Raw genomic sequence first — 57,671 nt, 5'->3', positions numbered from 1 at the left:
TCAAATGATGATTTGTGGTTGTGATGTGAGTTTCCCTGTGTAGGGTGGTTCTGGGGGTGTTACGATTGGCAAATTGCATCAAGCCGGGACTGTTTTGTTCCGTTGTCCGAAAATAAGGCAATCTAGGTCTGCCTGCTTAGGTTGTGGTGGAGTGACGTGTGCGTCCTAAATGTGCCGTCCGGGCACATTAGGACTTGTGCTGCCGTCCATGGCAGCACAACACTGTGTTACGAACAGGCAGACTAAGATTGCCTAATTTTCTTCCAAAGTCACAAAACAAGTCCCGGTTTGATGCGATTTGCCAGCCGCAAGGTTGTGAACCACCCTTCGCTGGGGAACTCATTTTACAACCTTGGGTAGTGCGTAAATTTTTAGTGTTTTATGTGTGAATCTGATTAAAAAATATTCTGCGTTATTAGTCTGGTGATTTATGAAACTATTATTGTATTTTAAAACTGCTGTTAAGCAAAATAATGCAGAATGAATTTTTAGTCTGCAAAGCGGAAAAGTGAGGTGTAGTGGACTATACTGTTTGATAACAATACAGCAGATTAAGATTCTAGCAAGTCATCAGGCTGAATATCAATGATACAGCACCTTAGGATTTTAAGCATATTTTCATTCGTGCGAATATCAAAAATCCACACCTACGCCCCAGTTTTGAGATGAACCTCCCACTCAAATGGTGTTCACAACCTGACAGCTGGCATCTTGCGCAAAGCCGAAGCTGATTTTGTGACTTTGGGAGAAAATTAGAAAATCTTAGTGTGTCTGTAGTTACACAGTGATGTTCTGCCATGGATGGCAGAACAAGGCAGCATCGAGTCATGGATGACTCGTTGTTGCCGTTCACGTCACTTCGCGAAAATCTAACTCAGACACACTTAGACTTTTCTTATTTTCGTACAACGGAACCAAAATTACTCCGGCTTTGCGCAAGATGCCACTCACAAACCTACGAAACACCATTTAGGTGGGCGACGCATGCCTCAGCAAACCACAATTTAGCGCCCCCCGTCTGCTAAGCAGCTCATCCTATAAAGTAAAAAGCGCCACATCTATGAATCACTCCATAAACATGACGCTTTTTTATTATTTTTTAATTTTATGCCATTCTTCCACAGCACTGTTTGTATTTTTTACCGGAACCACATGGGCACGGATCATTTGGATATACTTTAGCAGCCGCACGTTTCTTTGGTGTATTGGTTGCCGTTTCATCCTTATTAGTACCGGTTACTTTCGCAACCTGCTCGCGCTCTACCTTCTGCTCGATCTTGACATGGTACAGCAGACGGACTGTATCTTCCTGAATGTTGGCGATCATATCGTCAAACATATCAAATCCTGCCATCTTGTATTCAACCAGCGGATCTCTCTGTCCGTATGCCTGTAAGCCGATACCCTGACGAAGCTGATCCATATCATCAATATGATCCATCCACTTGCGGTCGATGACTTTCAACAGTACTACACGCTCTAATTCACGGAACTGCTCCGGCTCCGGGAATTCTGTCTCTTTTGCCTCATACAGTTTCACTGCACGCTCTTTTAAGAGATGTTTTAATTCTTTGTTGTTCTTAACACTGTCCACATCAGCAGCATTTACAGGCTCTAATGGGATAATATCTGTCAGAAGCTGATTTAACTCGTTTAAATCCCACTCTTCTTTCGGCAGCTCAGAAGAAATGCAGGTATCCACACAGCTCTCAACACGGTCTGTGATCATCTTGAAAATCACATCACGCATGTTCTCTCCGTTTAATACACGCATACGCTCTGCATAAATGATCTCTCTCTGATCGTTCATAACCTGATCATACTCAAGAAGATTCTTACGGATACCAAAGTTGTTACCCTCAATCTTTGTCTGCGCTTTCTCGATCGCAGAGGTTAACATCTTATGTTGGATCTGTTCATTTTCAGGAACACCCAGTGTATTAAAGATATCCATCAGCTTTTCTGAACCGAACAGACGCATCAGATCATCTTCCAGGGAAATGAAGAACTGGGATTCACCCGGATCTCCCTGACGTCCGGAACGTCCACGCAGCTGATTATCAATACGTCTTGACTCATGGCGCTCTGTACCAATAACTTTTAATCCGCCAGCCTCTTTTGCATCATCATCCAGTTTAATATCCGTACCACGACCAGCCATATTTGTAGCGATCGTTACCGCACCGTGCTGTCCTGCTGCGGCTACGATTTCAGCCTCAAGCTCATGGAACTTCGCATTCAAAACAGTATGTGGGATTCCCTCTCTCTTTAACATCGCACTGATCGTCTCAGATACATCGATCGTGATCGTACCAACCAGTACCGGCTGTCCCTTTGCGTGGGCAGCTTTTACTTCCTCGACAACTGCATGATATTTTTCTTTCTTTGTCTTATAAACAGCATCCTGTTTGTCCACACGGATGACCGGTCTGTTGGTCGGGATCTCGATAACATCCATGCCATAGATATCACGGAACTCTTTTTCCTCAGTCAGTGCCGTACCTGTCATACCGGATTTTTTGTCAAATTTATTAAAGAAGTTCTGGAACGTGATCGTTGCAAGAGTCTTGCTCTCACGTTTTACTTTTACATGCTCTTTTGCCTCGATTGCCTGATGCAGACCATCCGAATAACGGCGTCCCGGCATGATACGTCCGGTAAACTCATCAACGATCAGTACCTCATCATCTTTTACAACGTAATCCTGATCGCGGAACATCAGGTTGTGTGCACGCAGCGCAAGAATCACATTGTGCTGGATCTCAAGATTTTCTGCATCTGCAAGGTTACCGATCTTGAAGAACTGCTCAACTTTTTTCACACCCTCCTGTGTCAGGCTGACAACCTTGTCCTTCTCATTGACAAGGAAATCACCTGTTTCTTCCTGCTCGATACCCATAATAGCATCCATCTTGGAATACTCCGGTACATCCTCGCCACGTTTCATCTGCTGTGCTAAGATGTCACAAGCCTCATAAAGACGGGTGGATTTGCCGCTCTGTCCGGAAATGATAAGCGGTGTACGTGCCTCGTCGATCAATACGGAATCGACCTCATCGATGATCGCATAATGAAGACCTCTCTGAACAAGCTGTTCCTTATAAATAACCATGTTGTCTCTCAGATAATCAAATCCGAGCTCATTGTTTGTTACATAGGTGATATCGCAGTTATATGCCTCACGGCGCTCATCATTGGTCATGGAGTTTAAAACTACTCCGACTTTTAAGCCAAGGAACTCATGAACCTGTCCCATCCACTCAGAGTCACGCTTTGCAAGGTAATCGTTAACTGTTACAATGCACACACCCTTGCCCTCTAAGGCGTTCAAGTATGCAGGAAGCGTAGAAACAAGTGTCTTACCTTCACCAGTCTTCATCTCTGCGATACGGCCCTGATGTAAGATAATACCACCAATGATCTGTACACGGTAGTGTTCCATTCCAAGTACACGCTTTGCTGCTTCACGGACAGTTGCATATGCCTCCGGAAGAAGATCATCAAGTGTCTCTCCTTTTTCCAGTCTCTCTTTATATTCTTTCGTCTTGTCTCTTAATTCTTCATCGGACAGCGCTCCCATAGCGTCACGGTATGACTCCACTTTATCAACGAGTGGATAAATTCTTTTTAACTCGCGTTCGCTGTGCGTTCCGAATAACTTTGTAAATGCGCTCATAAAAACTCCTATTCCTGGCTATTTCTCAAATTTGCAAGTCCTTTTACAGGCTAAACCTTGCACAATATTGTCATTGTAACACTTTTCCTGTATTACCACAACCAAAATAGGGGTAAACGTTTTGTGAATTTTTTATTAACGTTAGAAAGAATCCTGTCCGGAGGTTTTTTTTATGTAAGCGGGAATTTCAACGAATTTTCCGCTTACATAAAAAAGTCCTTGCACTGCTGCACACTTGTGTTTATACTCTTACTGAATCGCAGTTTCTGCGACGGCACACAGACTATGATCTATAACAAAGGAGGAATCTGATATGACTTATTCTTATAAAACAAAAGGAACCTGCTCCACACAGATCGACTTAGAACTGGATGGAAATGTTGTCCACAACGTAAAGTTTACCGGTGGATGCAACGGTAATCTGCAGGCAATCCCAAAATTAGTGGAAGGTCTTACCGTTGAACAGGTAGAAGAAAAAATCGGCGGCATCCGCTGTGGCGGACGTCCTACTTCCTGTGGCGACCAGCTTGCAAAAGCATGCCGTGAGGCATTAGAGGCATCCAAAAACGCATAAGACCTCCGATATACCTTTCTGTTATCTGGTATGAATATAAGAGAATGCCACAAACATTCTATAGTCATGAATAAGCTGGCACTTTTATGATGAAACAACTCATAAATGTGCCAGTCTTTTTATACTCTTTTACGGCTCCTGCAGCACCGGCTGGATCTGTCTGCCCTGCAATGCCGCCTCAATTGTTTCCGGAAGCAGTTCCATCTTCGCAACCATGGAATTTGGTTTGCTCTTATAATTATCCTGTCCAAACGGCACAAAATAAATATTTTTCATATTCATCAACATACCGATATTTTTAAAACCTGCTCCAAGGGCATCATTTGTGGAAATCGCAATGACAAGCGGTTTTCCGTTCCGCATATGTGCCTTTGCCGCCATCAGTACCGGTGTATCAATGATTCCTCCGGTCAGTTTTGCTGCGGTATTGCCGGTACAGGGTGCGATCACCATAATATCGAGAAAATTATTCGGTCCGATCGGCTCTGCGGCACAGATAGAGCGTATCCCTTCATTTCCGGTAATCTCACATATTTCTTCCACATATTCTTTTGCACTTCCAAATCTGGTATCACAGGTCTGTGCCTGAAATGAGAAAATCGGGATCACATTTGCTCCCATCCCGCAAAGAAACTCCACCTCTTTTTTCGCTTTTGCAAATGTACAGAAGGAACCTGTGATCCCAAAACCAATATTATATTTATCAAAATCCATCAAATCTTTTCCCCCTGTTTTTGCTGTAAAATAAAACGTTCCACAGAACGCTCTAATATATATGCACTCTCTTTTGGCGCATATTTTCCTGGGATTCCAAGCACATGATCTGCATGGATACCATATTCCCTTGCACAAGCAAAATCCGTGCCGCCCTCCCCCGATGCAATATCCACAATATAAGCATCTCTTGGAAGTTCTTTTATGATCTTTTCTGTGATGACAAGCGCCGGAACCGTATTGACAACCATTGCAGCTCCCATTGCCTCCTCCGGCCCAAATGCAAAATCTACCGCATAGAAACCATCTTCTTTTGCTGCCTTTCGTACTTCCCTCCTTCTTGCAAGCACCGTCACACGCGCTCTGAGTGCTCCTAGTCTTTTCGCGATCGCCTTTCCGCAATATCCGTACCCGGTCACAAGCACTTTTGCCTCATCAATATTATACGGACTTTTTTCCACCAGTTGTGCGATCGTTCCCTCTGCTGTTGCCACGGCATTCTCCTCTGTCACAACTGTATCTTCCATAAAATCCAGAAAATGAATATCTCTTCCTGTTAATAGCGCTCTCTGCTCTTTCGAAAAACATCCTCCCATCACAAGTGTTTTCTTTTGCAGATTTTTATTTAATATATCATAAAAAAGTTCCTGTTCCGGTACCTTCTGCACCGGGATTGGAAGAATCAGTACATCTGCCTTATCCAGAAAACGTTTCAGCTTCTCTAACTGCTGCAATGCCGTCTCACGATTTCTGATATCAAGGCAGCGCACGTTATAACCCTTTTTTGTCAATATCTCAGCAAGATAAACCTGACGCATATCACTGATCAGAAGAATTGTCTGTCCGTCCATGCAAACTCCTTTACGCTCCCTTTACATTATTATATGAACCATTTGTTCCTGCTGTTCCTTGTTGTTTTCTTTCTTCTGTTATTCTTTCTATTTTTATCCAGATATTCATTCCCGCCTTTGTTTCTTTTGTTGTAATATTCTGAATTTTTCTTTATTTTTACGCAATTATTTCTTAGTTTTTATTTTTTTTACTTTTTTTCTATTTTTTTATTGACAAATATATTTTTATCAGATATAATCAAATTACAAAATAACAAAAGAGATAAGAAAAAAACAAAACGATTGCAGAAGAAACAATCAGAAAGGAAGGTACAGACCACCGGAAACATAATGATTTACCTCAAACGATACTAAAAGAAAAGAGGTACAGACCACCAGAAAGATAACAATTTACACCAAACGATACTAAGAAAGAGAGGTACGGACCACCAAAAACGTAAACGCATTCGTTTTTTCATTCAAAAGAGGAAAGAAAACATGACGATCCTAAGAAAGGATTTATGAATCAGTATCAGACAAGATTCTCAGATATGATACGATGTCAGAAGTCATAAGAATAACAGATCCGGATTGAAGAGAAAGCGAAGAAGTACAGACAAATCTGAGACAAGCTCAGAAAAATACAAATGAATCGAGGTAGAGTCCCATGGACGAGATATCTTAGAAGGCGGCATCGCATGAATGAATTCCATACGGTGTCGCCTTCATTGTGTGTCACAGCAGTTCTGGCTTTACGCTGCATATACTCTCCTGCAGCCGGAAATAAAGTTCCGCCGCAGGTTTCTTTTTTATAACTGGGTCACTACAAAAATATCATAGATCGCACGGATCGCATTTTCAAAATCTGCATTGCTGACACCGATGATAATATTCAGTTCAGAAGATCCCTGATCGATCATCTTGACATTGATGTTTGCGTGTGCAAGTGCGGAGAAAATTCTTCCCGCAGTTCCACGGGTAGATTTCATACCACGTCCAACGACTGCTATCAATGCCAGATCTCCCTCTAACTCAATGCTGTCCGGCTTTGCAAGGCGATGGATCGCGGAGATCACGGACTGCTCTTTGCCCTCAAACTCCGGCTGATGAACAAAGATCGTCATTGTATCGATACCGGATGGCATATGCTCAAATGAGATTCCATTTTCCTCAAATGCGGATAATACTTTTCTTCCAAAACCAACTTCGGAGTTCATCATATCTTTATCAATGTTAACGGAGACAAAACCTTTCTTTCCGGCAATACCTGTGATCGTGTATTTTGACTGGTGGCAGGTACTCTCAACAATCCAAGTTCCTGCATCATCCGGTGCATTGGTGTTACGGATGTTGATCGGGATACCGGCTTTGCGGACCGGAAATACCGCATCCTCATGCAGCACACTTGCTCCCATATAGGAAAGCTCTCTTAACTCGCGGTAAGTGATCGTCTTGATCGTTTCCGGATGGTCGATGATTCTTGGATCTGCAACCAGAAAACCGGATACGTCTGTCCAGTTCTCATAGCAGGACGCATGTACAGCCCTTGAAACGATAGATCCGGTAATATCAGAACCGCCTCTTGAAAATGTACGGACACTTCCATCCGGATTAGAACCATAAAATCCAGGAATTACTGCTCGCTCGATCTTTGCAAGACGCTTGCCAAGTACCTTATCCGTTTTTTCTGCATCAAAATTTCCCTCTTTATCAAAGAAAATCACTTCTGCAGCATCTACAAACTCATAGCCAAGGTAATTTGCCATGATGATACCGTTTAAATATTCTCCACGTGAAGCTGCATAATCCACACCGGCTTTATTTTTGAAATTTTCTGCAATTTTCTTAAACTCATCTTCCAATGATAATTTCAGATTCAGACCATTGATAATTGTGTCATAGCGGTCTTTGATCTTCATAAGCGACACACGGAAATCTTCATCTGCCTCCACCAGGTCATAACATGCATATAACATATCGGTAACCTTAGTGTCTTTGGAATTTCTTTTTCCCGGTGCACTCGGAACTACATATCTTCTCTCTTTATCTGCGTTGATAATTTTACCAACCTTTGCAAACTGTTCTGCACTTGCAAGAGAGCTGCCGCCAAATTTCACAACTTTAATCATTTTCTTCTGAACCTCCACTTACTTTCGCGTGTAAGAAAACACCCGATACTATCCATATAATGAATATATATTATCATAAATGCAGTTTCCGTCAAATGATTTTTCCGATTTTTAGTTCCATGGAATCAAAAATTTTTGTATTTTTCTATATTATGTCAACTTTTCATTACCTGTACTTATAAGTACTTTAAATTCAGGTAATACCAACCGGTCCTATCAGCACTTCGCGCGCTACAAAAAGCGACAGATCCGGTCTCGTCGCCATCTTCCATTTCACCAGTGTAAGCTGCATATCTGTGATTTCAATTCCAGTAATGCCATACGGATGCACGCAGCTCCCGGCATTCAGGTACAGACTGCCGTCTGCCGGCAGCCTTGGACGGTGGGAATGTCCGGCCGCCAGATAGCAGTCATGCTCTTTTGTCCAGTTATCTAAACATTTTTCATATTTTAAGGTCTTTTTATAATTCCGCGCCGCACTCGTCGGATCACTGACGCCAAAATGCTCTAACGGTTTCCAGAAATACCGCACCAGAAAACGGGATAATTTCCAGCAGACTGAGTTAAAAAAATCTGCCTGATGCCCGTGGATCATGCAGATATCCCTGCCTCCCTCACAGTTATCTAAGATCATTGCTTCCCCTAACATGCCTTTCATTTCCATATTGTGATTTCCGTAAATGCGGTATATCCGGCACTGTTTCTGCAGTGTTTCAAACCGGCAGTAGACATCCTGATGACTCTCCTCAATGCGGGAAAGATGCCTGTTTTCCCACAATTCCTCCCCGTCACCGAGTTCAAAATAGGTAAAACCATGCGCGATATAGTAGTTTAACGCCGCCATATACAGATGCTGGTTTCTCAAGAAATTATCATTTGCCCCTCCCTCTCCCCGGTGGCAGTCGCTGATGATGATATAACGACTGCAACTGTTAAGCGGAAGATGGACTGCTTCTGAAAGCGCTTTATCGATCCGCATCTGACAGGAAAAGGGCGGATATCTTTTCTTATTTTCCATGCTTCCATCCCCGCATCCGAAACGCATGTTTCAAACACCACGGAAGCTGATAGTATAAAAATAAAAGACGGTCAGGTGTAGCAATAAACGGATGTGTGAACAGACGGTAAAGGAAACAGCAGAAACAGTTCCAAGCCTGCACCATGCAGCGCCAAACGGACGCACAGAATTTGTGTTTCATACAGAAATCCATTCTGACATAAACTTCATTGCGGCAGATCCGGTATTTATTCCCCGGTATTTTTCCTTTCGCCCGCTTTAATCCCTCAAAAAATGCTTCTGCCATGCATTCATTCTGAAACCGTATTGTCGTCACCAATATCAGATCCGATGGTCTCGAAAATGTCCCCATCCCAAATCCGGTCAGCCACCAGTGCCGCTTCTGCAGGAAATAAACTTTTTTCCGCCTGCGGTCTAGCCTGCACTGGATAAACGGCATATCCTGATCTTCCACCGCCTCAAAATGGGCGATCCTGTAATATCGTTCCGGGACGACCTTTCCCGCATGATATACGCCAACCTCTCCTCCGGTATTGATGCCATACTGCCCCTTCCAGAATTCGATCAGCCATGTTTCGCCAGCATAATCAAAATAGATAGGCAGTGCATCAAACACCATGCCTGCTCCCACTGCTGCCCTGTCGTAAAGCGCCTCATACCCCTGTTTTCTCTGCCACGCATCTTCCCTCGACGTGAACACGTCTTCACACGGCACATAACAAAAGCCGAATGGTTCTGCGAGTTCATTCAGAAGCTGAATTTTCTCTGCAGCACACATCCGGCGTATTTTTCTCTTACTTTTTTCTCTTTTTACCGTGATGATCACTGCTGCAATCAGTAAAACAAGCAGGATCACCACAATACATCCAATTTTTATCACATTAAAATCTGGCATTTTTCCCTCCTGCATATTTTTTTCAGGAATTCACATCCTGTACTATAAGATATGCAGGGAAAAATGGTTTGGCATCAGAATCAGCGCCTATACATACTTCTTTAAAGTAGCACGCACTGCGCCCACCCCGGCGATCAGTTCTTTAAAATACTGCACCGTCAGTCCGGCAAGACCGGCCTCATAAAGATCCACACCAAAGATAGTACGGTTTGTCAGCAATGGCCGGATCATTCCTTCCACATCTGTATCACCAAATTTGATACCGGCAACGACCGGACAGACGGTCTCAAGCAGTGGATCCGGGCTTAACTCAAATTTTTCGCCATTATCATCAACTGCCATGAGATACCGAAGCCATCCAGCAAATACCAGTGGGATCAGTTTTAAGTTTTTGATATCCTTATCTTTTGATGCAAGATAATTTTTCACAGTTTCTCCAAAGCGGATCGCAAGTTTCTGTGAAGTATCTGTGGCAATACGCTGTGGTGTATCCGGCATAAACGGATTTGGTATGCGGACATTTAACACGGTATCAATAAACTCTTTCGGATCAAGGATACCCGGATCCACAACGACCGGAAGTCCCTCGGTATATCCGATTCTCTCCACCATTTTCCGAAGCTCTGCATCTTTCATTTCATCGGAGATCTTTGTGTAGCCAAGCAGACAGCCAAACACTGCAAGAGCCGTGTGAAGCGGATTCAAGCAGGTGCAGACTTTCATTTTTTCCACCTTGTCAACGGTTGCGCGGTCGGTAAACATGATGCCGCCCTTTTCCAGCTCCGGGCGTCCGTTCGGGAACCAGTCCTCAATCACTAAATATTCACATTCCTCTGCATTCACAAATGGAGCTACATAGGTGTTTTTGGATGTAACGACCGGATCAAGCCCATCGATCTCATCTTTCTTTAAGATCTCTTCCACGGAAGCATCCGGTCTCGGCGTGATCTTATCGATCATAGACCATGGGAACGAAACCTTTTCCCTTTCATTGATATAGTTTACAAAATCTTTCTCTGCAAGACCGTTTTCTGCCCATTTTTCGGCAAATGTATGGATTGCCGCATATAATTTATCCCCGTTATGGGAGCAGTTGTCCATGGATACCATGGCGATCGGAAGCTGTCCGTTTTTAAAACGTGTGTATAAAAGAGATGCAACTTTTCCGATATAGCTTGCAGGTTTCTCCGGGCCGGCTGCAAAATCGGCAGCGACTGCCGGAAGCAGTTCTCCTTTTCCGTTTACCAGACTGTATCCCTTTTCTGTGATGGTAAAGGATACCATCTGCAAGGACTGTTTGCAGAAAATCTCTTTTAATCTGCCATACTCGCCCTCATTTTCCGAATCGAGGATACAGGACTCCACAACAGAACCGACAACTGTTTTTTCGACGCTTCCATCTGCCTTTAATGTGACAAGAATGGAATAATCATCATGCGGACGGTTCATTTTTTCAATGATCTCATAATCAAAACCTTCCGCTACGATCAGGCCTGTTTCCATTTCCCCTCTGTTTAAGATATTCTGCATTACATTTGCCTGAAATGCACGGAAAATATTTCCTGCACCAAAGTGAATCCAGCACGGATTTTCTCTGGTTGCCTCTGTTACTGCTGCACGGTCAAACTGCGGAAGCTGATATCCCTTTGCTTCCCACTGTGCCCTGTCTTTTAAACCAAGTGTACTTAATTCCATAGCTTTTCCTTTCTCCATTGTTCAACGTTTTTTGATATGTTTATTATAAGTGAATCCCCTTAAGACATCCAATAGAGTTGCTTGTTGTTCACATTGCAAAAATTGCGATTCTGTGGTAAATTTTTTATATCAGATCGTCACTTTTTCCTTATATTTGAAATATTTCAGAGGATTTTACCATGCGCAGACAGTTACAGTCTCCTTTTAATGAACGACAGTATATGCTGTCCAAAGATTTTGAAATTTACTATTATAATGACAACCACTTTTATGGCGTGACAGATCACACTCACGATTACTATGAATTCTATTTTTTTCTGGAGGGAAATGTAACGATCTCCATTGAAAAGGAACATCACCATCTGAAACCGGGGGATATGGTCTTCATTCCCCCTGGTATTCACCACCATGTGTCCAGTGTGGGGGAAACACTTCCCTATCAGCGTTTTGTTTTCTGGATCAGTCAGGATTACTGTCAGAAACTGAAAGAATTATCCAAAGACTATGTTTATCTGATCGAACATGCACAGGATACCCATCATTTTATTTATCACTATGATGTCGTGGCTTTCAATGCGCTTTCCGCAAAGATTTTCCGGCTGATCGAGGAGATCCATGCGGACCGTTTTGGAAAAGCTGCCAAGATCGAGCTCTGCGTGAACGATCTGATGCTCCACATCAACCGGGCTGTCTATGAGGCAGAACATCCTGCAGCCCGCAAAGATGCCTCTGGTCTGTATGACGGCATCCTGCAATACATTGAATCTCATCTGGATGAGGATCTCTCCTTAGACAGCCTCTCCAAAGCTTTTTTTGTGAGCAAATACCATATTTCCCATATTTTTAAGGATAACTTTGGAATATCCGTCCATCAGTATATTACTAAAAAAAGGTTATCCATGTGCAGGGATGCCATTCTCAGCAATGAAAATATCACAAAAATCTACCTGATGTACGGATTCAAAGATTACACCAGTTTTTTTCGTGCATTCAAAAAAGAGTATGGCATCTCACCCAAAGAATATAAGGAACTTTATGCGCAGAAACCGCAGTAGAATCTACCGCTCTGTTTTAGTGTTAGAGGGAACCCATGGGCATTTTTTTGCAACTTCGCTGTTATAATGCTCCAATTCCCTCATCTGTGCTACGATATGGTTCATATCCATGCGCTCCACCAATTTTTCAATGATTTCCACACCCTCTTTTGCAAGTGTTTCCCTCGCTGCTTCATCTGCAATGACCGATGTACTCATGTGGTCTTTTTTCTCGCCAAAATAATAACCGATCGCAGCACTCTGATATGCCAGTCCGAAAATATCCTCAAATCCGGCACAGGACTGCGGCTCGTTATGCGCATACTCCGTTGTGAGCGGCACGTCACTTAATCGGTTCATTTTCTGATAAGCTCCCACTGTAATTGCGTGGAAACTGTCCATTGATGTAAAAATATCCCTTGCATTTTTCATCATCTGCATGGTGAGGTCCATATATAAAATCGGCACTCCGGTCTCATCAAAGAAATCCCGCACCATCGGACTGCATGTCATATGTGCCGGGCCGTGAAAACTGATGTAGATCTGGCGTTTGAATCCCTGGCGCAACAGGCTTTTTGCCACCGCCATCAAATAGTCGATTCCTTCCCGCACACTCACCTGGACGGTTCCCCTGCCGCTTGCCGTTGCGCCTGCGTAAAAATACGGAAGTCCTGTCAATACCAGCCCGTCACACGCCTCTGCCATCTCCAGTGCAAATGCCTCACTGATGGTGGTTTCTGAATCCAGTGGAAATCCCCCGTGCATCTCTACCGTTCCGACCGGTACAATGATAATGTCATTTCTGGAAAGATATTCTTCCACCTCATCATTTAACATTCTAGGTAATATTCTTGTTCTCATATGTTTCCTCCTGTTTTTGAGGGATGTGGTATGTTTTCGGCTCTCCCTCTTTTTTCTTATAAGTGAAATAATTTTTCTGCATTTGTACGGCAGATTTTTTCATAGGCACTCCGGCTGAGTCTTCCTGCGTGTTCCTGCTCATCCAGCCAGTTTCCAAGCGGAAATGTCATTTCACAATTTGCCATATCTGTTCCAAACAGCAACCGGTCCTGATATTTTTCCAGAAAAGCCAGCCCAAATTCTTCGTCACGCATGATTGCACATCCGCCACTGTTTGCGGACAGATCTCCATATAAATTTTCATAGGTTTCAAACAGATATGGCAGTCTGCCGCCGGGACATACAGCTTCCTCTCCCCATTTCATCCGTTCCTTTGGGGTCGCCGGTGCATCTTTTGAAATTTCATGCCAGAATGGCTGACTGTGCCCGATGAACTTTAATCCTTTATAACGCTTTAAATTTTCCTCCAGCAGCGGGAGCCCCGGCCCGTCCACAACCCCATACTGAAAGCCCTCTTTCGGACTCATGTGAAAAAGAACAGGTAATTTTAATTCTTCTGCCACCTCAAATACACTCTGTAAAAATGGAGCATCCAGCCTCTGGTTTACCATCAGTTCCCCGATTCCGACCGCACCGCTCTCTTTACAGGCTAAGATCCGTTTATACACATCTGTCTGGTTTTTTGCATCCACATTGCACATCCAGTGGAACTTCTTGGGGAACTGTTCACAGATGCGTTTACACTCCTCATTTGCTGCAACCAGGATCTGCTCATTTTCCTGTTCGCCGGAAGATAACACGATTCCCTGTTCAATTCCAAGTTCCTCTAAGTGCGGCAGCATCTGTGCCGCACTGGAAAGGAACATGGTATCTGTTTTCGGATACTGCTGTAATGTCAGATGAAGATGAATATCAATTTTTTTCAATCTAATCTCCTCTTTACTATTCACGTCTTTGTTTTAATTCCGCATACATTTCTTTGGTCTGTTCCTTATCCAGATTAAAGATTGCGCCGATACCAATGAGTTCCAGCACACAGGTCAGCACCGGGATCAATGCCACTAACATGTAGATATTGTTTATGGTTGCATCTGACTGCACCACATTATTTCCAGAAATATATCCGATCGCCTGGAGTCCGAAGGAAACACCTGCGGAAGCAATGGTGGAACCGATTTTACGGCTGAACGTATAAAGGGAATACATCGAGCCATCACTTCTCTCATGGAACTTCCACTCACTGTAATCCAGACAGTCTGTGACAAGCGCCCAGATCAGCATGGTAAATACGGTCTGTCCGATCATTGCCAGTACATTCAGTACCGAATAAACATAAACGTTTGGTATTTTTACGGCAAAAATGATTACACTGAGCACGGTACTGCTGATTACGCCAAACATCAATGTCGTTTTCTTTCCAAACTTTGCAACCAGTTTTGGCACAAGCGGGAAACAGATGATAATGATCGGCACACTTGCAAGACTAAGCAGAGTCATTGCAGAGGTATTTCCATAGTACTCTTTGAATACATAACTTCTAATCTGGTTTGAACCGGTGATATAGAGCATACTTCCAATGGTTGCAACCATGACACCGATCAGTGGCCTATTTTTTACGACTGCTTTCAACACATTTCCATAATTGAACTTTTCTGTATTCTGTTTCTTTTCCTCACGCACACGCTCTGTCGTTAAATGTAACAGCAGGCAGTAGCAGACCACACTTAAAATTCCAAAAATAACTGCCAGAAGTGTAAATCTTTCCGGGATAATGTTGCTTTCGCTGTCAAAACAGACTACCGGCACAAAGGATAACGCTGCAATTCCCACAAATGTTCCGCCAAGACTTCTTGCCCTTGAGAGTTTACTCCGGTCAATCGGATCTGTGCTGACCACACTTGCCATCGCACCAAACGGCATGGAAGTTCCGGTATAGCTCATTCCATATAAGACATACACAAAAGCGACCCACGCATGAAGTGCAACACCTTCAAACGGCACTTTGGAAAAACAAAGCACACCTGACAACGCCAGCGGTATCATAAAAATTTTAATCCACGGTTTGAATTTATCTCCTGATTTTCCAAGCATCCAACGGTCCGGAAAAGAACCCATGATCGGGTCATTTACTGCATCCCAGAGTCTCGCTGCAAGGAACAGGGAACCCATCCACGCCGGACTGATTCCCAGCACATAAGTACAAAACGTCAAAAAATATGCGTCTACAAATAAATTGACAAAACTGCCCGCCATATCTCCAAACACATATCCGATCTCATCCCTTTTTGAAAAGGGTCTTACATTTCTTTTATTCATAAATTTTTCTCCTTCTGGTATTTGTACGCGCGCATTGGTTTTGTGTCTGTACATTTCACAAGAACCGATATCCTTATGATACATTTGCTTTATTGCAATTTAAATTGCATTTATACCAAAATACATTGCATATCTTACATTTATTGTGCTACAATATTTGTAGGATTGTATAAATATAACAAATCAGAACAGGAGTTTTTATGAAATATAGCCAAATGAAACGTTTTTTAATGGAACATAAGGATTCGATGAAGCCTCCGTATATTTCCACGCTCGATGGCATCCTGACTGCCGGTGGGGAATTGATCGGATACCAGGAACTGGAAATGGACAGCCCCTATCTGGATGTACATGAGGATACCAGTTACACGAAAGACTATGTAACCCTCCACAGCCACGAGTTTTACGAACTTCTTTTCTGCCGCAGTGGAAACTTGCAATATCTCATTGGAAACACCCGTTACCAGATCCGCAAAAATGATATCATCCTCGTTCCCCCCGGCACCAGCCACCGCCCTTTATTTTTAGAGCAGCTTCGGGAACCCTATCAGAGAACCGTACTCTGGATCAACAACGATTTTTTTGAGACCTGTAAGCAGAACTTCTTTGCGGATGCAGGCTCCTCCCAATATGCACCACAAAAGCAGCTCCCCTATGTCATCCGCCCGGAAGGAACACTCTTAAACCAGATCGACCAGCTTCTGGCTGCACTGTTGTACGAGGGTTCCACCATGCGTCTTGGAAGCGAGCTCTACCGCATGGGGCTTTTTCTGCAGTTGTTCTGTCTGTTTTACCGTATGAACGACCATCCGCAGTCAGACATCCCCAAACCGGAGAATACAGGCCTGTTAGACCAGATTCTCAACTACATTGAATTGCATTTATCCGAAGACCTCAGCCTCGCATCTATTTCAGCGCAGTTTATGGTAAGCCAGTCGACAGTAAGCCAGCTTTTTAAAAAGCAGCTTGACACCGGCTTTTACAAAATCGTTACCCAGCGGAGACTGATCGAATCTAAAAATCTGATCAATTCCGGCATTCCATTGAAAGAAGTTGCCGAACAGTGCGGCTTTTGTGATTATTCTGTTTTTTACAAAGCGTTTGTGAAAGAATATGGCATCTCTCCACGCAGCTTCCGGACCCGTGAAAAAGAAACGCATGATTTTTACTGATGTGGATTCAGGTGTCAAAAGGTAACTTCAGATTTTTTGACTGGCAAATAATGCCCTTTTGATAACCAGAGATAAGCATACAAAAATCCGCGGCATATGCCACGGACTTTTCCATAATACAAGGGACTGCCATACGGCAGTCCCTAATTATGCATATTTTATGCTTATTTATTTTCATCCAGCTTATCGAGCATATCCCACACGCCGAGCATATACATAATACCCAGTGCACGATCGTATAAGCCATAACCCGGACGGACATTGCCCGGCTTTTCATCCCAGAGGTGGCGTCCGTGATCCGGACGGATATAACCCTCAAATCCGCAGTCATGGTATGCTTTTAAAATGTCAAGGATTCCGGTATCACCATCACAGTCACGATGGGAAGCCTCCGAAAAATCTCCATTCGGAAAATGTTTTACATTGCGGATGTGCGCAAACGCAATGCGGTCACAATGCTTGCGGACAATATCTGCCACATTGTTTCCCGGGTCGGCATTCAAAGACCCTGAGCACAGTGTCAGACAGTTGTACGGGCTGTCAACCATCTTTAAGAAACGGTCAATATTTTCCTCGCAGGTCAGAAGACGTGGAAGTCCGAAAATATCCCATGGCGGATCATCCATGTGGATTGCCATTTTGATATCGCATTCTTTACAGGTCGGCATAAGCGCCTCAAGAAAATATTTTAAGTTTTCCCACAATACTTCTTTTGTCACCGGCTTGTAAGCTGCAAAAAGCTCGTCCAGTTTCTCCATACGTTCCGGCTCCCAGCCTGGAAATGTCATTCCATGTAAATTATTTAAAATATAGTCTGCCATTTCCTTCGGATCATCATGGATCTTGCTTGCTTCGTAATAAAGTGCTGTCGAACCATCTCCTACCGGATGAAATAAATCCGTGCGCGTCCAGTCAAAGATCGGCATAAAATTATAGCAGATAACCTTGACACCGAATTTGGAAAGGTTCTTAATTGTCTGGATATAGTTTTCAATATACTGGTCACGGCTCGGAAGTCCGATCTTGATATCATCATGTACATTGACTGATTCCACAACGTCCATATTAAAACCATATGGCTCAAGCTGTTTCTGCACTTCTGCAATCTCTTCTACTGTCCACACTTCTCCCGGCAGTTTATGATGCAGTGCCCACACGATGCTCGTCACACCCGGAATCTGTTTGATATCAGCAAGGCTGATCTTGTCATTGCCCTCGCCATACCAGCGGAAACCCATCTGCATTGGCATATCTTTTTCCCCCTTAATCTTGATAATTGCATTATAGCATGTACATTTTTTTACTGGCAATTCAAGTTAATTGCTGTTTTTATTGCAAATCTTGCGATTCCGTTACTTTTGGCATTTTTCGAATCGTCCGGAATACCCCTGTGTATTTCTGCTGTTCCACCATGCGGTCTGAAAACATACTCTACCGCATGGGGCTTTTTCTGCAGCTGTTCTATCTGCTTTAACGAATGAATGATCCGTTGAATTGCATTTAGCAGAAGGCTTCAATCTATACGTTTTATCTTGCCAGCAGTCCTCTCGCAAAGTAATCCGCCATCGCAAGTGCCTGCTGCTCTACGTCCCGAAACACATCAATGCTCTGCTCATACTCTCCATTGACCTGTTGCTCAATCTCCTCCCTGGTCAGATCCAGATGATTTAACAGCATATTTCTGGTTTCCCTGCTCTCAAAATACGGATTGTGACTGGCAAAAAGAGCTGCCATCTGATTGGCATTGCGGTACCACTCCTTCACCAGTGCATCATAGTCAGACATATTTTTTGCCTTCAATGCCTGAATGATCTGACCGCCGATTTCAATATGTTCGGTCAGAAGATTGCGGAGCTGTCTGGTCGTTGCGATCGGAAGATACCTTGCAAACACATCCGTGATCTCGTCTGCAGTCTCAAGCAGCCGTTCTTCCACCGCCTGCTGGTCTGCATTATCTGCGACTGCACTCATCAGATACATCCTGGTCCAGTAAACATGATTTAACCACGCAAGACGCATATCCTCGTTGAGACGGAGGATGGAATCCTCACGCTCCGATTCGGTCTCGTTGTTACTTCCCGGATTGCCTGTTCCTCCTCCCATGCTTCCGCCTCCCGGATTGCCTGTTCCTCCTCCCATGTTTCCGCCTCCCGGATTCTGCTGAGGCACATATCCCTCTCCCGGGCAGATAAAAAGCTGCATCCCGATCTGGAGATTATATGGATTGACTCCCGGATTTCCAAGAATCAGTTCCGTCACTGTCGTGTGATACTGTCTCGATAATTTATACAGGGAATCGCCTGCCTGTATCGTATGCACAATTTTGTTCTGACAATACATATCTTTATTTCCAACCATAACTTTTTCATATTATGATATGTAAATCGAAAAAAAATGTGAAATACCATCTCTGATATTTCACATTCTATATTCGGCTTAATATTAATAATCACCTTAATAAAATCACGGCATTATATTTACAACATCGTTGCAAAAATCGGTGCAGCGATTACCGTCAGAATACCTGCCACCGCAATGGAAAGACTGCTCATCGCGCCCTCGATTTCACCAAGTTCCAGTGCTTTCGCCGTTCCGAGTGCATGTGAAGATGATCCGATCGCAATTCCTTTTGCCACCGGTTCTTCGATCTTAAAAACCCGGCAGATTGTCTCTGCTAACACATTTCCGATGATACCGGTGATAATGATGACCGCAACCGTGATCGTGACATAACCGCCAAGTTCTTCCGAGATTCCCATTCCGATCGCCGTTGTGATCGATTTTGGAAGAAGCGTGACATACTGCGCATGGTCAAAATGGAATAACAGTGATAAGACCAGAACACAGATCACACTCGTCAGAACACCGGAAATCAATCCAGCAAAAATCGCGGCAACATTCTGTTTCAGCAGTTCAAACTGCTCATAAAGCGGGATTGCCAGACATACCGTTGCCGGAGTCAGAAGATAGCTTAAATATTTTGCGCCCTCGTTGTAACGCTCATATGGAATATGAAATGCAACTAAAAATACGATCACGGCAACGATCGATATCAGAAGCGGGTTAAATACCGCAAGTTTTAATTTCTTCTTTAAAAACACGCCAAGCTCATATGCAAGTACGCTGATCGCAACACCCAAAAATACGGAATCACATAAAAACTCTCTCATTGCTGTTCTCCTTTCTTTTTTCCTCTGCGCATGACAAACTGCGTCACATGACCGGATACGATCATAACCACGATCGTTGATACCACCATGATCACCACGATCTGTACACAGATCGGGCGCAGTGCATCCCACGCATCAATGAGTCCCGCACCGGCCGGAATAAACATAAGCGGCATGATCTCGATCATGAACTTTCCGGCATCTTTGACTGCTGCAAGCGGAAGAATCCTTGTTTCCAGTGCAATAAATAAAAGAACCAGACCATAGATGCTTGCCGGTACCGGAAACGGGAGTACATATTTTAACAGCTCTCCCAGAAAAGAAAACAACAAAATAATCATAAATTGTCTCAAGTACTTCATATTATATCCCCATTCTTGCGCTGCCATTCAGCACAAATCTTATATGTGAAAAATGTATTTTTCACACCATTATCCTCTTCTTCAGAGGCTTCTCTGAAATTTCAATTTTCAGCCGGATATTATCATAGCACTTTTTGTTAGAATATCAACCTTTTCTGTTACTAATTACCCACTTGTATTTTTAAAAAAACATCAGAATAACACAACATTTTATTCTGGCAGGAGCGAATGAAGCTGTTTTCTCCGCTCCCCCCATTCCTCATAAAAATCCCGCCTGCTATCGTATGGACGGAAAAAGAAAATCTGCAAAAACATCATACAGACTGTTTTCTTTTCTTCCTCTTTCGTCATACGGCTTAAATATTCCTGCATGTTCTTTTTCAGACTATGCCACTCTGTCAAAAACTGCTGATATCGTTTTAACTGCGGCGTATCTAACCATTTTTCCACTTTGATTTTCGTTTTACCGCGTTCACAGGCACCACTCTGCAGAAAATAGGAAACACCCTGCTCCTCATAAATTCTTCCCAGAGGAAATAATCTGCAGATTCCCGGACGGTATGCATGGATACTGCACCTTCCCTCCTCATTTAAAAATACACATGTGCCCGTCTGCTCCTGCATTTTCAAATGAGGAATGATCAGACCATCTTCCACATGAAGTCCGACATAAGACTGCATCAGTCCTTCAAAGCCCATCCCCAGCTCTTTTTCTAATCTTTTGCAATCGTATGGATCAACTAAAACGGTATCCCCCATCTGCTCACAGCAGCTATGGCAGCCTGCACAGTCACTGCAGCCAACACGTACCATATCATGTATGCCATATATTTTTCCATCTGAAATCTCATTGATATCCTGTAACATATACGATATTCCTCTCTTATGTTTTCTGCCCGGAATACACAGACTGATCTATACATTAGTTCAAAACACTGATTGATCTATACATTTAACTGAAAGCCCTGTTTTACAAATTTTTATCGAAAAAAGCAAGCATATTTTCACTCCACATTTTTGCGGAAGTATGGTATCCAAGCCCGATTCCATGATCTCCGGTCGGATATACCTCACACAGATGCTTTACACCTGCTTTTTCAAGTGCTTCATTTAAACGCACGGTATTGCTCGCCGGTACACAGCCGTCATCCGCATTTGCATAGGCATAGGTCATTGGATAATCCGGTGTGATATGGAACTCTACCGATAATTTTTCACGCAGTCCTGTTTCCTCATTGGTATTATAAAGATAACTTCCCTCGTGATATTCCGAAGTAAAACTGATAACAGGATACAAAAGTCCTATGGCATCCGGTCTGGCAGAAATTTTTCTGTATTGTTCTACCATATCAGCTTTCTGGAATTTTGCAAGGTTTTCCAGTACATTTTCCTTTAATTCCTCATGGAGCAGCGCTTCACTTGCACAGAGATGACCGCCTGCAGACGCACCCATGATCACGATCCGTTCCGGGTCTACCTGATATTCCGCTGCATGTGCCCGCACATACATAACTGCTCTTGCAAGATCCATCTGGGGCAGCGGATAATAGTTCGGACGAATCCGATAACATAAAACAAATGCCTTGTAGCCGCCATCACGCTCCATACGCTGTGCAGGCTGAAGTCCCTCATTATAAAAGGACACCATCTCGTAACCACCGCCGGGACAGAGAATTACCGCCGGCTTTAAGTCTGTTTTATTTTTTTTCTCCTCTGCGACCGCCGTGGATTCATAAGGAGGAATAGAATCGCTGCCTGCTGTATGCGCAAATGCTTCATTATCTACTGCTGGATCACCGGTAAATAACCAGACGCCTTCCTCTGTATTTAAATCCGACTGTGGAATACCATTTTCCCAGTGCGGCATCTTAGCGCCTGCAGACGCGTCATCTGTTTCGCCCCAGAGCGGAATATATTTGAATTTCTTTGTCTCCGCTGTTTCTTTGATCAGATTCGCACACTCTAAAAAAGCGTCCGCCAAAAACGGGGCTCCCCATTCCATTGTTTCTTCTTTTTCGATCTGCGCCATCGTATGATCTCTGTGTTCCAGTGGCACACGGTTTAAAAAACAGGTTGGAAATAAATTGCCGATCGCACGGCTGACTGGTTCTGTGTTTAAAATTTCATTCATGGTATTGTTTTTTGTAAACATGTATTTTCCCCTCTTTACACTATTTTTTCAATGCATCGATTCCTGTTTCACATATTATAATGTGTTCTCTGTATTTATCAAAACACTATTATTACGCAAAAATCTGATGATACTTTTAATATACATCAGATTTCTTATCCCCGGTACCGGAAAAACTGTATGATTTTTACATGGAGAATAAGTTGCACAACAAATGATGGTGTGTTTATGACATGAGTCTCCCGTCCAAATGGTATTTCGTAGGCTTGTGAGTGGCATCTTGCGCAAAGCCGGAGTAATTTTCTCCCAAAGTCACAGAATTAGCTTCGACTTTGTGCAAGATGCCAGACCAATAACACAAAATATTTTCAAATGTGTAGTTAATAAATATGGGCATAGTGGGATATATTGAGGTTTTGCCAGTGTTGTCAAACAAATAATAAATTATTGAATATAGTTATTTGGAAATATTTTTTTATCAGATTCAGACACAAAACACTAAAAATTTACGCACCTATTTCGCACTAAGCGCATACACATCCATGATATCTCCGCTAATGTTTCTAAATTTAGTAGCATTTCTGCACGCATATGGTATAATGTGCGTATGCAATGAGCAGTGCCAAACATGGAAATGACAAAAAAAGACTGCTTGCAGGCTCTTTTTTGTTATTTTTATGTTTGATAGGGCGAATGCCCGTCAGTCCGGAAAATCTTTGATTTTACGGACGTGCACTGCGGACTACAGTTTCACTTGAAACTAACAAAAAGACTGCTTGCAGACTATAGTTTCACATAATCCAGAATATTATCAATAGAGGAGTTATCATATCATGAAGATCATTATCGTAGGCTGTGGCAAGGTGGGCTACACGCTCGTAGAACAGCTTGGCAGCGAAGACCACGATATCGTAGTCATTGACGAGAAACCGGAAAAGGTTTCCGCCATCACAAATAATCTCGATGCGATGGGCATCGTAGGAAACGGAATCAACCACCAGACACTGATTGATGCCGGCATCACGACCGCCGATCTTCTGATTGCTGTGACCGGTGACGATGAGAAGAATCTTCTCTGCTGTGTGATCGCAAGAAAGACAGGTCACTGTCAGACGATCGCACGTGTGCGCAATCCTATATATAATAAGGAAATAGAATTTTTAAAAAAAGAATTCGGGCTTGCAATGATCATAAATCCAGAGCTTGCCGCTGCAAATGAAATCGCACGTATTTTCCAGTTTCCATCTGCGATCCGCGTGGATACATTTGCCAAAGGTCACGTGGAACTGCTGCATTTTAAAGTTACCAAAGGTTCCCCGCTTATCGCCTTAAAGTTGTTTAACCTGCATCAGACACTGCACAGTAATGTCTTAGTCTGCACGGTTATCCGTGGCGATCAGGTGATCATTCCAAATGGTGATTTTGAATTTCAGGAAAACGATGTGGTTGCGATAGCATCAGAACGCCGCAATGCGATCGACTTTTTCCGCAAGATCGGTATTGTAAAAAACCGTGTTGGAAATGCCATTCTTGCCGGTGGCGGTAAAGTATCCTTTTATCTGGCAAAAAGTCTGCTTGCTTCGGGTATCCGCGTGACGATCATTGAGATAGACCGTGAACGCTGCGATGTATTAAGTGAACTGCTGCCGCATGCCACTGTAATCTGCGGCGACGCAACCGATCAGAATCTCCTTTTGCAGGAAGGTCTTGAACATGCACAGGGTTTTGCAGCCTTAACAGGCTTAGACGAAGAGAACATCCTTCTCTCCCTCTATGCAAATGATGTCTCCAATGCCAAGACTGTAACAAAGATCAACCGGATCAATTTTCATTCCGTCATTAATGAGCTGAATCTTGGAAGCATTATTTATCCGCGTATTATTACCTCTGACTATATTTTAAAATATGTACGCTCAACTTATAATTCCAAGGACAGCAATGTGGAAACACTTTATAAATTAGCAAACGGTAAAGCAGAAGCATTAGAATTTATCATCAAGGCAGATTCCGCCGTTGCCGGCATCCCGCTTGCCGATCTGCATTTCCGCAAAAACACTCTGATCTGCTGTATTTACCGTAACGGCAAAGTCATCATCCCAAGTGGTCAGGATATCATGATGGCTGGTGACTCCGTTTTAGTCGTTCTTTCCGGTTATCGTATTTCCGATATCAAAGAGATTCTGGAGGAGTAGACGGCAATGAATTATTCGATCGTTTTATATATTTTAGGCTGTGTTTTGAAATTCGAAAGCGCGTTTTTAGTCCTTCCCGCATTGGTCGGGCTGATATACCAGGAAAAAGCCTCTGTCTCTTATCTTGCAGTTGCTGTTTTATGTCTGGTACTTGGTATGCTTCTGACACATAAAAAGCCTCATTCTACAAACCTTTACACCAGGGAGGGGTTTGTGACGGTTGCCTTAAGCTGGATCATCATGAGTATTTTTGGTGCTATTCCTTTTGTACTGACCGGAGATATTCCATTTTATGTAGATGCACTGTTTGAGACGATTTCCGGTTTTACCACAACAGGTTCAAGCATCCTGTCCGATGTGGAGAGTATATCAAAAGCCAGCCTGTTCTGGCGCAGTTTTTCACACTGGATCGGCGGTATGGGAGTATTTGTTTTTATCATGGCGATTCTCCCTCTGATGGGCGGTTCTTCGATGAACCTCATGAAAGCCGAAAGCCCTGGTCCTTCTGTAAGTAAACTGGTTCCACATGTGAAAGACACTGCAAAAATCCTCTACGGTATTTATATTGCCATCACGATCTGTGAAGCAACGATTCTGCGGGCGCTTGGCATGCCCCTATTCGATTCGCTGACTACTACATTTGGTACCGTAGGCACTGGTGGATTTGGAATAAAAAATGACAGTATTGCCAGCTATTCCCCTGCAATACAGATTACGATCACCGTATTTATGATTTTAAGCGGCATCAACTACACTGCGTATTTTTATATTCTGACAGGCAAATTAAAAGACTTCTTTAAAATAGAAGAAGTCCGCTGGTACCTTGCCATTATACTTGGATCGGTGTGTATTATTACCTGGAATATCCGTTCGTTTTACCCAACGTTAGGTGACACTGTGCGTCATGCTTTTTTCCAGGTCGGCTCCATTATCACAACAACCGGATATGCGACTACAGACTTTGATCTCTGGCCGGCTTTATCAAAAACTTTGCTGGTTACACTAATGTTTATCGGTGCCTGTGCCGGCAGTACAAGCGGTGGTATTAAGGTGTCCCGTATCCTGATCTTATTAAAAACGATCCGTAAGGAGCTTTCCCTGATCATCCATCCGCGTCAGGTGAAAAAAATCCGTATGGATGGACACCCGGTCGATCATGAGACTTTACGTTCTGCAAATGTTTTTCTGGTCGTTTATTTTGTACTGCTGTTAACTTCCATGCTTCTTATCAGTGTGGATGAATTTGACTTCACAACAAATTTTACTTCCGTTGTCACAATGTTAAACAATATCGGTCCGGGCTTAAATCTGGTCGGTCCGACACAGAATTTTTCAATTTTCTCTCCGTTTTCCAAGTTTATCCTGATGTTTGACATGCTTGCCGGAAGACTCGAACTGTTTCCGATGATGATTCTTCTGATGCCGTCAACCTGGAAACGTAAATAATAGAATACGCTTCGCGAATATTCTATTGTCATGAATAGTAGAATGATTATGAAAGGATTTTTTATGTGGATTGCAAATAACTGGAAAGATTATGAAGTAATAGACTGCTCCTGTGGTGAAAAATTAGAACGATGGGGCAATTATACACTTGTGCGTCCTGACCCACAGGTCATCTGGGACACACCAAAAAAAGAAAAAGGCTGGAAACATATGAATGCCCACTACCACCGCAGTAAAAAAGGCGGTGGCGAATGGGAGTTTTTTGATCTGCCGGAACAGTGGAGTATTCGTTATGGATCTTTAACATTCCAACTGAAACCATTCAGCTTTAAGCACACCGGACTTTTTCCGGAACAGGCAGTAAACTGGGACTGGTTTTCAGATAAAATCCGCTCTGCAAAACGTCCGGTCAAGGTCTTAAACCTTTTTGCCTACACCGGCGGTGCAACACTTGCAGCTGCCGCAGCCGGAGCTTCTGTCACACATGTGGATGCCTCAAAAGGTATGGTTACCTGGGCAAAAGAAAATGCTGCATCCTCCGGTCTTTCGGACGCACCGATCCGCTGGATCGTAGATGACTGTGTGAAATTCGTAGAACGTGAGATCCGCCGTGGCAATCACTATGATGCGATCATTATGGACCCGCCATCCTACGGCAGAGGTCCTAAGGGTGAGATCTGGAAGATCGAGGAATCTGTGTATCCGCTGATCAAGCTCTGTGCACAGTTACTGACAGATACGCCATTGTTCTTTCTGGTAAACTCTTACACTACCGGACTTCAGCCAGCAGTGCTGCGTTATATGATCGCAACTGCATTAGAAAAATATGACGGAACCGTCACCGCAGATGAGATCGGTCTGCCGGTATCCTCCAATGGACTAGTGCTGCCTTGTGGCGCAAGCGGACGCTTTGAAGGAAACTAAAGACTGTCTGGATTTTACTTTTCAGCATAATGTTCTCCAAAAAAGGAGTTCTGCATCAACCAAAATTGTTGTTGCAGAACTCCTTAATATTTTACAGCATCTTCTTCTTCCGAAGCACCAGCATTGTGACTAAACAGATCAGCAGTGTCAGAACACAGATGATCAAAAATCCATGCGGTGTATTTGCAAACGGCATCCATTTTTCATTGACGTTCATTCCGTAAATACCGGATATAACGGTCGGAATCGCCATAACGATCGTGATGGATGTCAGATATTTCATAACGTTGTTCAATCGGTTGTCGATCACGGATGACATCAGTTCCCTGGTACCATTGATGATATCACGGTAAATCGATGTCATCTCGATTGCCTGCCGGTTTTCGACGATCACATCTCCTAACAGTTCCTTATCCTCCGGGTACTGCTCTAATCGTTTATATCTGGTCAACCGGTCTAAGACAACGCCGTTGGCACGCAGGGACGTTGCAAAGTAGACCAATGTAGACTCTAATTCATGAAGATCGATCAGATCGATATCTTCTGTATTTTTTCCGATCCGTTCCTCAATCTCTGTTCTTTTCTTATCAATCACGCGCAGATTCATCTGGTAATTTGTCGCCGTACGGAATAATATCTGATATACAAAACGCAGTTTTTTCTTTGTGCTGAACTCTTTCACACGGTTGTTTACAAAATTCTGCAGCACCGGTGTATCATCCGTACAGACCGTCACGATCACATCCTGTGTTAAAATGATACCTAACGGGATTGTCGTATAACTCTGTTTTTCATGACGTATCTCAACGGTTGGGATATCGACTAAGATCAGTGTATAACCATCCTGAAGTTCGATACGGGAACTCTCCTCTTCATCGAGTGCGGCCTGGATGTCCTCAATATCTACATTCAATACTTCTGCGATCTCGGCACATTCCTGATGCGTCGGCTGGAGCATCTGCACCCATACGCCATCACCGATTTTTTCCTCCTCATGAATCCTCTGGTTATCTGTCTTAAAATATCTTATCATGGCATTTTCCTCAATTTCCCGGGATACTGCCATGTATTATGCCAGATTTTTGCACACTACATCTTTCCGGGAAGCTTTCTATTCAATTTCTCTGTCATAAATGATCTGATATGCGTTTAAGCCCAGTTTTTTCCCAAACTTAACGCCTGCCTGTCTGATCTGACCACAGTAAGAAAAACCAAAACGTTCATGCAGATGGATACTGACTTCATTTTCACTTGTGATCAGTGAAATAACCGTTCCGATCTGCGGACATTCTTTTGCATATTGCAATGTTTTCTCCATAAGACTGCAGCCAATGCAACGCCCTCGATAACCCGCATGAATATAGATAGAGATCTCAACTGCAGGGTCAAAAGCCTTCCTTTCCCTGTAACGCGAAAGAGAGGCATAACCCGCGACTGTTCCTGCCTCTTCATATACAAAGATCACATATTGTCCCGTGTGCGCATGGAACCATGCCAGACGATCCTCATAATCCTTGACTTCCGTATCAAATGTTGCTGTTGTATGTAAAATGGCATCGTTATAAATATCCATCAATGCCGGAATGTCTTTTAACTCTGCTCTGCGAATCATAATAATCCTCATTCCTGCATGTGAAAATCTTATTTTCACACTGTACCTCAATATTATCTATCATAGCACAGTTTTTTATACGACGCCACGTAAAATTTGTAAATTCCATGTAAATGAGACTTTTTATGTTACCGTTGCAGACTTTCCACAGCACTCACAAATCCTTCCAGATAAATATCTGCCTGCTCCTTTATCTTTCCCTGCTCTTTTCTGCTCGCATCATCATAAACCCCGACTGTCACAAATCCTGCTTTCTTTGCCGTCCCGATCGCATACAGTGCATCCTCAAACACCAGCGTATTTTTCGGCTCTGTCCCAAGAATATCAGCCGCTGCATAATATATATCCGGAGCCACTTTTCCCTTGCCAACTTCCGTACATGTGAATATCTGTTCAAAATAGGAAAACAGTCCGGTACGTTTCAATGCTGCTTCCACCATAGGACGGTCAGTCGAAGTTGCCACCGCCATCTTTATCCCATTTACCTGCAAAGTGTCTAACAGCTCTCTTACACCTTCTTTGGGCTGCACCTCTTTTTCATATGCAGTATAGACAATGTTATTCACGCCCGCCACAATCTCATCAACTGACTCTGCGAGATGATAATTTTCTTTCACATATTCTGCGCCCTTTTGCATGCTCATGGAAAATAAGATATCCGAAAGTCTTTCCCTTACCTTGATTCCTTTGTTCTGCAGATAGCGCTCACTCGCATGTTCCCATACCGGCATGGAATCAAGCAGTGTTCCATCCATATCAAAGATTGCCCCCTGTATGTTCCTTATCTGCATATTTCTTCCGACAGCCCCCTCAATTTCTTTGATGCCGCACGGATATCTTTCTGTGCAAAAATAGCGCTGATCACAGCCACTCCGTCAATCCCCGTGCCCTTTAACTGTAAAATATTATCCCGGCTGATCCCTCCGATCGCAACTACCGGGATCTGCACTGCTGCACAGATTTCTTTTAGCACTTCATGGTCTAATGTTCCGACATCTTTCTTGGTTCCGCTTCCAAACACTGCCCCGGAACCAAGGTAAGTTGCCCCGCATTTTTCAGCGCGCAGTGCTTCTTCCACCGAGTGTGCCGAAACACCGATGATCTTATCTGCGCCAAGCCGCCTGCGTACTTCCCCGGCTTCCATATCATCCTGACCAACATGCACGCCGTCCGCATCGATCTCTAATGCAAGATCTACATTATCATTGATGATAAATGGAACCTGATACTCCCTGCACAGTTTTTGTATTTCTCTTGCTTCCTCTAAGAATGCCTGTTCTGAAATATTTTTCTCACGAAGCTGTAAAAAAGAAACTCCACCCTCCAATGCCTGTCTGACCTGCTCATACAAGGTCTGGCCATTTAACCAGGTTCGATCCGTTACCCCATATAATAATAACTGCTTTTTATCGAATCTCATAACATGCTCCTCTCTCTAACATATCTCCATCCATACATGACACTGCATCCATCAGGCTCACACGGTAAGTCCCACTGCCTGACTGCCCGCTTTTTTCCGCCGCAAGCTCCCCTGCATATCCCATCATACACACTGCTGCCGCTGCCGCCTGTAACTTATCCTCTGGATTTGCTGCAAGGAAAGCTGTTAAAATACCAGAAAGCTGGCACCCGGCTCCGGTGATCCGGCTCATCTGTGGATTGCCGTTTTTTATCACATAACATTTACTGCCATCCGTTACAAGGTCAATAGCTCCGGTAATCACAATGATCGTTTTCAACTGTTGTGACAGCATCTTTGCCGCTGCGATATTCTGTGCTAAATTTTCTTCTGTCACTCTGTCTGTATTGTCTGCATCCACGCCTTTTCCGCTATTTTCTTCTGATTCACATAATGATGCCAGCACTCTGATCTCAGAAATATTTCCACGGACCGCATCAAAATGTATTTCTTTTAACAGTTCTTCTGCTGCCTGTCTGCGAAAACTGCCTGCCCCCACTCCAACCGGGTCTAACACCACCACATGCTTCCGTTTATTTGCCATCTTCCCCGCTTTTAACATAGTCTGAATTTTCTTTTGATTTGGCGTTCCAAGGTTTAAATTAAGTCCCATGCATTGTGCCGTAATCTCCTCTGCCTCTGCTTCCTCGTCTGCCATGATAGGACTTGCTCCGCATGCCAAAAGAACATTTGCGACATCATTTGCCGTCACATAGTTTGTTATATTATGAATTAACGGCGCTATACGCCGCACATTATCAAGATACTTTTTCATAAATCTTTCTGCTCCATACTGTTTACTTCTATGCACATTATATCATGCGCAAAAGCAGCACATGATCGTGATCTACACTCGCTTCGCTCGGCAGTCTTATTATATCATAAATACTTCAAACTGCAGTGCACGTCCGAAAAATCAGAGATTTTCCGGACTGACGGGCATTCGCCCTATCAAACATAAAAATAACAAAAAAGCGCCTGCAAGCAGTCTTTTTTGTCATTTCCATGTTTGGCACTGCTCATTGCTTATGCACATTATACCCTATTTCTGCCCTCCCGCATATGTGACTTTATAATTTTCTTATCTGTTTTTAAGATTTCCTTCATTTTCCAGTCAAGAAATGGTCACAATTATCCCGTATCATTAATAACATCAAAAGGAGCTGTTGAGTTTCGACTCGGGGGTTGGGGTTCTGTCAGTTCCGTCAAAAAACAATCCTGCCAGATATTCCGGCAGGTTTACATATAAAGAGGACTTTAGAAAACATCCCCTCCGTTTTCTAAAGTCCTTTTCTATGAATCCTTATATTAAAATTTTCAGATTGCAGATACAGCACCATATCCCATTTTATATACGATAAAATACAAGATCAGCAGATGTACCGGATAAAATGCGTAAAAGAAATATTTCATGCCAAAACCACGTTTTCCATTATAGAAATAGATTGGAATAAATGCAAATACTGCCGCCCATTCCCACCAGACAAACGCCAGACATCCAAATACGACCTGCTGCATCCTGCTTCTTCGAAACAGATAAAACACCATGATACAAAGCACTCCAAGCGCACCATAATCCGTCGATAAAAACTCTGCTGCGAACATCCCGACGAGGATTGCAAGTGTGGAAAGTCCTGTCCTTTTCCAGACGCTAAAACGGCTCTGTTTCATCACAGAATCATATGCCATCATGGTAAGCAGACCAAGCAGCAATGTAAAAAACACATTCTGATATCCGACTTCTAAAATTTTTCCGTTAAATGCAAGATCAAACGGTATTTCGGATATTGCAGCAAAACACCCTAGACGCAGCGCATATTTTTCCCGGTCTCTCGTGTGCATAAATCCTTCCACCAGAAGGAAGCAGAAAATCGGGAACGCAATTCTTCCGATATTCCGCATCACACGGTATAACTGATACAGGCTGTCATTATAGCCTCCGAATTTTAATACACGAATGATCACAGTCGCTGCAATATGGTCAATAAGCATTGTGGCGATCGCGATCATCTTTAATGCACTTCCACTGAGTCCTTTTCTTTCCATGAAATCCCCTATCTGTTCCAATCCTCTCTTTTAACCGAAAAAAGAGAAAGACCGTTCATCTTTCTCTTTTTCCTGTTTTTCATCTAGCCTACAAATTCTTCTACACATCTGCGGTATGCAGCTACCGGATCATCTGCCTGTGTGATCGGTCTTCCGACTACGATATAGTCAGATCCAAGCTCTTTTGCTTTCGCCGGCGTTGTCACACGCTTCTGATCACCGACATCGCCGTCCGCAAAACGTACTCCCGGTGTGATGGTAAGGAATTTGTCTCCACATACTTCATGTACTTTTCCGGCTTCCAATGGAGAACATACCACACCGTCTAATCCTGCTTCCATTGTATTTTTTGCATAATGCATAACCGTCTGGTCGATCGGTTTTTCGATCCACAGTTCCTGCTGCATTACCTCTTCACTGGTGGAAGTAAGCTGTGTGACTGCGATCAGAAGTGGTCTCGTTCCATCCTCTCTCGTAAGTCCCTCGATAGCAGCCTGCATCATCGCTTTAGTGCCTGCCGCATGTACATTACACATGTCTACATCCAGTCCCGATAATACAGACATTGCTTTTTTTACGGTATTTGGAATATCATGTAATTTCAGGTCAAGAAAAATCTTGTGCCCCATCTGTTTGATCGTACGGACAATCTCCGGTCCCTCTGCGTAAAATAACTCCATACCAATCTTTACAAAAGGTTTTTCCTCTTTAAATTTTCCAAGAAAACTGATCACTTCTTCTTTGCTGTTAAAATCACACGCAATAATAACGTCTCTTCCCATCTCTTCCTCCTGTTTCATCCCATCCGGTTTGTTTTTCAATTCTCAAATGCAATAGATTGCACGCTTTGATGCAACCCCATTGTCATGAATTATACCTGTATGGAATGTGTTTTGCAAGTCATTTTACATGACTTAAGAGAGTTTGAATCGATTAATCGTCTCCATCAGATCTTTGGCAATTGCCTGTAGTGTGCCGGTATGTTCACTGATCTCTGCCATTGTAACATTAACCTGCTCCGTGGAAGCATTAACCTCTTCGGTTGCCGCTGCTGACTGCTCGGATACCGATGCGATCGTTCCCATCTTATCCACAACAAGATCTTTATTGGCAGACATATTTTCATTTAATGTATTGATTCGTTCCATGCCAGATCCTAACATTTCGATCTGTTTCATAATCTCACCAAAGATCTCTTCCGTACGGTTGATTGCTTCCTGCTGCTCACTCTGCAGTACCTCATTCTCCTGCATGGTTGCCTCAACCAGTTTTGATTTCTCTGTGATCTCCGTGATGATCTTTTTGATCTCATCCGTTGACTCTTTCGACTCATCTGCCAGTTTACGGATCTCATCTGCAACAACTGCAAAACCTTTTCCCATCTCTCCGGCTCTTGCTGCCTCAATACTTGCATTTAATGATAACAGATTCGTCTGGGAAGTGATATCTGCGATCGTATCTGATATATAGAAAATTTTATCAATACTCTCGACCATCTCGTTCATGACCTCTAACGAAACTTTGGATTTTTCGGCTGTTTTTCCGGATTTTTCAATCAGGTCTTTTACGCTTTCAATTCCCTCGGTGCTGACCTCATTTGCCTTCTCCGTCATGCCATTCATGCCGGAAACATATTCTTTGGTCTCATCTAAGCTATTCTTCAAATGCTCCACCTGGGTATTGGCTTCCTGTGTACTTTCTGCCTGTTTTACTGCCCCCTGCGCAACACTGTCAATTGCCTGTGTTACCTGTTCGATCGTCGTTTTCGTATTGCCTGCGACCTCAGAGATACCACCTGCAACTTCAAGAATATGATTCGACTTATCCTCAACTGCATGAATCAGTCCGGACACATCATCCATCATACCGTTAAAGTTTGTCTCAAGTACACCAAATTCATCGCTTCTGGTAACTTTGATCTTTTCGGAGAAATCACCGCCTGCAACACGATGTGTCGCATTCTGAAGTTTTTTGATCTCACGGTTAAAACTGAATGCTGTCACAACTGCGATCACACAGCCAAATACCAGTCCGATCATTCCCGCTGCAAGTGTTCCAATATTAATATTGATGAGATTTTTCTGATTTTCCTGATCATTGATGCATCCTATCATTCTCCATCCGGTCACGCGGTCTGTCATCGCTGTGATCGCGCAGTTCCTTCCTTCGGCACGCATATTATAGGATGCCTGTAATACAATATCATCTGCTGCAGGATCTTCACTTTCCTCCAACTGTGCTTTCTGTTCTTCAAGATTATCTAATTCTTCTGTCAAAGGAGCGAAAAATTCAAGGTCTGCAACTGTACCATCTGCAAAAGTATTGCTTTCGCTGTCAACCATGATATTTCCCTGTTCATCTACCAGCATGACAAATCCTGTATTTAAAAGCCTGATGTTTTCCACATAATCTGCCAGTGCAGATGCCTCGATATCCATGGCAACAACACCCTGGACAACATCTTTGTATTTTACTTCCTGACAGACTGTGATAATCTGTTCTCCGGTCTCCTCATCTGTATAAGGTGCTGTAATATAACTGAAAATAGAATTTACTTTTGCCTTTCTTCCCTGACATGCAGTGTACCATTCTTTTCCGGAAAGATCCTTATTTTCTACTGTATTCATCGCTGTCTTTGAACCGTCAGCTTCATATTTTACCCATCCGGTGATCGTTCTGCCATCATTTAAAGCATAATATGCACGCACAGATCCATTCACGACTTTACAGGCTGCAACCAGTTCGTCATTTACATTGTCGATATATTTATCATAGTTTTCCGGCTCGATCAAAAGCTGTTTGATACTGTCTTTTCTAGTCAGAAGATCGACCGGCAGACTGATCGTTTTCTCATATGTCTGCAGACTCGTCATTGCACTGCTTAATGTCTGCTCGCTCGTAAGCTGCATGTTACTGTTTAACACGCTTTTTACCTTACTGTGTGTAAGAAGTGCACAGATCAAAACACTTCCAAGGATCGCAACCATAAAAGCTGCGATCAGCTTTACACTAAGACTTGTTTTTTTCTTCATTTGTGAAATTCCCCCTTCTTTTTTTGCAATGTAAACGGTTACATTTTTGTATTATATCACATATTCAGAAAATAGGGAATCATTTTTAATAGCATTGTTAGTCAGACCACAAAAAAAGAACTTTCCATCTTGGAAAGTCCTTTTTCATTCTCCCTTTATTCTCAAAGGTTTCATATAGTCGGCGCGACAGGATTCGAACCTGCGACCTCTGCGTCCCGAACGCAGCGCTCTACCAAGCTGAGCCACGCGCCGTAATCAAGTTGTCTTGAATCGTGCTTGATTATATTATCACATCTTTCTGAAAATGTCCATACCTAATTTTTACTTTTTTATTTAAATTTCATCATTTTTCAAAAATTGTCTTCTGATTTTTTTCATGATACAATGAGTGCAAGAGAGTCAACATGCTTGCATGATTGACGGACAACGAATTGGATCATGTGCTGATTTTACACACAATATACTAAAACAACAAATTATTAAGAAATGGAGATTTTTATGAATAGAACTGTATTAGTCACCGGAGCTTCCCGCGGGATCGGACGCGCGATTGCAACTGCATTTGCAGCAGAAGGCGACCGCCTGATCATTACCTGTTCGAAATCCACACAGGAACTTATGAATTTAAAAACAGAACTGGAAGATACTTATCATACCGAGGTACACGCCAGTATCGGCGATATTTCCTCCTTTGAATATGTCGAGCAATTATTTACCCAGATCACAGAGCATTTTGGTGGCATAGATATCCTGATCAATAACGCTGGAATTTCCTATATCGGTCTGCTGACAGATATGTCAATTGATGACTGGAATCATATCGTTTCCACAAATCTTACCTCTGTTTTTTCTACCAGCCGGCTCGCCATCCCGCATATGGTGCATGAAAAAAAAGGTAAGATCATCAATATTTCTTCCGTCTGGGGCATCGCCGGCGCCTCCTGCGAGGTTGCATACTCCGCATGCAAAGGCGGAATCAATTCTTTTACAAAAGCACTTGCAAAGGAACTTGCTCCGAGTAATATCCAGGTCAATGCGATCGCATGTGGTGTGATCGATACACAGATGAATGCCTGCTTTTCTGAAGAAGAACGTAAAGAACTTGCCGATGAGATTCCTGCCGGAAGATTTGGAACACCGGAAGAAGTTGCACATCTTGCCGTGCAGCTTGCTAGTGGAAATGACTATCTGACTGGACAGATCATCACACTTGATGGCGGCTGGCTATAGATGTTTCTGCAAAATCAGCCAGTTTCATGCACGATCGCATGTCACTGGCTGATTTTGTTATATATCTATTCTGCCACTAAAATAACCACACTTCTCGGCGGAATTTTTAACGATTTTTTATAATAAAATTCCGTCTGTGATTCTACATCTTTTCCGTCCTCATACTCTACATTCGTATTGACACAGATTTTCCACTGCAGATTATTCGGTAATTCCGGAAGCTGCATGACAAGCGTTTCCCAGTACGCATTCATTCCATAGAAAATAATATCATCTCTGGTATCTGCATCATCCCTGCCGGCATACATAATACCAATCAGTTTGCTGGTAAAATCAGTTCCTCCATTCCATGGAAAACCATTGTGAATGCTGATCTCTGGGAGTCCGCAAAGCGCTTTTTTTGTCGAGCGGCGCAGAACCGGATATTTTTTACGAAAAGCGATCATATAACGGAAGAAATCATGGATCTCCCGATATTTTTCCAACCTGCTCCAGTCAAGCCAGGATATGATATTATCCTGACAATAAGCGTTATTATTGCCAAACTGTGTGTTACAAAATTCGTCTCCAGCATAAAACATGGCAGGTCCCCTGCTGCACATCAGTGTCGCAAATGCATTTTTGACCATTCTAAGGCGCAGGCCTTCGATCTGCGGATCATCCGTCTCACCCTCTGCTCCACAGTTCCAGCTATTTCCGTTGTTATCTCCGTCAGAATTATTCCAGCCATTTTTTTCATTGTGCTTTGTATTATAGGCATATAGATCGTACAATGTAAATCCATCATGACAGGTGATGAAATTGACAGATGCACTGTCACCACGGTGCTTCGGGTAAAGGTCTTTCGAGCCTGTGATACGTGTGATCGCTGTTCCTGCCATTCCATCCGTGCCTTTTAAAAACTGTCTTATATCATCACGGTATCTTCCATTCCATTCTGCCCAACGGTTCCATGACGGAAAACTTCCAACCTGATAAAGTCCGCCTGCATCCCATGCCTCTGCGATCAGTTTAACCTTTCCAAGGATCGCATCACATGCGATAGCCTGGAGTAATGGTGGATCCGCCATCGGTGCTCCTTTTTCATCACGCGTCAGAATAGATGCAAGATCAAAACGGAAACCATCCACACGATACTCCGTTACCCAGTAGCGCAGACAGTCAATGATAAAACGTCTTACTGCCGGATGATTACAGTTCATGACATTACCGCAGCCGCTGAAATTATAATAGTAGCCATCCGGTGTCAGAATATAATAAGTATTATTATCAATTCCTTTAAAAGAAAAACACGGTCCCTGTTCATTTCCCTCCGCTGTATGGTTAAACACAACATCCAAAATGACCTCAATACCGTTTTCCTTTAACTCATAGATCAGTTCTTTTAACTCATCACCTTCATGATTATGCTCTACAACTGATGTATAACTGGTATTCGGAGCAAAAAAGCAGACAGTATTGTACCCCCAGTAATTATACAGACGTTCTCCATCCACTACTCTGGTGCTTTCCATCTCGTCAAATTCAAAAATCGGCATCAGTTCAACTGCATTTACCCCAAGATCTTTTAAATATGGGATTTTCTGCCGCAGTCCCTCATAGGTGCCTTCTGCTCCAGGTGTCACACCGGACGATGCATCTTTTGTAAATCCCCTTACATGCATCTCGTAGATGACAAGATCTTCAAACGGATGCTCCGTCGGGCGGATATCTCCCCAGTCAAAGTTATTTTCCACAACTCTGGCATGATAAACAAAGTCTGCACCGCCTTCCGGGCGCTCTCCCCAGTTTCTCTGTCCCGTTACTGCTCTCGCATACGGATCAAGCAGAACATTTTCTTTCTTAAATAATAATCCCTTCTTCTCATCATAAGGTCCGTCCAACTGAAATGCATATTCAAACTCTTCGATTTTCAATCCAAAAACGAACATGGAATATGTGTTTCCAATATGATAAGCCTCCGGATATTTTAGGGTCACATATGGCTCTTTTTCCTGCGGCCGGAACAACAGAAGATAACATGCTGTCGCACCAAAGGAATGGATCGTAAAGCTGACACCTCTTGTGGTTGCTGTCGCACCATCCCTGTTATAAAAACCCGGACGTACCTGATATCCATTGATCTCATCCAATGGCTGCAGCCCAACGCCGCGTTCCTGTTTATGTCTGCCTGTACTCATTTTAATCCTCCTTTCTTTTTGGTAGTATTTTCCTCCTTGTTTTTGGAGTATTTTCCTCCTTGTTTTGCGGAGCAAAATGCCTGCTATATTTCTTATACCCCGGATGTTTTCCACTCATTTTATAATAATTATTTCTAAGGTCCACAAGTCTGTCGATATTTTCCCGGTCGATCTCTTCTGCACCACCAAGCAGATGTGCCGTCAGCGTGATCTTTGCAAACTGCTCTAATGTTTCCATCCTATAGTATGCCGTATAGACATCAGCACCTACCGTCACAGCTCCGTGATTTTTCAGCAGGATCGCATCATGCTCTGGCAGATACGGAGTAATGGCATCCGGCACTTCATCCGTGGAAGGTGTCGCATAAGGCGCAACTGGCACCGAACCAAGTGCGAGCACAGTCTCAATCATGGAATATTCATCAAGAGGGATATCTGCCACGGCAAACCCTGTCGCAACCGGAGGATGTGCATGCAAAACTGCGCCGACATCCTCACGTTCCTCATAGCATCTGAAATGCATCCTCATTTCAGACGACGGACGATAACCGTCCATGGTTTCAATAATCTCCCCTGTTTTATCTATATGCACGATCATTTCCGGGGTTACCATACTTTTTGACACGCCTGTCGGTGTTGCCAAAAATGTACCATCCGAAAGTTTTACCGACACATTTCCATCATTTGACGCAACCCATCCCAGCTGCCACATCTTATGGCATACATCACAGATCTGTGCCCTGATTTCCTTATAACTTAGTTCCATAATAATCTCCACACCTTTCAATACTGTACCTTTTTCCTATTTTATATTCTATTATAAACATCCTCTTTCCCAATTTCAACCAGACAATATCTGTGTTATACTATCCTCAGAAAATATTAAGAAACAAAGAAAGGATTTTCCCATGCAAAAAATACTCCATGTTTCCAGCAATCCGGATCATTTTTCCACTATCAGTGCTGCAATAGCACATATTCCTGCCGCTGATCAGACACCAACTGTCATTGAAATCGAACCGGGCATTTATCATGAAAAACTGACTATAGATAAACCCTATGTTACACTGCGTGGTATGGGTAAAAACAATTCCGATACTGTCATCACCTATGATGATTATGCCCTGGATCTGATGCCCGATGGAAGTAAGCGTGGTACCTTCCGCACATATACACTGTTTATAGATACACATGATGTAACGCTTCAAAATCTCACCGTTGAAAACGCTTCGGGAGATTCTGCCACACATGGACAGGCGATCGCTCTCTATGCTGACGGTGACCGCCTTACGATCGATTCCTGCCGCCTTCTCGGACATCAGGACACACTTTTTACCGGACCGCTTCCTGAAACAGAACGACAGCCCGGAGGATTCATCGGTCCAAAACAGTTTGCCCCGCGTATCAACGGCAGACATTATTATAAAAACTGCTATATCTGCGGCGATATTGACTTTATTTTTGGCAGTGCCACAGCATATTTTGAACATTGCACCATAGAATCCCTGCTGCGCACAAAAACATCAGCCCTGTCCGATGCGCTTTCCGATACATCTGCATTTCCTCTTATCCAGGGCTATGTAACTGCCGCCTCCACACCAAAAGGTCAGGCATACGGCTACGTTTTTTCCGACTGCCGGTTCATCTCCAAAGACTGCCCTGCCGGATCTGTCTATCTTGGCAGACCATGGCGCGACTATGCAAAAACGATCCTGATTTCCTGTGAACTTGGCGCGCATATCCATCCTGCCGGTTTTCATGACTGGAACCGCAAAAATACACATGAAACGGTATGTTATGCCGAATACGCAAGTTACCCCGCAACCTCTGACTGCCGTCCACTTTCTGACCAGGCTGATTTTGTTCAAAATCTGGATGAACAACAGGCCAGACACTTTGCAAGAAAACTGGTTCTCGGTGACTGGACACCCGATGAACTGTAATTTTTATCAGATATTTTTTAATCTGGGTTTGTATATTCATGAGAATAATGATAGAATAATATACATTAAGAATATGAGAAATCCAAACAAAGGGGGCATATAAGATGGACGAAAAAATTTATAAGACAATGGGTTCTACCGGGGCTTGTACACTGGCAGTTGGTATCTGTGTCCTTGCGGGTGGAATCACCGCCGGGATTCTTCTGATCGTAAATGGTGCCAGACTGTTAAAAAATAAATCAAAAATCATGTTTTAAAATAGAATTCACGTTCTGCAGGCTTTCTATTGTCATGAACCAAAAGCGCATATGCAGTAAAATCATCTTTCTGACAATCTTTTTTACTGTACATGCGCTTTTTCATATGACACCATATGCTTTTTACAGTTAATTTTTCTTCAAATTAATCCTCTTTTTGAACTTCTTTCTTTTTGAACACATCTGCAAGCAGAAAAAATCCAAAGCACAATCCATTTAGCACCAGCGCAGCCGGAAGTTCTTTCCAGCTTACAGTCTGATTTTCCAGAACATCTGCGGAAAATGTACCTGAAATGATCGGTATCAGGTTGTTATTCAGATAATGCAGGCAGACCGGCACCCAGATATTTTTTGTTTTCATATAAGCATATGCAAAAAAGATTCCAAGTGCAATACAGGTGATCTGCTGTGCAAAAATCATCTGGATTCCCGATGTCTGTGTATAATAAAACAGATCATCCGGAATATGCCACAGTCCCCATACCACACCAAGCACGATCACACCTGCACGAAGACCGAACTTTTTCTGTAAAATGGGCTGCAGATAATATCTCCAGCCATATTCTTCTCCGAAAAATGCAATAAATACAAAAAAATAATTGATCGGAAGTGCAACGATATTCAGCCACATCACAGGATCTTTAAACATTGCCGCCCATTCTTTTACATACTGCATTCCATTGCCGTCAGACACGCCCTGTCCTGCCATCGACACAACAGTTCTTACAATATAAATACCCACAAATAAAAGTACAATAAACACAGCACTTTTCCAGTTTTGTCTGGTCAGTCCCGCAGCTGCCCTCTTTTCATTTCCTGCAACCGCAAGAAAAATGAATGCCACGATACTCCCAATGATAAGTACATACTGTGAGATCAGATTATAAACGGACATCGTCATTCCTGCAATATTCAGATCCTCCACCGGAGAAAATACGGATAAAAGCGCAAGTACAATCAGGACTCCAGTTGTTGCCAGAACCGAAATAAAAAAACCTGTCGGCAGAATCTTTTCTCCTTTGTGTGCCAGAAAAAGTCCAATGATCACGCCTGTGGCCGGATACATCATCTGCGCCGTTGGAAATGCCGTAAGATCATATCCTTTTGTACTGCCATACCACATCAGAATTCCCATGAGATAGGTCAGACCATAGGCAATAAGCACATAAATAATTAACCTCTTTTTTGCCATCTCTTTTTGTTCCATTCCAAAACTCCTCCCCTTACAATCAATAAATGTTACCTTTTTATTGTAAGGATTTTGTTCTGCACTGTCAATTGCAGTAACTGCTGTTCTATCTCCGTCCACGGATGATTCGGATGATTCCTCCTGCGATCGCAGCTACACCGACCATTCCCCAGATGTATGGTTTTACATCACCAAGTTTTCCCGCATAAAATACTGCAGTCGGTCCATCTGCGCTATTCGGCAATATCGCACTGAATGTTACGCTGGCATGCAGATATACTGCATTAAAAATTACAAATGCACCTGCTACAATCAGTCCAAAACCCTGCATCATCTTTTTTCTCTGCATCTTCTGCTGATATTTTGCGATATTAATGCCCGCCTCGATCACCGCATCAGTATCCTGCACACTTACCTCCTGCTGCATCTTCTGACATTTCATCAGCTCTGTCAAAGTAATGCCCAGTGCCACTGCCAAAGGTTCTAGTGTCTGGATATCCGGAAATCCCATTCCCCTCTCCCAACGGCTGACAGCTTTGTCTGTGACTTTCAGGCAGGCTGCTAGCTGTGCCTGTGTCATTTGTTTTTCCTTGCGTATCTGTGCGATAAATGCTCCTAATTCTTTTGCTTCCATAGTTTTCCTTTCCTGTCATGTCTGACATCCATAGCCTTTTTACCCAAAAGATAGCAAAAAGGCACCGAATTTCAACCGAAGCCTTGTTTACCAGACTCTATCCATCGTTTACACGCTGCAAAATGCACTAATCAAGTTCGATCGAATCTGAGATATAATAATGAAATTTATTTTTTCTGCAATACCCTTTGATCTGTCTGATCAGCTTTTTATCTTTTGTATATTCCAGCAGATAAACTTTCATTCCATCCTTTTTACATTTCTTAACATAATCAGTAAAATATCCGCGCGCTGCTTTGGTCTGTTTTCCAAACGAACCTGTTTTAAATTGAATACTGCTCCACACACATTCCTGATTAACTGCAGTCATAATGTCTTTTGCTGAACCATATGTTTTTCTGTATTTCGTGACAAAAACATCCCCACCATTGATTACGACATCTTTTCCAAAGCGCTTAACATTTTTCAGTATCTTTGCAAGCCCTGTAAAATTCTGCTTTGTCTTTGCGTAATCATAAACGTCACAATTATCAATAAAGAAACCATCCACGCCTTTTTTCAACAGCTTCTTTGACAAATTTCCGATAAACTTCTGCCAATTCTTATTGGAAACATCTACCCATTTTTCCTCTTCCCAGTTCTCATAACTCCCAATCGTAAGATGTTCATATTTTTTATAATAATCACGAAATTTTTCAATGGACCCGACATTTAAGTAGGTATAAACTTTTACACCTTTCTTATGCAGGGCGCGTATCTCTTTTGCCGAAAAATACTGTGCATCAATGACCACAAGTTTGTATGCGTATAATTTCTGCATCTTAGACGAATCAATACTTAAAAATACACCATAGTCTTTTTTCTTTTGATCCGCCTTTGCATTGATCGCACATGGATCTGCAAATAACCCTAGAAATACGGCAAACAATAATATTAATGCTAAATTCTGTTTACCAGAATATTTTGTTTTTTTCATTTTTCTCCTATTTTTCCCTTTCACCGGAAGCTGCGCCAGAATAATTGCTGCAAAAATCAGACAACAGCCAAATATCTCTTTCGTACTAAGTTTCTGATTCAAAATCAGCCATCCAAACACGGCTGAAAACACGGCTTCCAGACTCATGATAAGAGATGCCACTGTTGGATTCAGCCCATTCTGACCAATGATCTGCAATGTATATCCAACCCCACAGGACATAATTCCTGCATATAAAATCGGAACCCATGCCGACCATGATAAAAAAGCTTGCGCCCACACCTCAATCCCTGGGATTGAATGCTGCATATCAACCACAAACATTGGAACTGAAGTCAGCACCCCGGTTACAAGAAATTGGATCATGGAAAGACGTACCCCATCCACCTTCGGTGAAAAATAATCGACAAATAAAATCTGAATAGAAAACCCAAACGCACAGCAAAGAAGTAACAAATCTGCCGGGTGAAATCCATTCTTATCCTGCATACACAAAAAATACAGTCCCACCAGTGCAAGCGCAACTGCAAACCATATATTCATACCACATTTTTTATGTAAAAATAAACCTAAGATCGGCACGAGCAAAATATAAACTGCTGTCAGGAAACCTGCTTTTCCAGCACTGGCTCCCATCAGGATTCCAACCTGCTGTAAATTCGTAGAAATGCAGAGTGCCACTCCACAGCAGATTCCGCCTTTTATCAAAAGTTTGTAATCTTCCTTTGTCTTTGGTCTTTTCGGTGATAAATTTTTTTTGTCCAAAAACTTCATAACCGGAATCAACACCAATGCACCGATAATGCTGCGGATACAATTAAATGAATACGCTCCGATCGCCTGTCCACCAACTGTCTGCGCCACAAAAGCTGCCCCCCAGACAGCTGCCGTCACTAATAGTAGTAAACTGTTTCTGGTTGTTTTGTTGTTCATCTTCTGCCTCTTTTCAAATTATTAAAATAACAAATAACAGTTTACCATTTTTTCACTAAAATTGCATTATAGTTTCAAAATAATATCAAAAAAGGGCTCCCATCACTGGGAACCCTTAATTTTAAGCAATTATAAATTACTCGATAACTGTAGCAACACGACCTGATCCAACAGTACGTCCACCCTCACGGATAGCGAATGTAAGACCCTGCTCCATAGCTACTGGGTGAATTAACTCGATAGTCATCTCGATGTTATCACCTGGCATGCACATCTCTGTACCAGCTGGTAAGTTACATACACCAGTTACGTCTGTTGTTCTGAAGTAGAACTGTGGACGATAGTTGTTGAAGAATGGAGTATGACGACCACCCTCATCTTTTGTTAATACGTAAACCTGAGCTGTGAATTTACGATGACATGTAACTGTACCTGGTTTAGCAAGAACCTGACCACGAACGATCTGATCACGGTTGATACCACGAAGTAATGCACCGATGTTATCACCAGCCTGAGCCTCGTCTAACTGTTTACGGAACATCTCGATACCAGTTACAACTGTTGTCTGAACGTCCTCTTTAACACCAAGGATCTCAAGGTTATCATTTAAGTGTAATGTACCTCTCTCAACACGTCCTGTAGCAACTGTACCACGACCTGTGATTGTGAATACGTCCTCGACTGGCATTAAGAATGGTTTATCTGTATCACGCTGTGGATCTGGGATGTACTCATCAACAGTATCCATTAACTCCATGATCTTGTCTCCCCACTCGCCGTTTGGATCTTCAAGAGCTTTTAAAGCAGAACCTTTGATGATCGGGCATCCTTCGAAGCCGTACTCTTCAAGCTGCTCTGTAACTTCCATCTCTACTAACTCGATTAACTCTGGGTCGTCTACCATATCGCATTTGTTTAAGAAAACAACGATGTAAGGTACACCTACCTGACGGGATAATAAGATGTGCTCTTTTGTCTGAGCCATAACACCGTCTGTAGCAGCTACAACAAGGATAGCACCATCCATCTGAGCAGCACCAGTGATCATGTTCTTAACGTAATCGGCATGACCTGGGCAGTCAACGTGTGCGTAATGTCTCTTCTCTGTCTCATACTCGATGTGAGCAGTAGAAATTGTGATACCACGCTCTCTCTCTTCTGGAGCTTTATCGATGTTATCGAAATCTGTAGCTGTGTTACCAGCAACTCTTGCAGCTAATACTTTAGAGATAGCAGCTGTTAAAGTTGTTTTACCATGGTCAACGTGTCCAATGGTACCGATATTACAATGTGGTTTTGTTCTTTCAAACTTAGCTTTTGCCATTTTTGAATATCCTCCTTAAAATGATGCCCTATGGGCTATAGTTGTTATTTTCAATAACTCGGCTAACTCTGATTATATAAAATAATCATTGGTTTTTCAAGCTATTTCTATCGGATTTCCTATAAAATATAGGAAATCCGAATGTTTTAATTTCAGGAAAAGCAGGTAACCGATTATTTAGATTTATCTGCTAATACCTTTTCCTGTACATTCTTTGGTACTGGCTCATATTTCTCGAAGAACATAGAGTAGTTACCACGTCCCTGTGTCTTAGAACGTAAATCTGTAGAATATCCGAACATCTCAGCAAGCGGAACATAAGCTTTTACAAGTTTACCGCCACCGATATCATCCATTCCCTCGATACGTCCACGACGGGAGTTGATATCACCGATAACATCACCCATGTATTCCTCTGGCATAGTTACTTCAACCTTCATGATCGGCTCAAGTAATACCGGACTTGCCTTCTGCATAGCTTCCTTGAAAGCCATAGATCCGGCAATGTGGAATGCCATCTCGGATGAATCGACTTCATGGTAAGATCCATCGTATACATTAGCATGTACGCCAAGTACCGGGAATCCTCCAAGAATACCAGCCTGAGCTGCTTCTTCGATACCTTCACCTACTGCCGGGATGTATTCCTTCGGAATAGCACCACCAACTACGGTAGACTCGAACTTGAATGTTTCTTCACCGTTCGGGTCCATCGGCTCGAATTTAACTTTACAGTGTCCGTACTGTCCACGTCCACCAGACTGTTTTGCATATTTGTATTCAACATCTACAGGTTTTGTAAATGTCTCTTTGTAAGCAACCTGAGGTGCACCAACGTTTGCCTCTACCTTGAATTCACGAAGGAGACGGTCAACGATGATCTCCAGATGAAGCTCACCCATACCAGCGATGATTGTCTGACCTGTTTCCTGATCAGTATGCGCACGGAATGTAGGATCCTCTTCTGCAAGTTTTGCAAGAGCCTCACCCATCTTACCCTGTCCAGCTTTTGTTTTCGGCTCAATAGCAAGCTCGATAACCGGCTCTGGGAATTCCATGGACTCTAAGATTACAGGATGCTGCTCGTCACAGATTGTATCACCTGTTGTGGTGAACTTAAATCCAACTGCTGCTGCAATATCACCAGAGTAAACTCTGTCGAGCTCCTGTCTCTTGTTTGCATGCATCTGAAGGATACGTCCAACACGCTCTTTTTTATCTTTTGTTGCATTGAGAACGTAAGAACCTGCTGCCATGCTACCGGAGTATACACGGAAGAAAGCAAGTTTTCCTACGAATGGGTCAGCCATGATCTTGAATGCTAAAGCGGAGAACGGCTCATCATCAGATGAATGTCTCTCTACTTCATTTCCATCCAGATCCACACCCTTGATTGAAGGGATGTCTGTTGGAGCCGGCATGTACTCGATAATCGCATCAAGAAGTTTCTGAACACCTTTGTTTCTGTAAGCAGAACCACAGCAAACAGGTACAGCTGTACATTCACATGTAGCTTTTCTCAATACTTTTTTCATTTCCTCTACGGATGGTTCTTCACCCTCAAGGTACATCATCATTAAGTCATCATCTAACTCGCAGATTTTCTCGATTAATTCAGAACGATAAAGTTCTGCATCATCTTTCATATCACCTAAATCGTCGGTAACAGTGATATTATCACCCTTATCGTCGTTGTAGATGTATGCTTTCATCTCGAATAAGTCAATAACACCTTTGAAATCATCTTCTTTACCGATCGGTAACTGAAGAACGATTGCATTTTTTCCTAATCTTGTACGGATCTGGTCAACAGCGCCGTAGAAGTTTGCACCTAAGATATCCATCTTATTGATGAATGCCATACGCGGTACATTGTAGGTATCAGCCTGACGCCATACATTCTCTGACTGAGGCTCAACACCACCCTTTGCACAGAAGACGCCGACAGCGCCGTCAAGTACACGGAGTGAACGCTCTACCTCTACTGTAAAGTCAACGTGACCTGGGGTATCAATGATATTGATACGATGCTCTAATGCACCTGCCTTTGGTTTTGTGAACTCTTCCAATGTCCAGTGACATGTTGTAGCGGCTGATGTAATCGTGATACCTCTTTCCTGCTCCTGCTCCATCCAGTCCATGGTAGCAGTACCTTCATGAGTATCACCAATCTTATAGTTAACACCGGTATAGTAAAGAATACGCTCTGTCAATGTTGTTTTACCAGCATCGATGTGAGCCATAATACCAATGTTTCTGGTTCTCTCTAATGGATATTCTCTTCCAGCCAAGGTATTTCCTCCTTAATTTACTAACGATATGCTATCGCCGCGAAAGCAAATGCTCACGCAGCGATCAAAAATTCCATATTTAAAAGCAACAGCCTTGCGGAGATATTCTGAATGCTTTTAGAATCTGTAGTGCGCGAAAGCCTTGTTTGCCTCTGCCATTTTGTGCATATCTTCTTTTTTCTTAACAGATGCACCGGTATTGTTTGCTGCATCCATGATCTCGTTCGCAAGTCTTTCTTCCATCGTCTTCTCACCTCTGGCACGAGAGTAAGTAGTCAGCCAGCGAAGTGCTAACGCCTGACGACGATCCGGTCTTACTTCGATTGGTACCTGATATGTTGCACCACCAATACGTCTTGCCTTTACTTCAAGAACAGGCATAACGTTATTCATTGCTGCTTCAAATACCTCAAGAGCTGGTTTCTCTGTTTTCTCCTCAACTCTTGTGAAAGCTCCGTATACAATTTTCTGAGCAACACCTTTCTTACCATCTAACATGATGTTGTTGATAAGTTTGGTAACCACTTTATTGTTGTATAACGGATCTGCTAATACGTCTCTTTTCTGAGTATGTCCTTTACGTGGCACGGTTCTTCCCTCCTTAATCATAATTTACTATACAGAAATATTTTCTGCATTTACTGAGTGCGGCAATGCCGCCATTTACAGCCTTACTACCTGACAGCATACCGCTATCGGCAGGCTGTTTCAGTGAACTTCATTTCGATTAATTCAACGGTACTCACAATGTGTAAAATATCGGTCAAAGACCATCTATTTCGCCATAATGTTCGTGCGGAAATCTATCGTTTGTGATAATAATCCCAACACCAACCTATAGTCCATCCGGCAAAATATGCCAGATACAACAAATGTGATACTATGGTTCGCTAAATTATCAAGCAACTTCGGTCCAATACCTAAAATTACTTAGAAGCCTTTGGTCTCTTAGCGCCGTATTTGGAACGAGCCTGCTTTCTGTTAGCGACTCCTGCTGTATCAAGTGTACCACGGATAATGTGATATCTTGTACCTGGTAAGTCCTTAACACGACCACCACGGATCAGAACAACGCTGTGCTCCTGTAAGTTGTGTCCCTCACCTGGAATGTAGCTTGTTACCTCGATTCCGTTGGAAAGACGAACTCTGGCGATCTTTCTAAGAGCTGAGTTAGGTTTTTTAGGAGTTGCTGTCTTAACAGCGGTACATACACCTCTCTTCTGTGGAGAAGAAGTATTTGTAGGTCTCTTCTGCAGGGAGTTGTAACCCTTCTGAAGTGCAGGTGCAGTAGACTTCTTAACAGATGTCTGACGTCCTTTTCTTACTAACTGGTTAAATGTTGGCATTATTTTCACCTCCTGTTATATTAAATATGCATCCCTAAATATGCATGCTAAATTATTATATAAGTGTAACTCCTGTCTGTCAAGCTTTTTTTCTATTTTCAGACTTTCTTCTATAATAATCTGTCTTTCCATTCTCTTAATACATATTTCCCGGTAATACATATTTTATTCATATTTTTCCAGTTGTACTTCACAAAAAAAAGAACTGCGCACCGCTGATCTTCATCAGCCAGTACAACAGCTCTTTTTCATTCGTAATAATTTATTCTTCTACCGGAGCTTCTTCGATCTTATTTTCTTCGTTCATCGGAATTTCATCCTCATAATCGTCAAAATCATCGAAATCATCAAACATCAGCTCATCATCCTCATTGATATCGGAATCCAGTTTAATGTTACGGTATCTCTTCATACCTGTTCCGGCAGGGATCAGTTTACCGATGATAACATTCTCTTTCATACCGATCAACGGATCGACTTTACCTTTGATTGCAGCTTCTGTAAGAACTTTTGTTGTCTCCTGGAAGGATGCTGCTGATAAGAAGGAGTTTGTTGCAAGAGAAGCCTTGGTAATACCAAGTAATACCTGCTTGCCCTCTGCCGGCTCTTTTCCTTCTTCAATCAGTTTTTCATTGGTATCTTCGAAATCAAGTGTATCTACTAACACACCCGGAAGCATCTCTGAATCACCGTTTGTCTCAACACGTACTTTCTGTAACATCTGACGTACGATAACCTCGATATGCTTATCGTTGATTTCTACACCCTGCAGACGGTATACACGCTGTACCTCACGGAGCATGTAATCCTGAACTGCACGGACACCTTTGATCTTTAAGATATCGTGTGGATTTACAGAACCTTCTGTCAGCTCATCACCGGCCTCAAGCACTGCGCCATCCATGATCTTGATTCTGGAACCGTAAGGAATCAGATATGCCTTTGACTCTCCGGTCTCATTATTTGTAACAATGATCTCACGTTTCTTCTTAGTATCCTTAATGGTTGCTACGCCGCCAAACTCTGTGATGATTGCAAGACCCTTAGGTTTTCTTGCCTCAAAAATCTCCTCGACACGAGGAAGACCCTGAGTAATATCGTTTCCGGCAACACCACCGGTATGGAACGTACGCATGGTAAGCTGTGTACCAGGCTCACCGATAGACTGTGCCGCGATGATACCGATTGCCTCACCAACCTGTACAGCCTGACCTGTAGCCATGTTTGCACCGTAACATTTTGCGCAGACACCCATATGGGAACGGCAGGATAATACGGTACGGATCTTAACTTTCTTAAGTGGCTCGCCATTTTCATCAACACCCTGGCTCATAACTGCAGCTGCACGTTTCGGTGTGATCATATGGTTTGCTTTTACAATGACATTTCCATCTTTGTCACAGATCGTGTTACAGGAGAAACGTCCTGTAATTCGCTCCTGAAGACTCTCGATCTCTTCTTTTCCATCCATGAACGCAGTTACCCACATTCCAGGGATCTCTCTGCCTGTACCCTCACAGCAGTCGGACTCACGAACGATCATATGCTGTGAAACATCAACAAGACGTCTGGTCAGGTAACCGGAGTCAGCCGTACGAAGTGCAGTATCGGAAAGACCTTTACGAGCACCATGTGCGGACATAAAGTACTCAAGTACATCAAGACCTTCACGGAAGTTTGACTTGATCGGCAGCTCGATCGTACGACCGGTTGTATCTGCCATAAGTCCACGCATACCGGCAAGCTGTTTGATCTGTTTATCGGAACCACGGGCTCCGGAGTCAGCCATCATGAAGATGTTGTTGTATTTATCAAGTCCGGAAAGAAGTGCATGTGTCAGTTCCTCATCAGTCTCTTTCCAGGTCTCAACAACCTCTTTGTAACGCTCTTCCTCAGTGATAAGACCACGTTTATACTGTTTCATGATACGGTCAACAGTATCCTGTGCATCTTTGATCATCTGCGGCTTCTGAGGCGGTACGGTCATATCGGAAATGGATACGGTCATAGCTGCTCTTGTGGAGTATTTGTAACCCATAGCTTTTACAGCATCAAGAACTTCTGCTGTCTTTGTTGCGCCATGGATATTGATAACTTTTTCCAGAATCTGTTTATTCTGTTTCTTTGCAACAAGGAAATCTACTTCCAGTTTTAATTCGTTGCCCGGAATACTTCTGTCTACAAATCCAAGATCCTGTGGGATGATCTCATTGAAAATAAAACGTCCCAGTGTAGATTCTACATTTCCGGTAAGTGTTGTTCCATCCGGCATAGTCTTTGTCATGCGGACAGTAATTCTTGAATGAAGCGTTACTACGCCATTCTCATATGCAAGAATTGCTTCGTTTACACTCTTGAAGAATTTACCTTCACCTTTTGCTCCCGGTCTTTCCTGTGTCAGATAGTAGATACCAAGTACCATATCCTGTGAAGGAACGGCAACAAGACCACCATCAGACGGTTTTAACAGGTTGTTCGGTGAAAGTAACATAAAACGGCACTCTGCCTGTGCTTCTACAGAAAGTGGAAGATGCACAGCCATCTGGTCACCATCGAAGTCGGCGTTGAACGCGGTACATACCAACGGATGTAACTTGATCGCCTTACCTTCTACGAGGATCGGCTCGAATGCCTGAATACCAAGACGATGCAGTGTAGGAGCACGGTTTAACATAACCGGATGCTCTTTGATAACGTCTTCGAGAACATCCCAGACCTCTGTCTGGAGTCTCTCGACCATCTTCTTAGCACTCTTGATGTTGTGTGCGGTACCGTTTGCAACAAGCTCTTTCATAACGAACGGTTTGAACAGCTCGATTGCCATCTCTTTCGGCAGACCACACTGATAAATCTTTAACTTCGGCTCTACACAGATAACGGAACGTCCGGAGTAGTCAACACGTTTTCCAAGCAAGTTCTGACGGAAACGTCCGGATTTACCTTTTAACATGTCAGAAAGAGATTTTAATGCACGGTTACCAGGACCTGTAACAGGACGGCCACGACGACCATTATCGATCAGGGCATCAACTGCTTCCTGAAGCATACGTTTTTCGTTGCGGACGATGATATCCGGTGCTCCTAACTCTAAGAGTCTTCTTAAACGGTTGTTACGGTTGATGATACGTCTGTACAAATCATTCAGATCGGATGTTGCAAAACGTCCACCATCGAGCTGAACCATAGGACGTAAGTCTGGTGGGATAACCGGGATAACTGTCATGATCATCCATTCCGGTTTGTTTCCAGACTCACGGAAAGCTTCTACAACTTCCAGTCTCTTAATGATTCTTGCTCGTTTCTGACCGGTTGCATCCTCAAGCTCTGCCTTTAACTCAGCGGAATCTTTCTCAAGATCGATCGCCTGTAATAATTCCTGAATAGCTTCGGCACCCATTCCAACACGGAAAGAACTGCCGTACTGCTCTTTTGCTTCCTGATATTCACTCTCAGAAAGTACCTGTTTGTACTGTAATGCGGTATTGCCCGCATCCAGTACGATATAAGAAGCAAAGTAAAGAACTTTTTCAAGAGTTCTCGGGGATAAGTCAAGGATTAATCCCATACGGGATGGGATACCCTTAAAGTACCAGATATGGGATACCGGAGCTGCAAGCTCAATGTGTCCCATACGCTCTCTACGAACGCTTGCTTTTGTAATCTCAACACCGCATCGGTCGCAGACAACGCCTTTGTAACGGATTTTCTTATATTTACCACAATGACATTCCCAGTCTTTGCTCGGTCCAAATATCTTTTCACAGAACAGACCATCTTTTTCCGGTTTTAAAGTTCTATAGTTAATGGTTTCCGGTTTCTTTACCTCGCCCCTAGACCACTCCCGGATCTTTTCCGGAGACGCCAATCCAATTTTGATGGCATCAAATGAGATAGACTGACCTGTGGCTTCTTTACTCATTGTTTCTGGCATTATGACACTCCCTTTCTATTTATTCTTCGTCAAGAGTATTTTCTTCTGCATCGTCGAAAAAGTCGGAATCATCCTCATCTTCCTCCGGCTCCTCATCCACATCTACGAGTTCTTCATTTTCCGCATTGAACTCTTTCTGTGAGAATCCCATCTTTGCAAAGGAATCACTGTCCTCAAATGCAAAATCCTTATCTCCGGAAATAATGGAATTCAGATCGGTATTGCCGTATTCGCTTGTCTCCATCAGCTCTACTTCGTTTCTGTCCTCGTCTAAGACTTTGACATCCAGACCAAGTGACTGAAGCTCTTTTAACAGAACCTTGAAAGACTCCGGAATACCCGGCTCAGGGATATTATCACCCTTAATAATTGCTTCATAAGTCTTAACACGTCCGACAACATCATCGGATTTTACTGTTAAGATCTCCTGTAAGGTATAAGATGCACCGTATGCTTCCAGTGCCCAAACCTCCATCTCTCCGAAACGCTGTCCACCGAACTGTGCTTTACCACCTAACGGCTGCTGCGTTACTAAGGAGTAAGGACCAGTAGAACGTGCATGGATCTTATCATCTACCAGATGGTGGAGTTTCAGATAATGCATGTGTCCAATGGTTACCGGTGAATCAAACGGCTCTCCGGTACGTCCGTCACGAAGCTGAACCTTTCCATCACGGGAAATCGGAACACCTTTCCACAGTGCACGATGCGCACGATTGTCAGAAAGATACTTCATAACGTCTTCTCTTAAGATATCTTTGTATTTTTCTTCAAAACTCTCTGTTTTGCCTTCTTTTGCTGCTTCCTGCGCATCAAACGGCATATTTACATAGTCATTTGCAAGCTCAAGTGTATCCTGGATATCGATCTCTTTTGCACCATCAAATACCGGTGTTTCAATGTTAAATCCAAGTGCCTTTGCAGCAAGACTTAAATGGATCTCAAGGACCTGACCGATGTTCATACGGGACGGCACACCAAGAGGATTTAATACGATATCAAGCGGACGTCCGTTTGGCAGGAATGGCATATCTTCAACAGGAAGTACACGGGAAACAACACCCTTATTACCATGACGACCAGCCATCTTATCACCGACAGAGATCTTTCTCTTCTGTGCGATGTAAATGCGGACTGCCTGATTTACACCAGGAGATAACTCATCACCGTTTTCTCTTGTAAATACTTTCGCATCAACTACGATACCATATTCACCATGTGGTACTTTTAAGGAAGTATCACGAACTTCTCTTGCTTTCTCACCGAAAATTGCACGAAGCAGTCTCTCCTCCGCAGTCAGCTCAGTCTCTCCCTTCGGAGTAACTTTTCCGACTAAGATATCACCGGCACGAACTTCTGCACCAATACGGATGATACCTCTCTCATCGAGATCTTTTAACGCATCATCGCCGACACCAGGAACATCTCTTGTGATCTCTTCCGGTCCGAGTTTTGTATCACGTGCTTCTGCTTCGTATTCCTCAATATGGATAGATGTATAAACATCATCCTGTACCAGTCTCTCACTTAAGAGAACAGCATCCTCGTAGTTGTAACCTTCCCAGGTCATGAATCCGATCAGTGGGTTTTTACCAAGTGCTAACTCACCGTTCGAAGTAGACGGACCATCTGCAATTACCTCTCCGGCTTCCACACGGTCACCTTTGAATACGATCGGTCTCTGGTTGTAGCAGTTAGACTGGTTACTTCTTGAGAATTTTGTCAGTTTATATACATCTCTGGTTCCCTCATCACTCTTAATAATGATCTGGTTTGACTCAGAGCTTTCTACAATACCGGATTTCTTTGCGATCACACATACACCGGAGTCAACCGCTGCCTTTGTCTCCATACCTGTTCCGACTACTGGAGCATCTGTGGTAAGAAGCGGCACTGCCTGACGCTGCATGTTAGATCCCATCAGCGCACGGTTTGCATCATCGTTCTGTAAGAACGGAATAAGTGCTGTTGCGACAGAGAATACCATCTTCGGAGATACGTCCATGTAATCAAACATAGTCTTCTCATACTCCTGTGTTTCCTCTCTGTAACGACCAGATACGGAATTACGGACAAAATGTCCTTCTGCATCCAGTGCCTCATTCGCCTGCGCTACATGGTAATTATCCTCTTCATCTGCTGTCATATAAACTACTTCGTCTGTGACACGCGGATTCTTAGGATCTGATTTATCGATTTTACGGTATGGTGCCTCTACGAAACCATACTCGTTAATTCTTGCATAACTTGCCAGTGAGTTGATAAGACCGATGTTTGGTCCCTCAGGCGTCTCGATCGGGCACATTCTTCCGTAATGGGAATAATGTACATCTCGTACCTCGAATCCGGCACGGTCTCTGGAAAGACCACCAGGTCCTAATGCAGAAAGACGTCTCTTATGTGTCAGCTCACCTAATGGGTTGTTCTGATCCATAAACTGTGACAACTGGGAAGAACCAAAGAACTCTTTTACCGCTGCTGTTACCGGTTTGATATTGATCAGACTCTGTGGAGAAATACCGTCTAAATCTAAAGTAGTCATTCTCTCACGAACAACTCTCTCTAATCTGGAAAGACCAATACGATACTGGTTCTGTAATAACTCACCAACTGCACGGATACGTCTGTTTCCAAGGTGATCGATATCATCATCATTACCGATACCATACTCTAAGTGCATATTGTAGTTAATGGATGCAAAAATATCATCCTTTGTAATATGCTTCGGAATTAGGTCATGCACATTCTTTTTGATCGCTTCTTTTAATTCATCAATATCTGTATGTTCTTCCATCAACTGAGCAAGTACCGGATAGTACACCAGCTCGGTGATACCAAGGTCTTTTGGATTGCAGTCCACATATGTTCTTAAATCAACCATCATGGAAGAAAGAACTTTGACATTTCTAGTCTCTGTCTGAATCCATACATATGGAACAGCTGCATTCTGGATATCATCTGCAAGACTTCTTGTCACTTCCGTACCAGCCTCTGCAATGATCTCACCAGTTGCAAGATTTACAACATCCTCTGCGAGAACCTGTCCGTTGATACGGTTCTTTAACATAAGTTTCTTATTAAATTTGTAACGGCCTACTTTTGCAAGGTCATATCTTCGCGGATCAAAGAACATAGCAGAAATAAGGCTCTCCGCACTTTCAACTGTAAGCGGCTCGCCTGGTCTGATTTTCTTATATAACTCAAGAAGACCTTCCTCATAATTTGTTGCAACGTCTTTTCCAAAACTTGCAAGAATCTTCGGTTCCTCACCAAACAGATCGATGATTTCCTGATTGGTTCCGATACCAAGTGCACGGATCAATACTGTGATCGGCACCTTTCTCGTTCTATCAACACGAACATAGAATACGTCATTGGAGTCTGTCTCATACTCTAACCATGCACCACGGTTCGGGATCACGGTACAGGAATACAGCTTTTTACCCACTTTATCGTGAGCAATACCGTAATAGATACCCGGAGAACGTACCAACTGGCTGACGATAACACGCTCGGCTCCGTTGATTACGAAAGTACCTGTCTCGGTCATCAAAGGAAGATCACCCATGAAAATCTCATGTTCATTAATCTCATCTGTTTCTTTGTTGTGAAGTCTTACCTTTACCTTTAAAGGTGCTGCATAAGTTGCATCTCTCTCTTTGCACTCCGGAATTGTATATTTTACATCTGATTCACATAATGTAAAATCAACAAATTCCAGACTCAAGTGACCGCTGTAATCTGCGATCGGGGAGATATCGTCGAAAACTTCTTTTAAGCCTTCTTTTAAAAACCACTGATAGGAGTCTTTCTGAACCTCTATCAGATTCGGCATTTCCAATACCTCTTTCTGTCTTGAGTAACTCATACGCATGCCTTTACCGGCTTTGACTGGTCGTATTCTGTTTTTCTCCATTTGACGTTTCACCTCTCGTTTTTATTAACATAAGGGCAGAACCCGTTGTTTATAACGTTACCGGACTCCTGCGAATAAGCGCACTAAGTCCACTGCACCACAATAGTGCAACGTATATGATAGCACAAGAGAGGAGATTACGTCAAGAACTTTTTTAAATTATATATAGAAAAAGAGACATGATAAATCATGTCTCCATACATACGTGCGCGAGAAGATTCGAACTCCCGACA

43 protein-coding genes, 1 tRNA gene and 2 pseudogenes are annotated in these 57,671 nt (G+C 43.0%); 9 read left to right on the top strand and 37 right to left on the bottom strand.

The annotated features are described in order from the left end of the window. Positions 1 to 1,105: 1,105 nt before the first annotated feature. Entirely contained in the window at positions 1,106 to 3,676 is a 2,571-nt protein-coding gene (gene secA, locus DXA60_RS07750; RefSeq protein ID WP_117920734.1) for a preprotein translocase subunit SecA, read from the bottom strand. A gap of 313 nt (positions 3,677 to 3,989) precedes the next feature. On the opposite strand from secA, the gene DXA60_RS07740 reads away from it, so the two are divergent. Further along, positions 3,990 to 4,250: a TIGR03905 family TSCPD domain-containing protein gene (locus tag DXA60_RS07740; RefSeq protein ID WP_117920732.1), complete on the top strand. Its 261-nt coding sequence runs from the start codon at positions 3,990 to 3,992 to the stop codon at positions 4,248 to 4,250. 129 nt (positions 4,251 to 4,379) lie between these two features. Here the strand turns inward: DXA60_RS07740 and DXA60_RS07735 are convergent, their stop codons facing one another. The 6 genes from DXA60_RS07735 to DXA60_RS07710 form a co-directional block, all read right to left on the bottom strand. Then, positions 4,380 to 4,964, bottom strand: coding sequence for a dipicolinate synthase subunit B (locus tag DXA60_RS07735; protein WP_117920731.1), 585 nt, complete (start codon positions 4,962 to 4,964; stop codon positions 4,380 to 4,382). Then, on the bottom strand, positions 4,964 to 5,815 hold the full coding sequence (locus DXA60_RS07730; protein WP_117920730.1) for a dipicolinate synthase subunit DpsA: 852 nt from the start codon (positions 5,813 to 5,815) through the stop codon (positions 4,964 to 4,966). The genes DXA60_RS07735 and DXA60_RS07730 overlap by 1 nt, the downstream gene beginning before the upstream one ends. 788 nt (positions 5,816 to 6,603) lie before the next feature. Beyond that, entirely contained in the window at positions 6,604 to 7,923 is a 1,320-nt protein-coding gene (locus DXA60_RS07725; protein WP_117920729.1) for an aspartate kinase, read from the bottom strand. Between the two features lie 193 nt (positions 7,924 to 8,116). After that, positions 8,117 to 8,941: a metallophosphoesterase family protein gene (locus DXA60_RS07720; protein ID WP_117920728.1), complete on the bottom strand. Its 825-nt coding sequence runs from the start codon at positions 8,939 to 8,941 to the stop codon at positions 8,117 to 8,119. Further along, complete coding sequence (locus DXA60_RS07715) at positions 8,931 to 9,836, bottom strand: DUF4474 domain-containing protein (protein ID WP_243006814.1); 906 nt, start codon at positions 9,834 to 9,836, stop codon at positions 8,931 to 8,933. Before DXA60_RS07715 ends, DXA60_RS07720 begins: the two co-directional genes overlap by 11 nt. 87 nt (positions 9,837 to 9,923) lie before the next feature. Then, positions 9,924 to 11,531: a mannitol dehydrogenase family protein gene (locus tag DXA60_RS07710; RefSeq protein WP_117920726.1), complete on the bottom strand. Its 1,608-nt coding sequence runs from the start codon at positions 11,529 to 11,531 to the stop codon at positions 9,924 to 9,926. A 179-nt stretch (positions 11,532 to 11,710) separates the two neighbouring features. Between DXA60_RS07710 and DXA60_RS07705 the strand changes: the two genes are divergently transcribed. Then, positions 11,711 to 12,586 (top strand): helix-turn-helix transcriptional regulator, encoded by an 876-nt coding sequence (locus tag DXA60_RS07705; RefSeq protein WP_006856715.1) that lies wholly within the window; start codon positions 11,711 to 11,713, stop codon positions 12,584 to 12,586. Positions 12,587 to 12,589: 3 nt separating this feature from the next. Here the strand turns inward: DXA60_RS07705 and DXA60_RS07700 are convergent, their stop codons facing one another. Genes DXA60_RS07700 through DXA60_RS07690 form a run of 3 tightly spaced genes read right to left on the bottom strand, consistent with a single transcriptional unit; the run spans position 12,590 to position 15,742 of the window. Further along, positions 12,590 to 13,426 (bottom strand): creatininase family protein, encoded by an 837-nt coding sequence (locus tag DXA60_RS07700; RefSeq protein WP_117920725.1) that lies wholly within the window; start codon positions 13,424 to 13,426, stop codon positions 12,590 to 12,592. Between the two features lie 56 nt (positions 13,427 to 13,482). After that, positions 13,483 to 14,352, bottom strand: coding sequence for an amidohydrolase family protein (locus DXA60_RS07695; RefSeq protein WP_117920724.1), 870 nt, complete (start codon positions 14,350 to 14,352; stop codon positions 13,483 to 13,485). Between the two features lie 16 nt (positions 14,353 to 14,368). After that, a complete protein-coding gene (locus DXA60_RS07690; RefSeq protein ID WP_186900052.1) occupies positions 14,369 to 15,742 on the bottom strand; it encodes an MFS transporter in 1,374 nt (457 codons plus the stop codon). Positions 15,743 to 15,942: 200 nt separating this feature from the next. Here DXA60_RS07690 and DXA60_RS07685 point away from each other — a divergent pair, with 200 nt between their 5' ends. Then, positions 15,943 to 16,914 carry an AraC family transcriptional regulator gene (locus DXA60_RS07685; protein WP_241070865.1) on the top strand — a complete coding sequence of 324 codons (972 nt, stop codon included), beginning with the start codon at positions 15,943 to 15,945 and terminating at the stop codon, positions 16,912 to 16,914. Between the two features lie 164 nt (positions 16,915 to 17,078). On the opposite strand, the gene uxuA is transcribed toward DXA60_RS07685, so the two are convergent. From uxuA to DXA60_RS07655, 6 genes are all read right to left on the bottom strand, one after another. Further along, a complete protein-coding gene (gene uxuA, locus DXA60_RS07680) occupies positions 17,079 to 18,158 on the bottom strand; it encodes a mannonate dehydratase (RefSeq protein ID WP_334294387.1) in 1,080 nt (359 codons plus the stop codon). A 283-nt stretch (positions 18,159 to 18,441) separates the two neighbouring features. Beyond that, a complete protein-coding gene (locus tag DXA60_RS07675) occupies positions 18,442 to 19,272 on the bottom strand; it encodes a LysM peptidoglycan-binding domain-containing protein (RefSeq protein ID WP_117920720.1) in 831 nt (276 codons plus the stop codon). A 119-nt stretch (positions 19,273 to 19,391) separates the two neighbouring features. Beyond that, positions 19,392 to 20,084, bottom strand: a complete 693-nt coding sequence (locus DXA60_RS07670) for an LrgB family protein (protein WP_117920719.1) — start codon at positions 20,082 to 20,084, stop codon at positions 19,392 to 19,394. After that, positions 20,081 to 20,446: a CidA/LrgA family protein gene (locus DXA60_RS07665; protein ID WP_117920718.1), complete on the bottom strand. Its 366-nt coding sequence runs from the start codon at positions 20,444 to 20,446 to the stop codon at positions 20,081 to 20,083. Before DXA60_RS07665 ends, DXA60_RS07670 begins: the two co-directional genes overlap by 4 nt. A 210-nt stretch (positions 20,447 to 20,656) precedes the next feature. Continuing rightward, positions 20,657 to 21,313, bottom strand: a complete 657-nt coding sequence (locus DXA60_RS07660; protein ID WP_117920717.1) for a YkgJ family cysteine cluster protein — start codon at positions 21,311 to 21,313, stop codon at positions 20,657 to 20,659. Between the two features lie 103 nt (positions 21,314 to 21,416). Then, positions 21,417 to 22,598 carry an alpha/beta hydrolase gene (locus DXA60_RS07655; RefSeq protein WP_117920716.1) on the bottom strand — a complete coding sequence of 394 codons (1,182 nt, stop codon included), beginning with the start codon at positions 22,596 to 22,598 and terminating at the stop codon, positions 21,417 to 21,419. A gap of 812 nt (positions 22,599 to 23,410) precedes the next feature. Between DXA60_RS07655 and trkA the strand changes: the two genes are divergently transcribed. From trkA to DXA60_RS07640, 3 genes are all read left to right on the top strand, one after another. After that, a complete protein-coding gene (trkA, locus tag DXA60_RS07650) occupies positions 23,411 to 24,769 on the top strand; it encodes a Trk system potassium transporter TrkA (RefSeq protein ID WP_117920715.1) in 1,359 nt (452 codons plus the stop codon). A 6-nt stretch (positions 24,770 to 24,775) separates the two neighbouring features. Beyond that, complete coding sequence (locus DXA60_RS07645; RefSeq protein WP_117920714.1) at positions 24,776 to 26,215, top strand: TrkH family potassium uptake protein; 1,440 nt, start codon at positions 24,776 to 24,778, stop codon at positions 26,213 to 26,215. Positions 26,216 to 26,278: 63 nt separating this feature from the next. Next, a complete protein-coding gene (locus DXA60_RS07640) occupies positions 26,279 to 27,139 on the top strand; it encodes a class I SAM-dependent methyltransferase (protein ID WP_117920713.1) in 861 nt (286 codons plus the stop codon). Between the two features lie 91 nt (positions 27,140 to 27,230). Here the strand turns inward: DXA60_RS07640 and DXA60_RS07635 are convergent, their stop codons facing one another. From DXA60_RS07635 to DXA60_RS07595, 9 genes are all read right to left on the bottom strand, one after another. Continuing rightward, a complete protein-coding gene (locus tag DXA60_RS07635) occupies positions 27,231 to 28,172 on the bottom strand; it encodes a magnesium transporter CorA family protein (RefSeq protein WP_186900054.1) in 942 nt (313 codons plus the stop codon). Between the two features lie 78 nt (positions 28,173 to 28,250). Further along, the gene (locus tag DXA60_RS07630) at positions 28,251 to 28,751 is read right to left on the bottom strand and encodes a GNAT family N-acetyltransferase (RefSeq protein ID WP_243006813.1); all 501 of its coding nucleotides are present in this window, start codon (positions 28,749 to 28,751) and stop codon (positions 28,251 to 28,253) included. A gap of 128 nt (positions 28,752 to 28,879) precedes the next feature. After that, on the bottom strand, positions 28,880 to 29,542 hold the full coding sequence (locus tag DXA60_RS07625; protein WP_117920710.1) for an HAD family hydrolase: 663 nt from the start codon (positions 29,540 to 29,542) through the stop codon (positions 28,880 to 28,882). Continuing rightward, positions 29,533 to 30,171 carry a thiamine phosphate synthase gene (gene thiE, locus DXA60_RS07620; protein WP_117920709.1) on the bottom strand — a complete coding sequence of 213 codons (639 nt, stop codon included), beginning with the start codon at positions 30,169 to 30,171 and terminating at the stop codon, positions 29,533 to 29,535. Before thiE ends, DXA60_RS07625 begins: the two co-directional genes overlap by 10 nt. Continuing rightward, a complete protein-coding gene (gene thiM, locus DXA60_RS07615) occupies positions 30,158 to 30,985 on the bottom strand; it encodes a hydroxyethylthiazole kinase (RefSeq protein ID WP_117920708.1) in 828 nt (275 codons plus the stop codon). The genes thiE and thiM overlap by 14 nt, the downstream gene beginning before the upstream one ends. A 542-nt stretch (positions 30,986 to 31,527) precedes the next feature. Further along, the gene (locus DXA60_RS07610; RefSeq protein ID WP_117920707.1) at positions 31,528 to 32,256 is read right to left on the bottom strand and encodes a TraX family protein; all 729 of its coding nucleotides are present in this window, start codon (positions 32,254 to 32,256) and stop codon (positions 31,528 to 31,530) included. Positions 32,257 to 32,339: 83 nt separating this feature from the next. After that, positions 32,340 to 33,038: an orotidine-5'-phosphate decarboxylase gene (pyrF, locus tag DXA60_RS07605; RefSeq protein WP_117920785.1), complete on the bottom strand. Its 699-nt coding sequence runs from the start codon at positions 33,036 to 33,038 to the stop codon at positions 32,340 to 32,342. Positions 33,039 to 33,170: 132 nt separating this feature from the next. Next, positions 33,171 to 35,288 carry a methyl-accepting chemotaxis protein gene (locus DXA60_RS07600; protein ID WP_117920706.1) on the bottom strand — a complete coding sequence of 706 codons (2,118 nt, stop codon included), beginning with the start codon at positions 35,286 to 35,288 and terminating at the stop codon, positions 33,171 to 33,173. Between the two features lie 178 nt (positions 35,289 to 35,466). Then, positions 35,467 to 35,540 (bottom strand) — tRNA-Pro (locus tag DXA60_RS07595). A gap of 246 nt (positions 35,541 to 35,786) precedes the next feature. Here DXA60_RS07595 and ymfI point away from each other — a divergent pair. Further along, positions 35,787 to 36,518 carry an elongation factor P 5-aminopentanone reductase gene (gene ymfI / locus DXA60_RS07590; RefSeq protein WP_199536199.1) on the top strand — a complete coding sequence of 244 codons (732 nt, stop codon included), beginning with the start codon at positions 35,787 to 35,789 and terminating at the stop codon, positions 36,516 to 36,518. Between the two features lie 65 nt (positions 36,519 to 36,583). Here ymfI and DXA60_RS07585 read toward each other — a convergent pair whose 3' ends face one another. Continuing rightward, positions 36,584 to 38,698, bottom strand: a complete 2,115-nt coding sequence (locus tag DXA60_RS07585; protein ID WP_117920704.1) for a glycogen debranching protein — start codon at positions 38,696 to 38,698, stop codon at positions 36,584 to 36,586. Between the two features lies 1 nt (position 38,699). Beyond that, the gene (locus DXA60_RS07580) at positions 38,700 to 39,464 is read right to left on the bottom strand and encodes a class II aldolase/adducin family protein (RefSeq protein WP_117920703.1); all 765 of its coding nucleotides are present in this window, start codon (positions 39,462 to 39,464) and stop codon (positions 38,700 to 38,702) included. A gap of 142 nt (positions 39,465 to 39,606) precedes the next feature. Between DXA60_RS07580 and DXA60_RS07575 the strand changes: the two genes are divergently transcribed. Together DXA60_RS07575 and DXA60_RS18865 are read left to right on the top strand one after the other, a co-directional pair. Then, positions 39,607 to 40,641, top strand: a complete 1,035-nt coding sequence (locus tag DXA60_RS07575; RefSeq protein WP_117920702.1) for a pectinesterase family protein — start codon at positions 39,607 to 39,609, stop codon at positions 40,639 to 40,641. Positions 40,642 to 40,745: 104 nt separating this feature from the next. Beyond that, on the top strand, positions 40,746 to 40,898 hold the full coding sequence (locus DXA60_RS18865) for a hypothetical protein (protein WP_186900061.1): 153 nt from the start codon (positions 40,746 to 40,748) through the stop codon (positions 40,896 to 40,898). A gap of 145 nt (positions 40,899 to 41,043) precedes the next feature. Here the strand turns inward: DXA60_RS18865 and DXA60_RS07570 are convergent, their stop codons facing one another. The 10 genes and pseudogenes from DXA60_RS07570 to rpoB form a co-directional block, all read right to left on the bottom strand. After that, complete coding sequence (locus DXA60_RS07570) at positions 41,044 to 42,105, bottom strand: CPBP family intramembrane glutamic endopeptidase (protein WP_117920701.1); 1,062 nt, start codon at positions 42,103 to 42,105, stop codon at positions 41,044 to 41,046. Between the two features lie 88 nt (positions 42,106 to 42,193). Then, positions 42,194 to 42,721: a helix-turn-helix domain-containing protein gene (locus DXA60_RS07565; protein ID WP_117920700.1), complete on the bottom strand. Its 528-nt coding sequence runs from the start codon at positions 42,719 to 42,721 to the stop codon at positions 42,194 to 42,196. A 127-nt stretch (positions 42,722 to 42,848) separates the two neighbouring features. Beyond that, positions 42,849 to 43,511 (bottom strand): annotated as a pseudogene (locus DXA60_RS19755) (endo alpha-1,4 polygalactosaminidase); the annotation flags it as partial. A gap of 204 nt (positions 43,512 to 43,715) precedes the next feature. Next, a pseudogene (locus DXA60_RS19750) lies at positions 43,716 to 44,630 on the bottom strand (DMT family transporter); the annotation flags it as partial. 136 nt (positions 44,631 to 44,766) lie between these two features. Further along, on the bottom strand, positions 44,767 to 45,954 hold the full coding sequence (gene tuf, locus DXA60_RS07550; RefSeq protein ID WP_006859046.1) for an elongation factor Tu: 1,188 nt from the start codon (positions 45,952 to 45,954) through the stop codon (positions 44,767 to 44,769). A 173-nt stretch (positions 45,955 to 46,127) separates the two neighbouring features. After that, complete coding sequence (gene fusA / locus DXA60_RS07545; RefSeq protein WP_117920699.1) at positions 46,128 to 48,245, bottom strand: elongation factor G; 2,118 nt, start codon at positions 48,243 to 48,245, stop codon at positions 46,128 to 46,130. Positions 48,246 to 48,362: 117 nt separating this feature from the next. Next, entirely contained in the window at positions 48,363 to 48,833 is a 471-nt protein-coding gene (rpsG, locus tag DXA60_RS07540) for a 30S ribosomal protein S7 (protein WP_207661930.1), read from the bottom strand. A 338-nt stretch (positions 48,834 to 49,171) separates the two neighbouring features. Further along, positions 49,172 to 49,591 carry a 30S ribosomal protein S12 gene (rpsL, locus tag DXA60_RS07535; RefSeq protein ID WP_006859047.1) on the bottom strand — a complete coding sequence of 140 codons (420 nt, stop codon included), beginning with the start codon at positions 49,589 to 49,591 and terminating at the stop codon, positions 49,172 to 49,174. 262 nt (positions 49,592 to 49,853) lie between these two features. Further along, on the bottom strand, positions 49,854 to 53,522 hold the full coding sequence (gene rpoC, locus DXA60_RS07530) for a DNA-directed RNA polymerase subunit beta' (RefSeq protein ID WP_117920697.1): 3,669 nt from the start codon (positions 53,520 to 53,522) through the stop codon (positions 49,854 to 49,856). A 19-nt stretch (positions 53,523 to 53,541) separates the two neighbouring features. After that, a complete protein-coding gene (gene rpoB, locus DXA60_RS07525) occupies positions 53,542 to 57,438 on the bottom strand; it encodes a DNA-directed RNA polymerase subunit beta (protein WP_117920696.1) in 3,897 nt (1,298 codons plus the stop codon). Positions 57,439 to 57,671: the final 233 nt, after the last annotated feature.

Source organism: Roseburia sp. OF03-24, from assembly GCF_003463035.1.
Taxonomy (GTDB): Bacteria; Bacillota; Clostridia; order Lachnospirales; family Lachnospiraceae; genus Roseburia; species Roseburia rectibacter.
Note: the sequence above shows the minus strand (reverse complement) of the source record. Positions and strands in the feature narration are given on the sequence as shown.

What these genes read in the sequence shown, in the direction of transcription:
- DXA60_RS07725 (WP_117920729.1), bottom strand. Translation starts at nt 7,923, where the DNA reads ATGATTAAAGTTGTGAAATTTGGCGGCAGCTCTCTTGCAAGTGCAGAA.
- pyrF (WP_117920785.1), bottom strand. Translation starts at nt 33,038, where the DNA reads ATGGGAAGAGACGTTATTATTGCGTGTGATTTTAACAGCAAAGAAGAA.
- rpsL (WP_006859047.1), bottom strand. Translation starts at nt 49,591, where the DNA reads ATGCCAACATTTAACCAGTTAGTAAGAAAAGGACGTCAGACATCTGTT.
- DXA60_RS07735 (WP_117920731.1), bottom strand. Translation starts at nt 4,964, where the DNA reads ATGGATTTTGATAAATATAATATTGGTTTTGGGATCACAGGTTCCTTC.
- DXA60_RS07700 (WP_117920725.1), bottom strand. Translation starts at nt 13,426, where the DNA reads ATGAGAACAAGAATATTACCTAGAATGTTAAATGATGAGGTGGAAGAA.
- trkA (WP_117920715.1), top strand. Translation starts at nt 23,411, where the DNA reads ATGAAGATCATTATCGTAGGCTGTGGCAAGGTGGGCTACACGCTCGTA.
- thiE (WP_117920709.1), bottom strand. Translation starts at nt 30,171, where the DNA reads ATGAGATTCGATAAAAAGCAGTTATTATTATATGGGGTAACGGATCGA.
- DXA60_RS07675 (WP_117920720.1), bottom strand. Translation starts at nt 19,272, where the DNA reads ATGGTTGGAAATAAAGATATGTATTGTCAGAACAAAATTGTGCATACG.
- rpoB (WP_117920696.1), bottom strand. Translation starts at nt 57,438, where the DNA reads ATGGAGAAAAACAGAATACGACCAGTCAAAGCCGGTAAAGGCATGCGT.
- DXA60_RS07645 (WP_117920714.1), top strand. Translation starts at nt 24,776, where the DNA reads ATGAATTATTCGATCGTTTTATATATTTTAGGCTGTGTTTTGAAATTC.
- DXA60_RS07685 (WP_241070865.1), top strand. Translation starts at nt 15,943, where the DNA reads ATGAAATATAGCCAAATGAAACGTTTTTTAATGGAACATAAGGATTCG.
- DXA60_RS07655 (WP_117920716.1), bottom strand. Translation starts at nt 22,598, where the DNA reads ATGTTTACAAAAAACAATACCATGAATGAAATTTTAAACACAGAACCA.
- DXA60_RS07715 (WP_243006814.1), bottom strand. Translation starts at nt 9,836, where the DNA reads ATGCCAGATTTTAATGTGATAAAAATTGGATGTATTGTGGTGATCCTG.
- DXA60_RS07575 (WP_117920702.1), top strand. Translation starts at nt 39,607, where the DNA reads ATGCAAAAAATACTCCATGTTTCCAGCAATCCGGATCATTTTTCCACT.
- DXA60_RS07580 (WP_117920703.1), bottom strand. Translation starts at nt 39,464, where the DNA reads ATGGAACTAAGTTATAAGGAAATCAGGGCACAGATCTGTGATGTATGC.
- DXA60_RS07705 (WP_006856715.1), top strand. Translation starts at nt 11,711, where the DNA reads ATGCGCAGACAGTTACAGTCTCCTTTTAATGAACGACAGTATATGCTG.
- DXA60_RS07730 (WP_117920730.1), bottom strand. Translation starts at nt 5,815, where the DNA reads ATGGACGGACAGACAATTCTTCTGATCAGTGATATGCGTCAGGTTTAT.
- DXA60_RS07600 (WP_117920706.1), bottom strand. Translation starts at nt 35,288, where the DNA reads ATGAAGAAAAAAACAAGTCTTAGTGTAAAGCTGATCGCAGCTTTTATG.
- uxuA (WP_334294387.1), bottom strand. Translation starts at nt 18,158, where the DNA reads ATGCAGATGGGTTTCCGCTGGTATGGCGAGGGCAATGACAAGATCAGC.
- rpoC (WP_117920697.1), bottom strand. Translation starts at nt 53,522, where the DNA reads ATGCCAGAAACAATGAGTAAAGAAGCCACAGGTCAGTCTATCTCATTT.
- DXA60_RS07720 (WP_117920728.1), bottom strand. Translation starts at nt 8,941, where the DNA reads ATGGAAAATAAGAAAAGATATCCGCCCTTTTCCTGTCAGATGCGGATC.
- tuf (WP_006859046.1), bottom strand. Translation starts at nt 45,954, where the DNA reads ATGGCAAAAGCTAAGTTTGAAAGAACAAAACCACATTGTAATATCGGT.
- ymfI (WP_199536199.1), top strand. Translation starts at nt 35,787, where the DNA reads ATGAATAGAACTGTATTAGTCACCGGAGCTTCCCGCGGGATCGGACGC.
- DXA60_RS07570 (WP_117920701.1), bottom strand. Translation starts at nt 42,105, where the DNA reads ATGGAACAAAAAGAGATGGCAAAAAAGAGGTTAATTATTTATGTGCTT.
- DXA60_RS07670 (WP_117920719.1), bottom strand. Translation starts at nt 20,084, where the DNA reads ATGAGAGAGTTTTTATGTGATTCCGTATTTTTGGGTGTTGCGATCAGC.
- thiM (WP_117920708.1), bottom strand. Translation starts at nt 30,985, where the DNA reads ATGAAAAAGTATCTTGATAATGTGCGGCGTATAGCGCCGTTAATTCAT.
- DXA60_RS07625 (WP_117920710.1), bottom strand. Translation starts at nt 29,542, where the DNA reads ATGCAGATAAGGAACATACAGGGGGCAATCTTTGATATGGATGGAACA.
- DXA60_RS07585 (WP_117920704.1), bottom strand. Translation starts at nt 38,698, where the DNA reads ATGAGTACAGGCAGACATAAACAGGAACGCGGCGTTGGGCTGCAGCCA.
- DXA60_RS18865 (WP_186900061.1), top strand. Translation starts at nt 40,746, where the DNA reads ATGGACGAAAAAATTTATAAGACAATGGGTTCTACCGGGGCTTGTACA.
- secA (WP_117920734.1), bottom strand. Translation starts at nt 3,676, where the DNA reads ATGAGCGCATTTACAAAGTTATTCGGAACGCACAGCGAACGCGAGTTA.
- DXA60_RS07740 (WP_117920732.1), top strand. Translation starts at nt 3,990, where the DNA reads ATGACTTATTCTTATAAAACAAAAGGAACCTGCTCCACACAGATCGAC.
- DXA60_RS07635 (WP_186900054.1), bottom strand. Translation starts at nt 28,172, where the DNA reads ATGATAAGATATTTTAAGACAGATAACCAGAGGATTCATGAGGAGGAA.
- DXA60_RS07565 (WP_117920700.1), bottom strand. Translation starts at nt 42,721, where the DNA reads ATGGAAGCAAAAGAATTAGGAGCATTTATCGCACAGATACGCAAGGAA.
- DXA60_RS07640 (WP_117920713.1), top strand. Translation starts at nt 26,279, where the DNA reads ATGTGGATTGCAAATAACTGGAAAGATTATGAAGTAATAGACTGCTCC.
- DXA60_RS07690 (WP_186900052.1), bottom strand. Translation starts at nt 15,742, where the DNA reads ATGAATAAAAGAAATGTAAGACCCTTTTCAAAAAGGGATGAGATCGGA.
- DXA60_RS07660 (WP_117920717.1), bottom strand. Translation starts at nt 21,313, where the DNA reads ATGTTACAGGATATCAATGAGATTTCAGATGGAAAAATATATGGCATA.
- DXA60_RS07630 (WP_243006813.1), bottom strand. Translation starts at nt 28,751, where the DNA reads ATGATTCGCAGAGCAGAGTTAAAAGACATTCCGGCATTGATGGATATT.
- DXA60_RS07710 (WP_117920726.1), bottom strand. Translation starts at nt 11,531, where the DNA reads ATGGAATTAAGTACACTTGGTTTAAAAGACAGGGCACAGTGGGAAGCA.
- DXA60_RS07665 (WP_117920718.1), bottom strand. Translation starts at nt 20,446, where the DNA reads ATGAAGTACTTGAGACAATTTATGATTATTTTGTTGTTTTCTTTTCTG.
- DXA60_RS07610 (WP_117920707.1), bottom strand. Translation starts at nt 32,256, where the DNA reads ATGGAAAGAAAAGGACTCAGTGGAAGTGCATTAAAGATGATCGCGATC.